The organism is Bradyrhizobium shewense, from assembly GCF_900094605.1.
Lineage (GTDB): Bacteria > Pseudomonadota > Alphaproteobacteria > Rhizobiales > Xanthobacteraceae > Bradyrhizobium > Bradyrhizobium shewense.
The window spans coordinates 1-53,335 of sequence record NZ_FMAI01000040.1; the positions used below are offsets into that span (position 1 = coordinate 1).

General features: G+C 60.3%; 45 protein-coding genes, 2 rRNA genes and 1 pseudogene. 14 read left to right on the plus strand and 34 right to left on the minus strand.

The features are described from left to right. Together GA0061098_RS39265 and GA0061098_RS39270 are read right to left on the minus strand one after the other, a co-directional pair. Positions 1 to 995 (minus strand): LuxR C-terminal-related transcriptional regulator (locus tag GA0061098_RS39265; RefSeq protein WP_165637904.1); only part of this gene is annotated, 995 nt, incomplete at its 3' end. A 249-nt stretch (positions 996 to 1,244) separates the two neighbouring features. Next, positions 1,245 to 1,868: a response regulator transcription factor gene (locus GA0061098_RS39270; RefSeq protein WP_091966878.1), complete on the minus strand. Its 624-nt coding sequence runs from the start codon at positions 1,866 to 1,868 to the stop codon at positions 1,245 to 1,247. Between the two features lie 387 nt (positions 1,869 to 2,255). Between GA0061098_RS39270 and GA0061098_RS39275 the strand changes: the two genes are divergently transcribed. Then, positions 2,256 to 2,567 (plus strand): hypothetical protein, encoded by a 312-nt coding sequence (locus GA0061098_RS39275; RefSeq protein ID WP_245323903.1) that lies wholly within the window; start codon positions 2,256 to 2,258, stop codon positions 2,565 to 2,567. Here the strand turns inward: GA0061098_RS39275 and GA0061098_RS39280 are convergent. The 5 genes from GA0061098_RS39280 to GA0061098_RS39305 all read right to left on the minus strand — a co-directional run bounded on the left by GA0061098_RS39280 (position 2,564) and on the right by GA0061098_RS39305 (position 7,689). Further along, positions 2,564 to 3,163 (minus strand): phasin family protein, encoded by a 600-nt coding sequence (locus GA0061098_RS39280; RefSeq protein WP_091966880.1) that lies wholly within the window; start codon positions 3,161 to 3,163, stop codon positions 2,564 to 2,566. The two genes, GA0061098_RS39275 and GA0061098_RS39280, sit on opposite strands and share 4 nt — an antisense overlap. Positions 3,164 to 3,756: 593 nt before the next feature. Continuing rightward, positions 3,757 to 3,957 (minus strand): hypothetical protein, encoded by a 201-nt coding sequence (locus GA0061098_RS45450; protein WP_165637905.1) that lies wholly within the window; start codon positions 3,955 to 3,957, stop codon positions 3,757 to 3,759. 1,005 nt (positions 3,958 to 4,962) lie between these two features. Further along, positions 4,963 to 5,301, minus strand: coding sequence for a PilZ domain-containing protein (locus tag GA0061098_RS39290; protein ID WP_091966882.1), 339 nt, complete (start codon positions 5,299 to 5,301; stop codon positions 4,963 to 4,965). Positions 5,302 to 6,105: 804 nt separating this feature from the next. Continuing rightward, positions 6,106 to 6,765, minus strand: coding sequence for a GDSL-type esterase/lipase family protein (locus GA0061098_RS39300; RefSeq protein WP_091966886.1), 660 nt, complete (start codon positions 6,763 to 6,765; stop codon positions 6,106 to 6,108). A 363-nt stretch (positions 6,766 to 7,128) separates the two neighbouring features. Beyond that, a complete protein-coding gene (locus tag GA0061098_RS39305; RefSeq protein ID WP_091966887.1) occupies positions 7,129 to 7,689 on the minus strand; it encodes a hypothetical protein in 561 nt (186 codons plus the stop codon). 1,057 nt (positions 7,690 to 8,746) lie between these two features. Between GA0061098_RS39305 and GA0061098_RS39310 the strand changes: the two genes are divergently transcribed. Beyond that, entirely contained in the window at positions 8,747 to 9,667 is a 921-nt protein-coding gene (locus GA0061098_RS39310; protein WP_091966889.1) for an arginase family protein, read from the plus strand. Positions 9,668 to 10,122: 455 nt separating this feature from the next. On the opposite strand, the gene GA0061098_RS45455 is transcribed toward GA0061098_RS39310, so the two are convergent. From GA0061098_RS45455 to GA0061098_RS39335, 4 genes are all read right to left on the minus strand, one after another. Beyond that, positions 10,123 to 10,611, minus strand: a complete 489-nt coding sequence (locus GA0061098_RS45455) for a hypothetical protein (protein WP_165637902.1) — start codon at positions 10,609 to 10,611, stop codon at positions 10,123 to 10,125. A gap of 320 nt (positions 10,612 to 10,931) precedes the next feature. Then, a complete protein-coding gene (locus GA0061098_RS45740; protein WP_208610729.1) occupies positions 10,932 to 11,327 on the minus strand; it encodes a hypothetical protein in 396 nt (131 codons plus the stop codon). 225 nt (positions 11,328 to 11,552) lie between these two features. Then, complete coding sequence (locus tag GA0061098_RS39325; RefSeq protein ID WP_091966893.1) at positions 11,553 to 11,771, minus strand: hypothetical protein; 219 nt, start codon at positions 11,769 to 11,771, stop codon at positions 11,553 to 11,555. A 1,078-nt stretch (positions 11,772 to 12,849) separates the two neighbouring features. Further along, on the minus strand, positions 12,850 to 13,173 hold the full coding sequence (locus GA0061098_RS39335) for an H-NS histone family protein (protein ID WP_091966897.1): 324 nt from the start codon (positions 13,171 to 13,173) through the stop codon (positions 12,850 to 12,852). A gap of 191 nt (positions 13,174 to 13,364) precedes the next feature. Between GA0061098_RS39335 and GA0061098_RS47575 the strand changes: the two genes are divergently transcribed. After that, positions 13,365 to 13,556, plus strand: a complete 192-nt coding sequence (locus GA0061098_RS47575; RefSeq protein ID WP_091966899.1) for a transposase — start codon at positions 13,365 to 13,367, stop codon at positions 13,554 to 13,556. A 1,264-nt stretch (positions 13,557 to 14,820) separates the two neighbouring features. Here the strand turns inward: GA0061098_RS47575 and GA0061098_RS39350 are convergent. Further along, positions 14,821 to 15,855 (minus strand): aldo/keto reductase, encoded by a 1,035-nt coding sequence (locus tag GA0061098_RS39350; protein WP_091966903.1) that lies wholly within the window; start codon positions 15,853 to 15,855, stop codon positions 14,821 to 14,823. Between the two features lie 1,288 nt (positions 15,856 to 17,143). Here GA0061098_RS39350 and GA0061098_RS39355 point away from each other — a divergent pair. The 6 genes from GA0061098_RS39355 (at position 17,144) to GA0061098_RS39380 (ending at position 23,871) form a co-directional block, all read left to right on the plus strand. Next, the gene (locus GA0061098_RS39355; protein WP_091966947.1) at positions 17,144 to 18,145 is read left to right on the plus strand and encodes an autoinducer 2 ABC transporter substrate-binding protein; all 1,002 of its coding nucleotides are present in this window, start codon (positions 17,144 to 17,146) and stop codon (positions 18,143 to 18,145) included. Between the two features lie 108 nt (positions 18,146 to 18,253). Then, the gene (locus GA0061098_RS39360) at positions 18,254 to 19,738 is read left to right on the plus strand and encodes a sugar ABC transporter ATP-binding protein (protein WP_091966905.1); all 1,485 of its coding nucleotides are present in this window, start codon (positions 18,254 to 18,256) and stop codon (positions 19,736 to 19,738) included. Next, positions 19,731 to 20,735 (plus strand): ABC transporter permease, encoded by a 1,005-nt coding sequence (locus tag GA0061098_RS39365; protein ID WP_091966948.1) that lies wholly within the window; start codon positions 19,731 to 19,733, stop codon positions 20,733 to 20,735. The genes GA0061098_RS39360 and GA0061098_RS39365 overlap by 8 nt, the downstream gene beginning before the upstream one ends. Further along, on the plus strand, positions 20,732 to 21,739 hold the full coding sequence (locus GA0061098_RS39370) for an ABC transporter permease (protein WP_091966907.1): 1,008 nt from the start codon (positions 20,732 to 20,734) through the stop codon (positions 21,737 to 21,739). Before GA0061098_RS39365 ends, GA0061098_RS39370 begins: the two co-directional genes overlap by 4 nt. Positions 21,740 to 21,745: 6 nt before the next feature. Next, the gene (locus GA0061098_RS39375) at positions 21,746 to 23,161 is read left to right on the plus strand and encodes an acetate and sugar kinases/Hsc70/actin family protein (RefSeq protein WP_091966909.1); all 1,416 of its coding nucleotides are present in this window, start codon (positions 21,746 to 21,748) and stop codon (positions 23,159 to 23,161) included. Next, positions 23,158 to 23,871 carry a class II aldolase/adducin family protein gene (locus GA0061098_RS39380; RefSeq protein ID WP_091966911.1) on the plus strand — a complete coding sequence of 238 codons (714 nt, stop codon included), beginning with the start codon at positions 23,158 to 23,160 and terminating at the stop codon, positions 23,869 to 23,871. The genes GA0061098_RS39375 and GA0061098_RS39380 overlap by 4 nt, the downstream gene beginning before the upstream one ends. A 937-nt stretch (positions 23,872 to 24,808) precedes the next feature. Here the strand turns inward: GA0061098_RS39380 and GA0061098_RS46595 are convergent. From GA0061098_RS46595 to GA0061098_RS39405, 6 genes and pseudogenes are all read right to left on the minus strand, one after another. Then, the gene (locus GA0061098_RS46595) at positions 24,809 to 25,126 is read right to left on the minus strand and encodes a universal stress protein (protein ID WP_347337558.1); all 318 of its coding nucleotides are present in this window, start codon (positions 25,124 to 25,126) and stop codon (positions 24,809 to 24,811) included. Continuing rightward, entirely contained in the window at positions 25,065 to 25,325 is a 261-nt protein-coding gene (locus tag GA0061098_RS46600; protein WP_245323904.1) for a hypothetical protein, read from the minus strand. Before GA0061098_RS46600 ends, GA0061098_RS46595 begins: the two co-directional genes overlap by 62 nt. Next, positions 25,325 to 25,708: a universal stress protein gene (locus GA0061098_RS46605; protein WP_245323905.1), complete on the minus strand. Its 384-nt coding sequence runs from the start codon at positions 25,706 to 25,708 to the stop codon at positions 25,325 to 25,327. The genes GA0061098_RS46600 and GA0061098_RS46605 overlap by 1 nt, the downstream gene beginning before the upstream one ends. 582 nt (positions 25,709 to 26,290) lie before the next feature. Beyond that, a complete protein-coding gene (gene mnhG, locus GA0061098_RS39395) occupies positions 26,291 to 26,689 on the minus strand; it encodes a monovalent cation/H(+) antiporter subunit G (protein WP_091966915.1) in 399 nt (132 codons plus the stop codon). Beyond that, positions 26,686 to 26,967 (minus strand): K+/H+ antiporter subunit F, encoded by a 282-nt coding sequence (locus GA0061098_RS39400; protein WP_091966917.1) that lies wholly within the window; start codon positions 26,965 to 26,967, stop codon positions 26,686 to 26,688. The genes mnhG and GA0061098_RS39400 overlap by 4 nt, the downstream gene beginning before the upstream one ends. Continuing rightward, positions 26,964 to 27,320: pseudogene (locus GA0061098_RS39405) on the minus strand (Na+/H+ antiporter subunit E); the annotation flags it as partial. The gene GA0061098_RS39400 and the pseudogene GA0061098_RS39405, both read right to left, overlap by 4 nt. Before the next feature lie 372 nt (positions 27,321 to 27,692). Here GA0061098_RS39405 and GA0061098_RS39410 point away from each other — a divergent pair. After that, positions 27,693 to 29,003 (plus strand): FAD-binding oxidoreductase, encoded by a 1,311-nt coding sequence (locus GA0061098_RS39410; RefSeq protein WP_245323906.1) that lies wholly within the window; start codon positions 27,693 to 27,695, stop codon positions 29,001 to 29,003. A gap of 230 nt (positions 29,004 to 29,233) precedes the next feature. Here GA0061098_RS39410 and GA0061098_RS39415 read toward each other — a convergent pair whose 3' ends face one another. The 10 genes from GA0061098_RS39415 to GA0061098_RS39460 form a co-directional block, all read right to left on the minus strand. Then, positions 29,234 to 30,556, minus strand: coding sequence for an NAD(P)/FAD-dependent oxidoreductase (locus GA0061098_RS39415; RefSeq protein WP_091966922.1), 1,323 nt, complete (start codon positions 30,554 to 30,556; stop codon positions 29,234 to 29,236). A gap of 147 nt (positions 30,557 to 30,703) precedes the next feature. Then, positions 30,704 to 32,176: an aldehyde dehydrogenase family protein gene (locus GA0061098_RS39420; RefSeq protein WP_091966924.1), complete on the minus strand. Its 1,473-nt coding sequence runs from the start codon at positions 32,174 to 32,176 to the stop codon at positions 30,704 to 30,706. A gap of 75 nt (positions 32,177 to 32,251) precedes the next feature. Then, positions 32,252 to 33,421 carry an alanine racemase gene (locus GA0061098_RS39425; RefSeq protein WP_091966949.1) on the minus strand — a complete coding sequence of 390 codons (1,170 nt, stop codon included), beginning with the start codon at positions 33,419 to 33,421 and terminating at the stop codon, positions 32,252 to 32,254. A 26-nt stretch (positions 33,422 to 33,447) separates the two neighbouring features. Continuing rightward, complete coding sequence (locus GA0061098_RS39430; RefSeq protein WP_165637907.1) at positions 33,448 to 34,317, minus strand: GNAT family N-acetyltransferase; 870 nt, start codon at positions 34,315 to 34,317, stop codon at positions 33,448 to 33,450. A 277-nt stretch (positions 34,318 to 34,594) separates the two neighbouring features. Then, on the minus strand, positions 34,595 to 36,022 hold the full coding sequence (gene thrC, locus GA0061098_RS39435) for a threonine synthase (RefSeq protein ID WP_091966926.1): 1,428 nt from the start codon (positions 36,020 to 36,022) through the stop codon (positions 34,595 to 34,597). A 73-nt stretch (positions 36,023 to 36,095) separates the two neighbouring features. Beyond that, entirely contained in the window at positions 36,096 to 37,406 is a 1,311-nt protein-coding gene (locus GA0061098_RS39440; RefSeq protein WP_091966928.1) for an NAD(P)/FAD-dependent oxidoreductase, read from the minus strand. Positions 37,407 to 37,459: 53 nt separating this feature from the next. Further along, positions 37,460 to 38,338, minus strand: a complete 879-nt coding sequence (locus GA0061098_RS39445) for an ABC transporter permease (RefSeq protein ID WP_091966930.1) — start codon at positions 38,336 to 38,338, stop codon at positions 37,460 to 37,462. 38 nt (positions 38,339 to 38,376) lie between these two features. Beyond that, entirely contained in the window at positions 38,377 to 39,327 is a 951-nt protein-coding gene (locus tag GA0061098_RS39450) for an ABC transporter permease (protein ID WP_091966932.1), read from the minus strand. 55 nt (positions 39,328 to 39,382) lie between these two features. Beyond that, the gene (locus GA0061098_RS39455; RefSeq protein ID WP_091966934.1) at positions 39,383 to 41,053 is read right to left on the minus strand and encodes a peptide ABC transporter substrate-binding protein; all 1,671 of its coding nucleotides are present in this window, start codon (positions 41,051 to 41,053) and stop codon (positions 39,383 to 39,385) included. After that, on the minus strand, positions 41,050 to 42,741 hold the full coding sequence (locus GA0061098_RS39460) for an ABC transporter ATP-binding protein (RefSeq protein ID WP_091966951.1): 1,692 nt from the start codon (positions 42,739 to 42,741) through the stop codon (positions 41,050 to 41,052). The genes GA0061098_RS39455 and GA0061098_RS39460 overlap by 4 nt, the downstream gene beginning before the upstream one ends. A 647-nt stretch (positions 42,742 to 43,388) precedes the next feature. On the opposite strand from GA0061098_RS39460, the gene GA0061098_RS39465 reads away from it, so the two are divergent. Further along, on the plus strand, positions 43,389 to 44,714 hold the full coding sequence (locus tag GA0061098_RS39465; protein WP_091966936.1) for an NAD(P)/FAD-dependent oxidoreductase: 1,326 nt from the start codon (positions 43,389 to 43,391) through the stop codon (positions 44,712 to 44,714). 113 nt (positions 44,715 to 44,827) lie between these two features. Then, positions 44,828 to 45,304, plus strand: a complete 477-nt coding sequence (locus GA0061098_RS39470) for an Lrp/AsnC family transcriptional regulator (protein ID WP_018321783.1) — start codon at positions 44,828 to 44,830, stop codon at positions 45,302 to 45,304. A gap of 28 nt (positions 45,305 to 45,332) precedes the next feature. Here GA0061098_RS39470 and GA0061098_RS39475 read toward each other — a convergent pair whose 3' ends face one another. Beyond that, a complete protein-coding gene (locus tag GA0061098_RS39475) occupies positions 45,333 to 46,709 on the minus strand; it encodes an aspartate aminotransferase family protein (protein WP_091966938.1) in 1,377 nt (458 codons plus the stop codon). 342 nt (positions 46,710 to 47,051) lie between these two features. On the opposite strand from GA0061098_RS39475, the gene GA0061098_RS39480 reads away from it, so the two are divergent. Next, positions 47,052 to 47,741: a haloacid dehalogenase type II gene (locus tag GA0061098_RS39480; protein ID WP_091966940.1), complete on the plus strand. Its 690-nt coding sequence runs from the start codon at positions 47,052 to 47,054 to the stop codon at positions 47,739 to 47,741. Between the two features lie 112 nt (positions 47,742 to 47,853). Here the strand turns inward: GA0061098_RS39480 and GA0061098_RS39485 are convergent, their stop codons facing one another. The 3 genes from GA0061098_RS39485 to GA0061098_RS39495 form a co-directional block, all read right to left on the minus strand. Beyond that, positions 47,854 to 49,311 (minus strand): NAD-dependent succinate-semialdehyde dehydrogenase, encoded by a 1,458-nt coding sequence (locus GA0061098_RS39485; RefSeq protein ID WP_165637906.1) that lies wholly within the window; start codon positions 49,309 to 49,311, stop codon positions 47,854 to 47,856. 212 nt (positions 49,312 to 49,523) lie between these two features. Continuing rightward, complete coding sequence (locus tag GA0061098_RS39490) at positions 49,524 to 49,880, minus strand: cupin domain-containing protein (protein ID WP_091966942.1); 357 nt, start codon at positions 49,878 to 49,880, stop codon at positions 49,524 to 49,526. 13 nt (positions 49,881 to 49,893) lie between these two features. Next, complete coding sequence (locus GA0061098_RS39495) at positions 49,894 to 50,817, minus strand: 2-hydroxyacid dehydrogenase (RefSeq protein ID WP_091966945.1); 924 nt, start codon at positions 50,815 to 50,817, stop codon at positions 49,894 to 49,896. A 345-nt stretch (positions 50,818 to 51,162) separates the two neighbouring features. On the opposite strand from GA0061098_RS39495, the gene GA0061098_RS39500 reads away from it, so the two are divergent. Next, the gene (locus GA0061098_RS39500) at positions 51,163 to 52,041 is read left to right on the plus strand and encodes a GNAT family N-acetyltransferase (protein WP_091966946.1); all 879 of its coding nucleotides are present in this window, start codon (positions 51,163 to 51,165) and stop codon (positions 52,039 to 52,041) included. Between the two features lie 970 nt (positions 52,042 to 53,011). On the opposite strand, the gene rrf is transcribed toward GA0061098_RS39500, so the two are convergent. Both rrf and GA0061098_RS39510 read right to left on the minus strand, forming a co-directional pair. Further along, a 5S ribosomal RNA gene (gene rrf, locus GA0061098_RS39505) occupies positions 53,012 to 53,126 on the minus strand. Between the two features lie 106 nt (positions 53,127 to 53,232). Further along, positions 53,233 to 53,335, minus strand: a 23S ribosomal RNA gene (locus GA0061098_RS39510); the annotation flags it as partial.

Here is a 53,335-nt window from a genome sequence, read left to right on the forward strand (position 1 = left end):
TCGAACGCCTGCACGGCGTGGTTGGCACCATCGAGCTCGTAGATCAAGGCGGCGAAAGCTGCAACCATGAAGATGCTGTAGCTGCCCGAACCCGGCCTCGGCGCGTTGAGTGCTGCCTGCGCAAATAGGCTCGCGGCAATCTCGGCGTCGACGAGTTTGCCGGTCGGCGATGGCGTCCCAGTTGCGACGCCGGCGCGGTCCTTGCTCGCGCCTCTGGCCGGGGTGCCACCTGATACTGCTTCCTTGCGGCTGATTTTAATGGTGACGACCTCCGAGCCGCCATTTGTGGCCTCGACCGTGAAACTTTCGGTTGCGGCGTGACCGGGCGAATCATCCAACGCTGCCAGGATCGCAGCAACCAGGATACTCATCGCGCCATAACGGCGCGACAGTGCCAGCGCGGCGAGCTCCGTTCGGCTGTTGATTCCCAGCTTCTGTCGCGCGTGGTCGATGTGAATCCTGACGATCTCCAGGGAGACACCAAGCACCCGCGCAATTTCAGTGTCCGACAAGCCTTCCGCGACGAGATCCATGATCGTCCGCTCGTTGACGGTCAGAAGCGCCAGAACGTTATTGCCGAATGAGGCGATTCCACTGGCTTCGTTACCGACCCTCGCCAGGTCAGACCCCAGTTTTTCCAGCCTCAGCGACTGCACCAGCGCTTCTGGCTTGGCGTTCATCGAAATCGCGCCGCAAGCGCCGGTCGCCAGTGCTCTGGCAAGATCGCCGCAGGTGACAGTAGCAGTGAAGAACACCAGCCGGGAGGTAAGACCTTCGTCGTCCACGGCGGCGAGGATGTCGGAGGCGGTTACATCAGTGAACCCGTCCTCCAGCAACACCACATCGGGCGTCAAGCGGCGAAGGGCCGCAAGGCAACTAGCGCCATCGAGACAGCACCCAACCACTTCGAAATCTGGCTGCGCTTCGAGCAGCGATACAAACCCCTGCAGAACAATGGGACGTCTATCTGCTATCACAAGTCGAACGCGACGCATGGGCTTCCTTCGCTCGGCCTTGCAACACAACATGAGAGGCCGCGACTTAACTCCGCTCGGCCGATTGCGTTCCAAATTGATGGGATTCCTGCGGACGCTTCTGACGATGAGTTCAATCAGTTCATCGGGATAGCTTCATATGGCTCGCCCTCTTTGCCGTCGCGCGCGTGAGGTCATGCCGCTCAAGTGCGCACAGTGAGCAGGACACTCTCCGATGTCGCCGCTGCGCAAAAAAAAGCAGGATCCCGGTCACCGGCGCAAATCGATCTCGACTGCGATCCGGACCAGGTCGGAGTGATTTCGAGCGCCGAGCTTGGACTTCAGCACGGAGGTCGTGTTGGCAACCGTTTTATAGGAGATGCCGAGTTCGGACGCGACTTCTGAAATGCGGTCGCCACGACCCAAAAGCCTCAGGATCTCGAGTTCGCGTGGGCTCATCTGCGTCAAAGGACTGGCCTTGATCGCCGCACCCGCGAACGTCGTTGCTTCCGCCAGACGCGGTGAGACGAAGCGCTCGCTGGCTGCAACCTTCCGAATGGCCTTGGCCAGGAGCCGGGGATCATCGCTCTTTGAGACATATCCCTGAATGCCCATCTCCACAGCGCGCACCACGAACGCCGGATCCTCACTTGCGCTGAGCATGACTATTTTGGCGGCCGGATCATCCCTGCGGATTCGCCGGGTCAACTCGAAGCCGGTAAGGTCGGGAAGCCACACGTCAATCACGGTGACGTCGGGATGCTTCTGCAAGTACGCACGGTGGCCCTCCTTTGCATCGGAAGCCTCCAGGATCTCGACGGCAGGGTCCGATGTGAACAAGGCCCGGCAGCCGGTCACGACAACGGGATGGTCGTCGACGATTAGTACCCGCATTTCGATCTGGTCCTCATTTGCACGTGCGCGCTTCCTCCAGTTGTGGAGAACGTCGCGAGCACTTTAATGGTTCAAATATGAGCGGGACGTGGAGCGAACCGGCAAAAGGAGTGCGAATTTCAGAAGATTTGGAATGTTTATTCCTTTCGGCAGAGGCTGCTGCTTCCTATCGCTTTGATGATCCTGAGCGCGCAGTTGTCCGGCGCGAGGGCGCTTCTCGTCTTCTTCTAATCAGTTCGAGGACGAAAATAATCGGGGCCCCGCACGCGCCCTCGAGGGAACCTAGAACCATCGCCGTGGCAAGCCACGCGGCTTTGATTGGACACCGCGCACGCCGTGGTCGTTGATGCGATCCGAAGTTATTCGCCTTGCTAGGAATATCGCAGCATGTGGAACTGGATGCTGGGGCTAGAAAGCAATCGCGTGATCGGACTGCGCCTAGCGAAGTTGATGCGCGGTGGCAAAGCGGCCCAACGTGAAGCCCAGCGCATGGTGAGTGAAAAAGTGCTGGCGGCGGCGAAGGCCGGTACAGGCCTGATGGCTGGCGCATCGGGAGACAAGATTGTTGAGCAATACCGAAGGAAGGTCGCGGCAAACGCCAAACGCCTCAGCGCAAACGAAAATCGCGCTGAATTCGCCAGGGCGGCAAGAGCGGCTTGCCCTGCCGCTCTCTCCGTTGAACAAGTCCGCCCTGCTTAGCGTGGGATCTGATCCATAGTTTTTTTAATCTGCTTCCCGGTATCGTCGGCCATTTTGAGCGACAAGTCGGCGATACGACGGCTGCTTTCCAGAGCGGTCTCTACTGTCTCCCGCACCATGTCACTCTGCACCGCCGCAAAGTCCTGTGGAGTTCGGCAGGTCCACAACCTGTTCAAGTGCTCGATGTGCTTCTCAAATTGTTGACGAACCATCTGGAGGTACTCTTGGGACATTCCCCCCATCACTTTGGCGGCGGCTGTACCACTGTAAAGGAGCGTCTGCGCGTTGCGAGCTGACCGTTCGGTTGCCGCCGTTACCTTTTGCGCATCGTCTTCAGATAAGCCAAGCGTGCGGCTAAATTGCTGGCTTGACCGTCCCATTAGTGAGGTCGCCGCCTCGAGGCTGGAGCGCCAGGTCTGCTGTAACGTCTCAACATTTTGCTTGAGCATATCAGCGCTGGCCCGTGCCACTTCTTCGCCAGCTTCAGCCGCAGCTTGCCCGATGCGCGTAGTCTGCTCCGCAGCCCTCTCGCCTGTACGGCGGGCTGCGTCTTCCATGTTTTGTGTCGATCTCTCTTCCGGACGCGGGTTTGCCATCTTTGGTTCTCCAATGATTGTGTCGATGACTCCCTCAGCCTATTGTGCAGAAACGCCATCCTGATGAGACCGTTCCTGAGACTTCCCAATCTTTCAGCTTGGCCGATGTCGCTAGGAATTATAAGCGAGGGTTTACTGCAGCTCGTTCCCGCCACTACGTATGTTGCTCAAGAAGAGTAGCAGAGGGCTCTCGCCGGTTATTCTGTCGTGAGCTGACGAAACCGACGGTGCGGTCGTGAGACAGGTCAGCATACTTGATCAACGACGGCTGATTGCGCCGAGGAGTAATATCAACGCCGAAGCGATGATGGCGAGGAAAATGCGATTTCATGGGCATTCACCGCTGCGCAGCCCCGAGCATAAGCTGCTCTGACAAGCCGTCCGCGCCACGCTTGATGCTCGTAGCGCCTACGCCCAATGCCCCTGCTAGTAGTAGTCGTTCCCGACCCATACTTTCGGAGCCGAACCCCGAAACCAAGAAGAAGGACCGTTGTCTGGTCCGTGCTTAGCGAGGATCGTCCGCTGTTCGCCTTCGCTGGTATCTGGACGATGCGCGGGGCCAACAAAGAGGATCGCGCGGCGGCAGCGTAAAATTATGGACGCGCATTCGATGTCGTCCAGAGGATGCGCAGCTGCTCCAGCACGGGGGCGATATCGTTATGGATGAACTTGATCATGATCGGTATCAGTCGCGGCGCGTGTTGCCGGATATGGTCCACCTGCGTCGGGCCAAAATCGTGGCCAAGCCGATTGCGGATTTCGCGAGCCCGAGCCGACGCCGGAAGTGCGGACATGGAAATCGACTGATCATAATACTGACCTCGCCGCCGCGTTTGGCCTTCTTGCGATCCGTACAGGCGATTCGCGCTGGCGCGATAAGGCAACGGTTGCTGAGTACTTCGTAAATACGATGTGGGATGCGGGGTGCGCCTGATTCGCCGCAGGGACCGCTGAAGACGGTGTCACGCATAATCCGATTTTTGCTCTGGATGCCCAGATCCGGCCTTTGACAGCGCTTCACGGAGCGGCCGGGAAATTTGCATCGGCAATGACGACCGCCGAACAGCGAATGAGTGTTGAAGACCGCGATGGTGTGTGAACCGAAGGGACGGGCCAAATGGCTCTCTTGATGAAATAGCTCGGCAGGATTGAGAGGGCAGAATCGTTAATCGCTATCATCGAATCCCAGAGGTCGCCCGAGTTCTATGCCACGACTGTTCGCGCGTTACCGACGGGGTTCGTGTTGGGCACCGACCCGACCAAGCCGCGACGCTATTTCCGATTGTTACATCTTGGCGCCGCTTCGTGGGCTGCCCCCGCGGAACGTGGGTTCAATCCCTTTACGATGACAAAAGGACTTCCCTAGCTGAGCCGCAGTGCTTCTCGTCCCGGCCGTTTCGGTCTGTTTTGATTTCGATATGTCCGCAAAGGGTCATTCGCGTCGAATTGGCCGTGTCGCCACCACGTCCGGTCTGGCTTCGGCTGCCGACGCGCCGGGCACCATCGTGATCTTCGCCTTCGGGCCAATAGGCGACATTGCGGGAAGGGAAAGAGGCCGCCAACTGAGGCGGCCTTACCGATCCGGCTGGACAACAGCATATTACTCTTCGAACTGCTGCCGTAACCATTGAGGTGCGAACAGGCTGTCAGGTGCTCCACTGCAAACGATCCGGTCTACCCCTCTGAACCGAAATGTAGCGGCACCGCTTCAACAGTAGCTAAGGGCCAAGAGAGGACCTTCCGGATACCTCTTCGATCGCCTCATCGCCGTGAGCAACGAATCACGTCGGGACTTCAAGTTAGAGGCGCCCGCGGCGACCCAAGATCGGGCGGCCAAGTCTCACCACGTTCATAGTGCCGCTGGAATCATTCGCTGGTTTCGGCGAGCGGCGGCGCAGAAGGAAGGATACGCCGCAAAGTGTCTGCTTCCTCCACACGACGCGACAGAAGAACGCCCCAGAATGGCCGTCGAACGACAGCACAAATTCGTGGGCAAATATGTAGTACGGCGTGGAGATGCAGGCCCCTAGGGCGCTGATGTCGCGCACCACGCATGGATGCGTTCCGTTCATTTCGCCAAATGACAGCCGGGCCGCCCGATTGATCGGTATCCGCTTCATTACACGACGTTCGATCATGGCGAGTGTCTCCGAACCAAGAGGCCCGATCGAGAAGGATCGCAGCGATCTCGATGGCCACTCCTTGAGAGATCGGTTTTCCGCTCCCGCCGACGCGCGGAAAATAACATTGGGCACGTTGATCTGCGCGGCGCGCACTAACCAGCAGGATTATTGTCTCATTAAAATTGCATCGGATTAAATGGTTAATTCGAGCACGCGATTCGAAATTTGGAAGCTGAAAAAGCCATCTCAAAGATGCGCTTTTTACGCGCTTTGTGCGGTGCTTCACAGCTTTTCCATGAGGCTGCGCTAAGATTAAATTCGGAGCTTGGGTGTTTTTACATTTTTCCGACGGCGATTATTTGGCAGTTGCAGTAGGGGGCTGATGTGTAGTCGTGGTCTGGTGCGCGACCGCATCGTGGTGCTGCGGAGCATCGGATTGCTGAGCTCTCAGCTGGCAGAGCTTCGGAGCCTTCGCGGCCGGGTGGAACAGGCCGAGGACCGAAAGGGCCGAAAGACGTCCAAAATTTGCAGGTATCTCTGCGATGCGCGCCGATTGCAGCGATAGCGACAATTGCGGGGTGTTCGAGGACCGCAAACCGCGACGTGCCAGAGGTGCGCGCAGCCTCCACCTTCCGTCGAACATCGGTTCAGGTGCAAAACAGATCTCGGTTTGTTTTGGTCTGCTTCGGGTCAAAGGCTGCCCTCGGTACCCAGCGGGACCTTGGTCGGGTCAGCTACATGAAGCGGACATCCCGGGACTTTGGGCGAAGGTCAGCCACGGGCCAGGAGCGGAAGTCGGCCGAGCGTCAAATCATGAGATCACGATCTCGAACGCGCTCGATCTATGAGAGCCTCGACCGTTGGAAGAATTTGCGCGACGAGCGCCTTGTTTCCGGCAGCGTTGGGGTGCAGGCCGTCCACCGCGTTTAGTTCAGCATTGTCCAGGACCGCATCGTTGATGGCTGGGAAGAACAGAACGTTGTATTCACGGGCAAGGGCGGCGAACATTTCGACAAATGCTTTCTCATGTTCGTCTCCAAACTTTGTGTGCGCTCGCACCCCGCAGAGGAGCACAGCGATCTCCCGAGCTTGAAGGTTATCCAGGATCGCTGCTAGGGCAGCGCGAGTGACGTTTGGATCGAGTCCCCTGTCCATGTCCCACCAACCGAGTGCCACAATCACTGCGTCGGTATCGACTTTCACAACTCGGTTCAATCTTGCGAGTCCCTTCGCCGCGGAGTCACCGCCCGCGCCCGCGTTGAAAACTGATACCGACCGACCTTTCGCTTTCAGGGCAAATTCGAGTTGGATTGGGATGCGATCCGTTTCAGCCACCTTCCCTTCAGTGAGAGAATCGCCGATCATAACGATCTTAGTCGCCTCTTCGTCGGCACGGACGCTATTGCTTACGATCCATGCGAGCACGAAACAAAGCGCGACGGCAATAGCTGCAAGGCGATTTCCGAATTCTGATTTCATCTCGTTCTCCCATGTGGCTAGAGAACGCCTCCCGTCTCCTCGTTGGGGCCGTGCTCGTGGGAAGGCCGGCATCAAAAATTGTAGGTGCGGGAGTATGCGATGCTCGCCTAAAGCATGCCCGCCGCTCAATCAGCTTTACGGAGATGTCGGCGCATCCCGTTGTCGATAGGCAGTTCCAGATGGAGACTAAACCTTCTCAAGTCCGGCCGAAAGAGGCGTTCTGTGCGCGCCGCTCTCAAGCTTGTAAATGTCCGATTCGGGTCACAAGCGGACTCATGCTGGGCAGCAGGACCGATAGGGACGCGCGTTTAATCGCGCGCGCCCCGCACAGAACCGTACTGGCGCGGATGCAAGATCGCGAGGTCAGCGGACCGGCAGCATCAAATGCTCGTATTGCGTGCCAGGCCACATCACATAGGGCCTCGCTGGGTCGGCTTTCGCCTCGCGTGGATAACCATCCAACATCTTAGCGCCAGAACCCACGATCATTACGTGTGCGCCGGTTTTAATCCAACTGTTGCCGGGCTCTTCTTTTGTTGCATAGGGGTCGGTGTTGCTTGCACCTCCGTCCCCTTGGAGCATGTACATGAACCCTACCTTATTCGCCGGCGGCTCTTTGTGATCCATCCATGCAGTCGCCCATTCCATCGCGTTTCGATCGCCGCACATCGGGTCGGGGTTGGCCGGATCGGCATGACCCGGCATGCACGTCCACTGCCCGGTTCCTTTGCGCAAGGTCCGCATCTTGCCGTCGTGATCCATAGCGACGATTGTTGCGTCTTTGGCGATGGCCTCGGATGCCGCGGACAGCGACAGCTTAATCAGCTCCTCGTCGCTCTTCTTGTGGCCGGTTGACTGTTGAGCGAAGGCGTAGCTCGGGGTAAGCGCGAGGACAAATAGAGTTACATAGGCCAGCGATTTCATGGCGAAATCCTCCCATGATTTTTCGCTGATGCCAGCCGCGGAGGAGCCGAAGGCCGGCGTCTACGCTGAGGTGCTTGCACGTATGCGCTAAGGTGCTTGCACGTAGTTATCCTAGTCTCCCTTTTGCGCTCCTGAAACGCGCCATTGGCCGCTGCGGAGCGGCTCCGGGACTTCCGCTCAGGGTCAAAAAGCGAAAAACTCTGCGTAAGGCAAATCTCGTCCGCGGCGCCCCACTAAGCTGACTACTGTGAGGGGCGTCGCTACTTCGCTGATGGCCAAGTAGCCAAATTGACTCGGCGTCACGCAAAAAAAGCAAAGCCACGCCGAGGAGTGATCGGAACCTCAGTACTTCCGGTTGAACCTTCGCGCGGTTCCGATGACCCACGCAAACGGGCTGGGAAACGGAGGTTTCCATGACCAGTTCCAATGGACGCCCAGTGCATCTTTATCGGTTGATCGTAGCGCGCACGGTGGGTGTGTGCGGTCACATTTTTCGGCATCAACACAGCCTATCCACATGACCTGATGCGACCAGAACTGAACGCTTGGTTCAAAAGTCTCAAGAATAAGGCAGGTGAGCCGTGCTGTGATGGTGGGGACGGCCAACATGCGCAGGCCGAGTGGGATATGGCAAAAAATGGCTATAGAGTCCTTCTGAAGCATCCGCATCGGCCAAACGAACCCGGGCAATGGTTTGACGTGCCACACTCTGTCGTGCTCAACCGGCAGAACCTTAGCGGCAGGGCGATGGTTTGGTGGTGGCCGTCCTACGACGATGGAAGAATGACTCCTATGTGGCGCTGCTTCATTCCCGGACCGGAGGGATGATCTTCCCTGGAAAAACAATAGCACCCGTAAGTCCGCCATGGGTCAAAATGCGAAGAACTCAGGTTGAGCAACACCGGTCCGCTCTGGCGCGATAAGCCGACCTCCATCACATGCGGGGCAACTTCGCAGACGGGCCATTTGCAGACATTTAGGACACCATCGCACCAATCGGAACCCGAGCAAGCGACCAAGGTTGAACAGGACGCGTAGAAAATCCTGGATACTTGCAATGCAACCCGAGGCGACTTTTCTGGGTGTTGAGGCTTGTGACCTGACCACCACTCTGCCGGTGGCCGACGTGATCTTGTTCGGCGCGTCCGATGCCACACCGCACGTTGTAGGTCAGACCAGCCATGCCGCCAATGCGCCAGACTTCATTCGTCGCGCTCTACGTCATTACGAGAATGATCTCGCCCGTTGGGATTTTGATCAAGAAGCGGAGTTGCTCGCGCCAGCCAAATTGAGGGTGTTCGACGGTGGAAACCTTCTGACGGATCCGATGACACCTGAGAGCAACCGCGATGCGATCAGAAGGACCACGGAAGCAGTCCTTTCGGCCGGCGCGGTTCCGATCCTGCTAGGCGGAGATGACTCGGTTCCGATACCTTTCTTCGAAGCCTTCCGCAAAAGCAAAGGGCTGACCATCTTGCAAATTGATGCTCATCTTGATTGGCGTGATCAGCGGAACGGGTCAGGCTATACATTCTCGAGCACAATGCGACGAGCCAGTGAATTGCCTTGGGTCAGACGCATCGTGCAGGTTGGCTTGCGCGGCATTGGCGGCTCCGGTCGTGCTGAATATGACCATGCAAAGGCGTGGGGCGCGAAGATCGTCACCGCGAGAGATATTCGGGATCACGGGATCGCAAACGTTCTTGAACTGATAGAGGAGGACAGTGAGTGCTTAATTACCATTGATTGCGACGGCCTCGATCCATCAGTCATACCGGGCGTACTCATACCGCAGCCAGGCGGGTTGTCGTATTTTGACGTTGTCGATCTCATGCGGGGTGTCGCGTCAAAGTCCAGAATAGTCGGGCTGGACGTCGTTGAGTTCGTTCCCGAGCGCGACGTGAAAAATCTCGGAGCGATTGCTGTCTCGCGCATTGTCTGCAATGGGTTAGGTTGCATTCCGAGACGAGCCTTATAGTCGCTCCTGTCAGGCATAAGCATTCCAACTTTCGTCCGGAGGGTCGTTCACGTCGATTTGGCCGCGTCTCCGCCGTGTCCGGTCTGGTTTCGACTGCTGACATCGCCGGAAGCAGTCGTGATTGTCGCCTTAGGGCCACAAGCTGACCTTCACCGCAGGACAGCGATTTCGTAGTGGACAATCAGCTGTATCTTAGCCGGGTAAATCAACGCGAGTGGTCACGTGGAATCCGTCTCGTTCGGCGTGCGTTGCGCGGCTTGCCGGCTGAGGGGAAAACTGTGAAAGCTCAGATCGAGCAATTCGCGTCTGCTAAACGCTGCGCAGAAGATCTCAAATCAGCGAGCGGCAGCTTCCTTCGGGCCAGAAGCCGACCTCGGCACCGGTTTAGGCGACGGGTAGGTCCCCGAACCTCAAAGGCGCGATCAGCGTCAACAAACTCAGGGAGGGCTCGGGCTTCACGCGGGATTTCGCAGGTGTCGTGAGGAAGCCATCTCGGATTCCGCCTCCTTTATTGTGTTGAGAACGTTTTTCACGGACGCTTCCAAATTAGATACAAGATCGGGATCGGCTTCGATCCGCGGTGGACACAGTAAGTAGACGGGACGAGCATCGTCGAGGTGTGCTTCGGAGCGACGCGTCGCAGCGTAGGCTAACACGCGTTGGGCATCCTTATGGCGAAAGAGGAATGGGATAAAGCCAAGTGCGAGGAGTGCCATCATCATCGCTAGCAGCCCGTCGAGTGACCTCGTTGTCGACGCGCCGTCATGTTCAATAACGGAGGGCGCGGTGACTTGAGCGACATCCGCCGAGGCATCTACGAATGCCGCGCCGGTCGTTTGCTCGCTTTCGCGCTGGATTGCGGGTGGCGGGGAAAGCTTAACTACTTCCGCAGCGGTATCTACCGGCGCTGCACCAGTCGTTTGCTCTTCCTTACGCTCGATCAAGGATGGCGGCGCTACCTGGACTTCGACCCGCGAACGATTTACCGATCTGCGGGCAGCCGTCGCATCATCGCCCTTCCCGCGACGCGCTTCCAATGAGGTCCGCGTCCCGAACGATTGCACAGATCTCTGGTCCGACAGCATCTTCCGCTTTTCGTGCGGCTTGAGCCTTGCTCGCTGAGCCTTGTGAAGCCTGTGGAGGTCAGACACGGGCGCTGCGTCCCTCCACATATCCCACCGAACCCGGGGCGCTCGTTCGCGGAACGGATAAAAAGTATCGTCACGAACCCAGCCACCACCAGACCAGGCCTTGCTCCTTTGGATCAGCTGCATGTTCGTGCCCAGCCCGCTGGAATAGGGCAAGCCGGATGCACCAGCATCATGATGGCCCCCGCCATAACCGCTACCGGCACCACCGTTGGCAGCTCCCGCACCACCAGCGGCACCGGCACCACCGCCGCCAACTCCAGCGCCACCGCCGCCAGCTCCAGCGCCACCGCCGCCAGCTCCCGCACCCCCAGCGCCACCGGCGCCACCGCCGCCAGCTCCTGCACCACCAGCGCCACCAGCGCCACCGGCGCCACCACCGCCGCCAGCTCCAGCCCCACCAGCGCCGCCGGCACCACCCCCGCCACCGCCGCCGCCGCCGCCGCCACCGCCGCCGCCGCCGCCACCGCCGCCGCCGCCGCCGCCACCGCCGCCACCGCCACCACCACCACTCCCGTGGCCAAAGGCCTGGGTGATGACCGGCGGGGTAATCAGGGTAATCAACAACGTTGCTATGACCGTAGACTTGATCACCGACGTGAGCATATCTGCCTCCAATGCGCTCTACTCTTTGGCGCGGTAGCACTCTTCAGAGGCCAATAGGTCACCGGAAGCTGAAGGCGGCCGAGTTCATTGAGCGCTGAGCGGCGCTTGCTGCTGCCCGACCGAGCTTTGCATCAGCTGAAACTCGGGTCGAGCTTCTGCTCAGCCTCAAGCACTCGTTCGCGAAGCGCTTCCAGGTCCGCGAGCTGAGAAGCGAGCGTTTCGAAACGGTGACGAAGAAGAGCAGCGGCCGCCGCATCCGCCCAGGGATTGGCCGCCGGCACCTCGGCCGATTTGAAGAGATCGGCCCGGGGGGGCGAAGGGGAAGTCTGGAGATGATGGAGACCACTCATGGCCAGGTTCCTCCGCGTGGCGACGTACCTAGGGTTCGAACCTCCACACGTTCCCCACCGACTTCGTCGCGAGAAAAGATAGAGCCGTAAGCCGCGCCCCGTCGGCGACCCTCAGCTAATCTTCACCGTGTTTGTGGTGATGGCGTTCGTGGGACCCCGCGCCCTCCCTGCCACACGCCGCGACCGGGTTGATGTCGACAGCAGCATGGTCAAGGCAGGAGTCATTACAGCGGCGAGTTTTCCGCAGGTCTTCAAAACTCGCGCCGGTAGTCGTGTTCGGCATGAGGACATGGCGCCTCGTTATGGCTATTGCAATTAAACCGTCTTTCAATCTCATAAATTAAACTACGTTAATCGAGTTCAATCACTAAATATAACAAGACCCGGCCTTCGCGTCCCTAGCGCTCGGTGGGGGAATTCTTCGCGGTTCGTTCGAGTTTGCTCCTAGGCCGAGCTGATCGAGCCGCTTTTCGAGCTCGCGCTTTTCTGCAAGGAGTCTCGCCGCGAGGATCTGATCGACCTCCGTGTGCAGCGCCCACAATTCATCAATGGACAACGTGTCAAGGTATTCCCGATCCGTGCCAACTCCATACGGAGAACGAGTTTGGGCAATTAGGGCACGTGCGGGGCGCGCACCTCTTGGCCCAAAAATTTGTCGGGTGTCGCCGTGCTTTATATTGTTTAATATTTGAATAATTAAATTGGACTAATCCGGTAATTAACTTCTTCCCGTCATTGCTCTTGGCGAGAATTAACCAACGAGCAGCCCGAAAACGACGTGCTGGACAGAGAGACGACGACAAAGGGTGCCCTCGCGGTGTGCATGACACGGCACAATACTTGCTACGGTGCGGGGGGCCCGATTAGTGCGTGCGGAGTTGTTCCCAGTGGGACGAAAGGTCCGGACTTCAAAGAAGCAGAAGCGTGTTACGCCGGACCTACTGATCCTGGCTGCTGAGCTTGAGAGGCTGAAACGAAAGCGCGCATCAATCCCCGACCTCGAAAAAATCTGGAGCGAAGTGCAAGCACTCCGAGTGCAAGTTAGGAGAGCCGAAATCAGACGCCGGCACTGAACCGGCTACATCGCGGCCCGGTCGATACGTAAGTCATCGATCCGTTTTCCGGACTTCAACAGGTTTGTTACCCAGCGAGGCTGCTTACCGCGCCCGGCCCAAGTCTCCGATCTATTTGACGGGTTTCGATACTTTGGAAGAACCTTGGGATAGCGCCGTCGGGCGCGAACGGTATGCGGCGCAACGGCGCCGCCGAGCTTAGCCAACCGCTCCTCTAGCGTCTTTTGTTTCGCCGCGAGTTTTGCTGGGAGTATGGCCTCGGTCTGGCGGTAGAGATCCCAAAGCTCCTCGATGGACATCTGCGCCAGCGTATCACTAGACGGTTTCATATCTTGCTCCCTTCAGGAGAAGACCCCCAAAATTAGGTTCCAACATTGGAACTTTTTTGAGGTTTTTTAGCGCCTGATCCTCGTTAAATCGGTGATCCTTCGGGGCACGACTGGTCTCTGCGACATATTGCTTCGTTGGCTACACACCATAATGGATCGTGATTGGGCCGCCTTTGATTTAACGCAAGACGATGCCCGCGTTCAGGGCGCCTCCATACGCTGGAGCCCGATCTATTCTGGGGCGCATCTCCAAGCGCGGGAGCAAGTATCTCAGGACCCTATTCATCCAGGCTGCAAACGTCATCCTGATGCGCGCACAATTGGGATCGCTTCAGCTTCGGAACATGGCTGCAGAACGCAGCTCCAGGGCTGCACCGCAATAAGCTGGCAACGACCCTGGCCAACAAGCTGGCGCGGATAGCATGGAGCATCTTGCGCAACGAGAAGACCTTCGACGCACCCCATTACGAAGTGATCGCAGTCTGAATCCTACCCCGAGTTCGCGACAGAGAAAATGCCGGATTGATGAACGCATCCAGAGTCTGGTGACCCAAATGGTTGCTTGCCGACCTATCCGCTAATAGACCAACGATGCGTGCGTATTCCGATCAAGGCCACGGCCCGCGAACCGATCGAACACGCCGGATACGTATCAGCGACTCCCGAAACCCACGCACGATCTCTATTGCGAAACGCAGCCGGTCCATACATTCGGGTCACAAGCGGCGGTCGTGGCAAGCACAGCCCTAGGCCCGGTTTACGGCCGCTAGCCGACAAGCTGAACTCGAAGAATTACGTAAGCGAGTTCTAGTGGCCGAACAGGCAATGACAGTGGAAGTCCAAGCGGCCGCTTCGCGGCATACACCGGGTGAACGCCTTCGCGTTCTCGACGGTAGCTTGCCACTGCTTCCGCCTCAGACGCTCCTTCTCTAGCGCATTCCGCGGCAGCACATCCCGAATGATCGTATCGATCTCGGCGCCGTCCAACGTTCTCTTGATCCGCAGAACGGTGGAGACAGCCAGGGGGAGCCGGACGAAGTTCGAGCAGTCGTACTGGCATGCTGCTACAGCCAAAATCAGCTATGGGTCAAAAGGGGACCATCGGCATTTCCCCTCCCCTCGTCTGCTTCGCAGTGAGAAGCGGACCTCAACGTTGCACGGACCTCAGAGCCCTGCCGCTGACTGATAAGGTTTTCGTGCGACTGATAAGCTTTGCAGCCAAAGCTTATCAGTTAGCGGACTGACTCCATTTGTCGGATCAGTCCGCCATCTGACTCCATTTGCGACCAAACCTTTTCATGATCGAGACGCCGCCTTTGTCCTCTCGCTGGTCCTGCGCTGAAATGAATATTTCTTGGCCGCAGTGCTCACCAGCACCGACGTGAAGACACTGCCGGCGATGGTCCGCGATTCAGACTGGCGAAGGCATCAGCCGGTCGTCAGCGGCCGCGCCGTCGACGGCCGCGATCGCGCCTCTCGTCATCGTCGGCATCTTCCTTGAACGATCCATGCTTCGCGGTTCACGAGGGTGCGGGGAAGTAGCGGCGAGCAATATGATGAGATCAACTACGGCCGGTCGATGCGGTGCACCTCTCCCGCGCAAAGAGAGGTAATCCGAGTCTTCAGCTAGTACCGATTCAAGCGTATTCATCCGGTCCACCTCGGAACAGGTGCTTCCGATTCCAGCAGGCGTGCGGCCTTGAGATCGCTCCAGAGCGCGGCTGGCACCGTGGCGCTCAGCGCTGCCACATTGCGCTCGACCTCTTGCGCATTATGCGCCCCGAGCACTACGCTCGCGACCGCGGGATGACCGAGCGCGAAATGTAGTGCAGCCGTTGCCAGCGCGACGCCGTGGGCTGCGCAGATACGCTGGATTTCGGCAACCTTCGATAGGATCTGCGGCGGCGCATCCTGATAATTGTACTTGGCGCCTTTGGTGGCGCCCGTCGCTAAAATCCCCGAATTGAATACGCCGCCGAGCAGCACCGCGATGCCTTGCTTCAGCGCAAGCGGCATGAACTCCTCGAGTGCAGGCTGCTCAAGCAGCGAATAGCGCCCGGCAAGCAGCATCACGTCGAAGGATCCGGCCTGCGCAAAGCGCACGCACATCTCGGCCTCGTTGACGCCGATTCCGATGCCCGCGACCACGCCTTCGGAACGAAGTTTGTCGAGTGCTACATAGGCCCCGGACATCGCTTCGCGAAATCGGTCCTCGATCGCGTCCTTGCCGTGGGTCCACACATCGACATCATGGATCAGCAGCAGGTCGATCCGGTCGGTGCCAAGTCGCAACAGCGACTGCTCGACCGAGCGCATGGTGCCGTCATAGGAATAGTCGACGACGGCCCGGTGCGGGTGTCCACCAACAAATCCGGACCGAGTCTCCGGCTGATGAAACGGCTCCATCCAGCGACCGGTTTTGGTGCAGAGCACCACATCCTTGCGCGGCACGCGCCGAAGCGCCGTTCCACAGCGATGCTCCGAGAGGCCATTGCCATAGTGCGGTGATGTATCCAGCAAATTGATGCCGAGCTCGAAGGCGCGGCTCGCGGCGGCAATCGCAGTCTGGTCGTCGAGCTTGAGAAAGAGATCGCCGAGCGGTGCGGTTCCGAACCCGAGGATGGAGACTTCGAACCTGGTTCGGCCAAGTGTGCGTCGCGGCAACGCTGATTGCGAAGCCATGGTGGATGCTCTCCCTTATCCTTATCCGCGCCTCAATCGCGCGCTGGTCTCATTGGCAGCGACGCGCAGGGTATGTATTTGCCGTCACCTGTCAACGCGAAGAATGCGAGCCCCTTGCAAGGCTATTCGGATCATACCATCGTGCCAACCGCACCCCGCGACCTGCGGCAACATGGAGGAACGGTCCTCGCCTAAGTCACGCACGATACGCGCTTTGCACGCCTAATCGCCTAGCTTCAGCTCGAACGGCAATACGAACGAACGCGAGGGCGGCTGTCAGTTATCACGCGTGGTCTCCGCCGATGCGACGCCGAGCAAGGAAGTTCGTTTCGCCAAATTCTGGAAGATGCAGACGACACCGACCGCATTCGCCGCCGACGGCGTGGCCAAGCTTCGAGACGCTGGCAGGCTTTAAAGGCGTATTGTGTCGGGTCGGCAGTCGGCATGGCTACGCCTCCACTTTGGCAGCCATCAGCGCTTCCATTGATGGCCAGCGCGTCCGGACGACCATGAAGCAGGTTGGGTCGGCGCCGGGGCCGGAGACTATCCTGGGACCCTGCCAGAGCGCTCACCGACGACGGCAGCAAGCCGGCGCAAGCCAGCCCCGCCAGACGAAGCGTCCACGTTTCTCCCTGAGAGTTTGTGTGTCACTTCAACGCGGCGCATAGCCATGCCGAGAATTGACCTTCCCGTGCGCGTGTCGCGCTAGGGATGGCATGCGACCTGCGATACCGACAAGTTGAGGGCGGGCGCCCGGGCGCGAGACATGATCTGAAAGCACGGTCGGACGATGACAATTGCGGGAAGCGAAAACGTAACAATGACAGTCAGATGTTCGCGGCCGGCAAGGGATTGTGCAATAGCGAAGCTGGCCATAGCCGGCCTTTCATGGTCGCACCCGCGCGCGTGACGAAAAAAATTACACTCAGGGAAAAGTGTGAATCGCTGTGCGAAGCCGAACGAAGCCCGCTTGCTGAAGGAGAGTTCTGAAGCCAAAGGCTGGGATTACTTGCTTCGTCCGGCGGGGTGGCGTTGCTTCGCTGACATGATCACTCGCAGCTCCTCACTCAGCAGCTCGAAGGCGAGACCAGGTATCGCACTGCGATGGTGGCTGGCGAGCACGTCACTTGCTTGACACGTTCTGGAGCGCCGGTCTCTAATCTGCCTCGAGGTCCTGCGGTTGGACGGGCAATATTTTCTGCCCCCAAGCAAGAACAGGGTCGACTGCCCACCCAGCGGCCGTCAGGTCAAGGGTGCGGTATCCAAGATAGTTTCCTGGGAGGGAATGATGGACAGACGCCAAACGCTCAAGCTGATCGGTGGTACGGCCGCGTTGGCCAGTGCCGGTTTTCCGGGCTTTGCCTTTGCGCAAGCCCAAAAGGAAATGGTCACGGTCGTGAAGATCGCGGGAATTCCTTGGTTCAACGCACTTGAAAAGGGAATCCAGAAGGGTGCGAAGGATTTCAGCATCAATGCCACTATGGTTGGTCCAGCGAACGTCGATCCGGCACAGCAAGTAAAGCTCCTTGAGGATCTGATTGCCAAGAAGGTCAACGTGATCGGCTTGGTGCCGCTTGATGTAAAAGTCTGCGAGCCCGTGCTGAAGCGCGCCCAGGCCGCCGGAATCAAGGTCATCACGCATGAGGGTCCGGAACAGGAAGGCCGCGACTGGAATGTGGAACTGATAGACTCCGTTCGCTTCGGTGAAGTGCAGATGGAGCGTCTCGCCAAGGACATGGGCGGCGAAGGCGATTACGTGGTTTATGTGGGCACCTTGACGACGCCGCTTCACAACAAGTGGGCCGACGCAGCAATTGCCTATCAGCAGAAGAATTTCCCGAAAATGAAGCTCGTCGCCGACCGCTTCCCTGGCGCCGACGAGATCGACACCAGCCAACGCACGACGCTCGACGTGATCAAGGCCTATCCGAACCTACGCGGCATTCTTGGCTTCGGCTCGAATGGACCGATCGGGGCCGGCAATGCGGTGCGTCAGCAACGGCTTGGCAAGAAGATCGCCGTAGTCGGCACCGTGCTGCCGAGCCAGGCGAAATCGCTCATCGCGGATGATACTATCCGCGAGGGTTTCCTGTGGAATCCCACTGATGCAGGTTACGCCATGGTTGCAGTTGCCAAACTCGTGCTTGATGGCAAGCCAATCACGGATGGCGTCGATGTTCCCGGCCTCGGCAAGGCCGCGGTCGATGTGGCCGGCAGGCAGATCAAGGTCGACAAGATCATGCGGATCAACAAAGTGACCATCGACGGACTGATCGCCGGAGGACTCTAGACACCGGCCCCATCCGCCTCGTCGCTCAGCATTCCCGGCTTTCCGGCCGGGAATGCGATCCTCGTCGAGGCAATCGCTTGACAAGCGGTCCCATGACAGGACGAAGCCTTGACGAATTTCCTGGAGATGTCCGGCATATCAAAACGTTTCGGCGGCGTGCATGCGCTTCGCGACGTCGATCTCACGCTGGAGGTCGGAGAAGTTCATTGCCTTGTCGGCGAAAACGGATCCGGCAAGTCGACGCTGATCAAGATCATTTCCGGCGTCGAGGCGCCGGAAGCAGGAGGCCGGATCATCATTTCCGGCAAGGAGTATCCAAAACTAAGCCCGGTCTACTCCACCCATTGCGGCATTCAGGTCATCTATCAGGATCTATCGCTATTCTCCAACCTCACCGTCGTCGAGAACATTGCCATGGCGCACCATCTTGGCGGCGTCCACACGGTGAACTGGTCCTCCATGCGGGCCGTCGCCGTGGCCACAATGGCGAAGGTCGGCATTGAGGTTGATCCGGAAACAAAAGTCTCCGAACTCAGCATTGCCGGACGCCAACTGGTCGCGATCTGCCGAGCTCTGGCGGCGGATGCCAAGCTTCTCATCATGGATGAGCCGACGGCGTCGCTGACTCGCCACGAGGTCAACACCTTGATCAAGCTCGTCAGCGACCTGAAGCGAAGCGGTATCTGCGTCGTATTCGTGAGCCACCGCCTCGACGAGGTGCTTGAGATCGCCGAACGCGTGACCGTGTTGCGGGACGGCGCCAAGGTAGGCACCTTTGCCGCAGCGGCCATCGACAGCGGAAAACTCAGTCACCTGATGACCGGGAAAGCTTTCGAGTATCAAAAGCAGGTGCCCGACCTTGCCGTGGGTGCGGTTGTCCTCCAAGTCCAGGGCCTTGGCCGCGATGGTGACTACGACGATGTGAGCTTGCAACTGCGCGCCGGAGAAGTCGTGGGGCTTACCGGATTGCTTGGATCGGGCCGAACCGAGCTCGCACTGTCGCTGTTCGGCATGAACCCGCCCGATCGAGGCACCATGGCGCTTGACGGCCACCGCATCGCGCTGAACACGAATGCAGACGCGATCCGTCGAGGCATCGCTTACGTATCTGAGGACAGGCTTACGCTTGGCCTCATCCTTGACCAGTCGATCACGTCGAACGTCACGCTTACTGTGCTGGAACGTCTCGCTGGTACATTCGGCCTGATTGGCACACGCGCGCGGCAAAGCCATGTTGCGCGATGGGTCGCCGAACTCGGAATCAAGGTGTCTGATCCCAACAACGCGGTCAAGACGCTCTCCGGCGGCAATCAGCAGCGGATCGTGCTCGCCAAATGGATGGCGACCAACCCACGAGTGCTTATCCTTGATAGCCCAACGGTCGGTGTCGACATTCGCGCTAAGGATGGGATTTATGAGATCATCCGGCGGCTGGCCCGCGAGGGCGTCGCAGTGCTGATGATATCAGACGAAATCCCCGAGGTACTTTATCACAGCCATCGCGTGCTGGTGATGCGCGAAGGGCGTTTGACCGCTGACGTGATGGCCGCAGACACCTCCGAAGATGCGCTTCGGCAGGCGGTCAATGCCTAAACCGCGGTTTGCTTCATTTGGCAGGTTTCGGCGCAGCCATGAGTTCTGGCTGTTGATCGTCATCCTCGTGCTCTGCGCCAGCCTGGGCGCGGCGAATGGCCAGTTCCTGACCATGCAGAATCTGTTCGACCTGCTGACCTCCTACGCATTCGTAGGCATCCTCGCCCTCGGGCTGCTCGTGGTGCTGATCGCTGGCGGAATCGACATCTCCTTCACGGCGACGGCATCGGTCGCACAATATGTCACGCTTAGCGTAGCGAACGCATACGGCGCGAACTGGATCTGCGTTTTTGCGATCGCGATCGGCATTGGCGGTGCGCTCGGTGCCCTCAACGCCATCTTCATTCGGAAGCTTCGCATACCATCAATCATCGTGTCCGTCGCAACGTTGAACATTTTCTATGGGCTGCTGATTTTCTTCACGGGCGGTAAGTATATCTATTCCTTGCCCGACTGGTTCGCGACCGGGATATTCTGGTTCGAGTTCGAGTGGGGCAAGGATACGTCCTACGGCGTCAACCTGCAGATCCTCGCGCTCGGATTCTCATTTCTCTTCACCTGGCTCCTGCTCAATCGTAGCAATATCGGTCGTCAAATCTACGCCATGGGGGGCAACACCGATGCCGCGCAGCGACTTGGCTTCCATGTCTTCGGCCTCAACATGCTGGTCTATTGCTACATGGGGGTCATGGCCGGTATCGCCTCGCTGGTCCAGGCGCAGCTTGCACAGTCCGTCGCTCCGACGGTGCTGGTAGGAAAAGAACTCGATGTGGTTGCGGCCGTCGTGCTCGGCGGCGCCAGCCTGATGGGCGGCGTCGGAACTGTTTTCGGCACGTTTCTCGGGTTGGCACTGCTCGCCATCCTGCAGAATGGAATCATTTTGCTGGGCGTTTCGTCCTACTGGTCGCCATTTTTTGTCGGGTTGGTCATTCTGATCTCAGTCTCGGCGACAGCCTGGTCGCAGCGAGAGCGGCGGCCCCGGAGCGCGCAGCCATGAGAAATGCGCCGACCCTCGCCCTTCGCGGACGCCTGATCCGTTTGGCCGGCAGCGGAACGATCGTAACCCTGATGCTGTTGTTGGTCGCGCTCTGGCTGGTGTTCGCCATCACCATCGGCGACCGGTTTTTCTCCGTCAACACGCTGCAATCGATGGCCTTCCAGATGCCGGAGCTCGGCATCCTTTCGCTTGCGATGATGCTGGCCCTGCTATCCGGCGGCCTCAACCTTTCCATCATCGCCACCGCCAATCTCTCCGGATTGACCATTGCCTTCCTGCTGACGCACTACATTCCGGGCAGTCAGGGCATTGCCTGGGCCGGCGTGCAGGTGCTGGCGATTGCGGCAGGATTTGCCGTCGCCGCATTGGTCGGCCTTGTCAACGGATTTGTCATCGCCTATCTCGGCGTCTCGCCGATCCTCGCAACCCTCGGCACCATGACACTCTGCAAGGGACTTGCGATCGGCCTGACACGCGGCAATGTCATCTCCGGATTTCCGGAGCCCATTGTTTTCATCGGCAATGGAACGGTTTTCGGGGTGCCCTTTGCCCTGATCGTGCTGGCGCTCTGTGCCTTACCCGTCGCGCTCATGCTAAACGCAACGCCCTTCGGGGCAAGGGTTTACATGATCGGCTCGAACGAGAAAGCAACCCGCTACTCCGGCGTCGATACCCGCGCCGTGCTGCTCAAGCTATACGTCCTCTCGAGCCTGCTCGCCGGTGTGGCAGCGGTCGTCATGCTGGCACGTTTCAATTCAGCCAACGCGGCATATGGTGAGAGCTATCTGCTCGTCACCATTCTTGCAGCCGTGCTTGGTGGCGTCGATCCATTTGGCGGCTTTGGCAAGGTCGGCGGATTGCTGCTTGCGCTGATCATCCTTCAGATGATCTCCTCGGCGTTCAACCTTCTCAATCTCAGCCAGTTTCTCACTCTGGCGATCTGGGGTGGCATCCTGATTGCCGTTGCCGCGGTTCCTCATCTGGGTGGCAAAGCACCCCGGTAGACAACGATGACAACATCGGAAGCCTCTCCCCGGATCGCGGTTCTCGATATTGGCAAGACGAATCTGAAACTGCTGGTCGCGAGTGAGGACGGCTGGCCGCTCGAAACATATTCAATCCCGAATGTACCGAACACGGCAGGACCATACCTCGCTTATGATCTGGCCGGGCTGGAAGAGTGGTTTCTCGACACTTTGGCCGTGGTGACGCAACGCCACACCATCGGCGCGGTGATCGCGACTGCGCATGGGTGCGGCGCCGTTCTTGTCGATGGTGACGAGCCAGTGCTGCCGATGATGGACTATGATGCGGTCTCGCCGCCTGAGATCGACCAGGCCTATGCCCGGATTGCACCTGCCTATGATGAAGTGTTTTGCGGTATCAGCGGCGCGATGCGGCTTGGCAAGCAATTGCTCTGGCAGGAAAGCGCGTATCCCGCCGAATTCGCCCGCGCGAAAACCTATCTTACGACCGCGCAGTATTTCGCCTTGCGGCTCGGCGGGTGTGCTGCAAGTGAGATTTCGCAGCTCGCGGCTCAGAGCCATATCTGGGACCTTTTCCATCACCAGCCTTCCTCCTTAATGCGCGAGCGTAGCTGGGACCATTTGCTGCCGGAGCGGGCATCAGCTGGTGCGGTGCTGGGGAGGGTTTCGGAGACCGTCGCCAAGCGTACCGGCCTGGCGCGCTCGACTGAAATCCTCTGCGGCGTGCATGATTCCAACGCAAACCTGTTCCGCTACAAGGCCGCCGGCATGGCCGATACCTCGATCCTATCAACAGGCACCTGGATGATCGGCTTTCAGCGCGGCCTGGCGCTAGACAAGCTCGATGCCGCACGCGGCATGGTGCTCAACATCGATGTCGACGGTGAGAACGTACCCTCCACGCTGATCGCTACAGGGCGCGAATACGACTTGATCGGCAGAGACCACGACGCTTCTGATGCAGCTGTCCTCACCGCATTGCCGAGTCTACTGGCCCTGGGAACCCTGGCACTCCCCTCCTTCGTTGGAGATGACGGACTGTTCCCCGGTGCAGCTCATCGCGGACGCATTATCGGACGGCTGCCCGAGACGCCAGCGGATTGGCGGGGGTTAGCAGTCCTCTACGCCGCATTCAGCGCAAACCGCTGCCTGGATGCGCTTGGCAGCTCGAAACACATCGTCATCGACGGTGGCTTCGCCGCCAACCTGCCCTTCGCACGCGCCCTGGCGACGTTGCGGCCATCGCAGAGCGTCTCGGTGAGCCAATCTCGGGATGGAACGGCGCTCGGCGCGGCGCTGCTGTGGCGACGATTTTCGCGTACGATTCCGGTTTCGAGCGTGGTGCTTGAAGCTGTCACGTCGCTCGGCGAGGATGAGGGCAAACGCACCCTCTCCGCCGCCTATCAATCCTGGATTTCTTTTTCGGAGCACCCATCATGACAGACCGCAATCATGCCGATCTCCGCCAGGGCATCGTCGATACCTGCAAGGAGATGAACCGAAACGGTCTCAACCAAGGGACTTCCGGCAATCTTTCGCACCGGATTCCAAGCGGCATGCTGATCACACCGACAAGCTTGCCGTACGAGCACATGCGGCCCGATGACGTTGTCGCGATGGATTTTGCCGCGAATTACCAGGGCAGCCATCGCCCTTCTTCAGAATGGCGTTTTCATCGCGACATTCTGCGAGCGCGGGACGACATAAACGTCGTGCTTCACACGCATTCCACCTTCAGCACCATTCTCGCCGTGCACGAGCGTGGCATACCCTGCTTTCACTACATGGTCGCGGTAGCCGGTGGCAACGATATCCGTTGTGCGCCTTATGCCTGTTTCGGCACACAGGCGCTATCGGATTATGCCGTCAATGCACTCGAAGGACGAAATGCCTGCTTGCTCGGCCACCATGGCTTGATCGTAACGGCGCAGACATTTGAAAAGGCACTTTGGCTTGCTGTAGAGGTGGAGACCCTGGCAAAGATGTATGTCCACGCGCTGGCGATCGGCGAACCTCCGCGCCTCAGCGAGACCGAAATGGCGCAGGTCCACGAACAGATGAAACGCATGGGCTATGGCCAGGCACCCGATCTCGACGACGTCGGTGACGTTCCACGCCCCGTGCCTCAGCCGAAACTGGCGCCACATTGACTCAGAGTGTCGTTGAACGCGGCTAATCGTTCTCATCGCTAAGGAACCTTGCGAGCAACTCTACCAGCCGCTGGTAATCAAGCTAAAATTGACGAGTCTTTCCCCATAACCATATGCATGCGCCTCGCATCTGCGGGCGCTCTGATACGCATACAGGCGGATTTGGGCTCGACCGAATGCAATGCGCCTTAGTTTTCCTGCCGGCGATCGCCCCGAGCTCGGAGCGGACAAGCGCGCTGAGCTCGGGGCTATTCGCCCGCGATCGGATACCTTGCGAGATACAGGACCCGACGGAATGTTGCCAAGCTCACCATGATAACGTTTAAGTGGGCATTCCTGGCATGAAGTCAAACGCGACATTTCGTCAGCAACGCATAACGCCTCAAGAAGAATAGAAGACCCTTCTCGGCCCGAAGGAGGTGCACTTCCTCTCCTGCGCAAAAAGCCGCGGGCTTCTCTCACTGGTATTAACTTTCAGTGATTGATCGCCCCTTCGGCGGGCAATATTCAGAGCCCTTCTCGAACAAGAACCTCAATTCCGCTCGCTTTTTGGTGGTACTTGTGCCTTTGCCACCGAGGTTCTCTGGCAAAAAGGACGGCCAGTCACCTGCTAAATGCGGAGATTGATAGTGCCGAAGGAATACGAAACATCGGAGCAGCGAGAAAAGCGAGAATTGGACGAGGAGTTGGACCGGCAGCTGCGAGAAACTTTTCCGGCCAGCGATCCCCCAAAAATCACGCGACCAGCCAAACGAACCGCACGGAAATCAGCTGTCCGCGACACTGGGCGAAGACGCGGCTGAGTCGTCTCGGGAGGGCCATGGCGATCCGCGGACATGCGAATGCCCTGCGGACGCCATGCTGCTGCGCAGGGAGATCCCGCGCGTTGGTGCTGGTTGAGACCCTGGACCCCTCCCGGCGAGTCCAGTCGTTCGCGTCACGCCTCAAAAGTGGCAGCGGTGTCCAACTTTGGAGGTCTGACTTCACGGGGGGGCGGAGGAACGACGAGAACGTCCACGTTCACGGACCGCAACACTTCTTCTGTGACGCTGCCAATCAACGCTCGGAGCAACCCAGATCGGCCGTGAGTACCCAGTACGAGCATGTCCGGCCGCTTTTCCGCCACAGCGCGCGCGATCACCTGCATGGGAATGCCCTCGTCGACCCTAAGCGACCATCGCTGGGTGCCGAACTCATTGGCCACGAGAAAACGGCTCATTTTCCTCCATCGCCCCGTGGCGCTCGCTGTCGACATATCCACTGATGACGTCGGAGCTCGCACCAGAGCTGAGCAATCGTCTTTTAGCCACCGGCGAGAAGGCGTGAAGAAACGTCGCTCCGTCTTCCAAAAGCCCGGCGGACAGGCCGAAGCGGATCGCATCGGCCGATGTCTCCGACATGTCGACCGGCACCAGAACCCGTTCGTACTGCCGCTGCGCTTCGTTGTTCACCATTAGCACCGGATACTTCCCTCCTCGAATGACACGCTCGATAGTGGTCCCTGTAAAGATATCGCGCAGAAACTGCTTGCGATGGCCCCCATTACGATGAGATCGGCGCCGACCGCGGCGCTCGCGCGCAAGATCCCGTCGAAGGGGTGACCCCTGATCACGGTCGCATGGCAACGCGCGTCAGGCAGCTCGGGCATCGACCCGATCTGCTCTGTCAGCACCCGCTGAGCCTCGCGCTCTTCCATGCGGGCCAGATTGGCGGGCAGGTCTTCATCAACGACGTGAACAAGGTGCAGCTCGGCACGGCGGGCGCGAGCCAGAAGGCCGGCTTGACGCAAAGCGCGATGAGAACGCGTAGAAAAATCCGTCGCAGCGACGATGATCATGTCAGAACCCTTGTATTGGCCCACCTCGCCGAGGCGATCTCGGCAAGGCGGCGATTTGATTGCTTAGGCCCGCTCATGACGCGGCCACACACAGGCGGCCCCGAGATCCGGAGCAGGAGCGTGTCGCGGTCGAAAGCCGTATGGACGGGAGCGCGAAGGTGACAAAGCACCTTCCAGCGTCACCCTCCTGGGTGATGCGGTATCGGGGGCGGACGGCGCGCAAAGGCTGCGCGGAACCCGTCTGGATCATAAATCCAGATGAACAGGATCCACGAGGTCAGGACGAGTAGTGCCAAAAAGACAGACATGAAGAACTCCCGGCTTGGTCAGAATCGTTGAGTTGCCGCGCCCGGGCGATACAAATCGCCCGGGTCACATGCCGATTTGCAGCCGGTTCTCCCGAATGTCTGGTCGCACCTTGGTCATCACGTCCTCTATTTGGAATGCCGCAGATCTTCGAGCGGCATCCGCAAGATCAGGCCGCCGGCGGCGGCCGGCTGAAGTCGCGGCGAACGTGCACGCAGTCCAGCATCATGCCTACAACGGACTTAAGCATGCGCCGCGGCAGATCAATTGCGACATTTAGCCGGCCTTGCCCGTGGGAGCGTCGCCTGGAACCCTCGCATGAGGCAGCGCCCGGCCTACGGGTTCGCCCAGCTGTGCCCGTTCCGCGGTGTCGCGAAAGTGGGCTGCGCCGACGAGAACGGTCAGCGCGATCGGGGTGGTCACGACGCCGAGTACGACGATCAGGACTTCGTGCAGCACCGGTCTGGTCTGCAGGACCGAGAAGTAGACCATCGAAGCGGCCGCGATGAAGACGGTGCCGAGCGTCGTTCCGAGCGTCGGCGCATGGACCCGCTCGTAGAAGGTGCTCAGCTGCAAAAGGCCCAGCGAGCCGATCAGCGTCACGGCAGCGCCGGTCAACAGGAAGACCGCAGTGAGGACGGCAGCCCAGGGAGGCAAGTGCTCGATGCCGTTCATTCGATCACCTCGCCGCGAAGGAGGAACTTGGCGAGCGCAACCGTCCCGACGAAACCGAACAGGGCCGTGGCCAGAGCCGCCTCGAAATAGAGCGCTTCGCCGGTTCGAATCCCGACCGTCAGAAGCAACAACATCGCGTTGACGGACAACGTGTCGAAACCGAGAACGCGATCCTGCGCGCGAGGTCCAAGGAAGATGCGCAAAGCGCCGCAGCCGATCGCCAATCCCAGCAACACCTGCGCGACCAGGAGCGAGTAGGTCAGCATGAGCTGGCTCATTCGAATATCTCCAGCAGATGACGTTCGTAACGGTCCTTGATGGTGCGGATCCACTCCTCTTCATCGACGAGGTCCAGAACGTGGATGGTCAGCGCCCCTCTTTGGGCGTCGAAATTCACCCACAACGTCCCCGGGGTCGACGTAATGATGCAGGCGAGTGAGGCCAGCCCGTAGGGGTCGCGCATGTCGAGCGGAATCTCCACAAAACCCGATCTGCGCTGTCGCCGCCCCAAACCGAGAACGATCCGTCCCACCGCCAGGTTCGAGCGGACGATGTCCATCGCAACCAGTTGCAACAGCCGCAGAATGACGCCGGGTCGCCTGACCCGCACGGGCGGCAGATCGGAAAGGGCAGCAAGCGTGTCATTTGCCCTCCGCTTGTCGGCTGCTAGAGCCAGTGTCCAGGACGTCGCTGATGTAGTCCGCCGGCGAGTGGAGGGAATGCTCCGCGGCCTGCATGAAGCGGATCACCGACAGCGGCGCAAGCTGCCGACAATCGTGGCAATTCGGCATTGGTTTCTTCTGAATGCCCCCCCAACGGCAGACAATGCGGCACAAACGCGCAAAGATGACCCGATGCCAATCGGGAGCTGAGCATGTCCCAGTCAGTACACGTTCGGGCCTTTCGCGACCTTGTAGGCGACGGAGGCGTCATTGACGACCCGGAGCGGATGGCTGTCTACGTGACGGATCAACGCCAGCTTTCTACGGGCTCGACGTTTGCCGTGCTGAAGCCGACGACGACGAAGCAAGTCGCCGACATCGTGCGGTTGGCGGCGCACCACGGCATCGGAATCGTTCCGCAAGGCGGCAACACCAGCTACTGCGGAGGCGCGACGCCCGACGCCTCCGGACGCCAAATCGTCGTGAGCCTCGAGCGGATGGACAGGATTCGCGAAGTCGATCCCGTCTCCATGAGCATCTCTGTGGACGCCGGCACCATCCTGAAGAACGCACAGGACGCCGCGGCGGCCGCCGGACTTCTGTTGCCGCTCAGCCTCGGCGCGGAAGGCAGTTGCCGGATCGGCGGTAACATCGGGACGAATGCCGGCGGACTATCGGTCCTCAGGTACGGGATGACGCGCGATCTTCTGCTCGGAATCGAGGCGGTGCTGGCGGACGGCACGGTGATTTCCGACATGCGCAAACTGCGGAAAAACAATACCGGCTACGACGTCAAACAGTGCTTCGTCGGCAGCGAGGGAACTCTCGGCATCGTCACGGGCGCGGTGCTGCGTCTGGCGCCCTTGCCGACCCGCCGCGCGACGGCCTGGCTAAAATTGGCGCGGGGCGCGCCGCTCGCCGATCTTCTCGCCCTGATCCGTCGTGAATCCGCGGACCTGCTGACCGCATTCGAGTTCATGGCGGCCCGATCGATCGCGCTCGCGACCGAAGCAATGACCGATCCGTCCACCCTTCGAGCAGGCCCAGAAGGCGCCGTCCTCGTCGAGTTCGCCTCTTCCTCGCGCCATCTCGATCTCGACGAACTGATGGAAGCCGTTCTGGCGGAGCCGATCGAGGCCGGATGGATCGAGGACGCGTTGCTGGCACAGAGCGGATCGCAGCGGACCGCGATGTGGCGGCTCCGCGAGACCATCCCGGAGGGCGAGAAGCGCCGGAACGGATCGGTCAAGCACGACATCTCGGTACCGCTTTCCTCCATTCAGCGCTTCCTGGATCTGGCCGGCGCGCAGGTGCGATCGTATGACGGCGACCTTGAGCTGTCCGTCTACGGCCATGTCGGCGACGGCAATCTGCACTACAACGTGCTCGTTCCTGCCGGCGTCGACCGGATCGAGTTCACCAAGCGGATCGAAAGCAGCCTGTCTCTGCAACTCTACGATACAGCCGCGGCGCTCGGCGGCACGTTCAGCGCGGAGCATGGCGTCGGCCGATTCAAGAAGCACCTTCTGGAGCGGTACGGCGATCTCGGGCGTATCGCGGCGATGCGCCGGATCAAGACCGCCTTTGATCCGGCGGACATCATGAACGCCGGCGCGATCGTTTGCCCATTGGGCGAGAAGTCTACCCGTTGAACCATCGGCCGGCGAGTTGGCGATGCTTTCCAAGCGGTGGGCCTTCGGCCGGTGCACCTCGATCAGCCAAATCGTCTTGTCCATAAAGAAAGAGCCACTCCGAAGAAGTGGCTCCCCTTAGGGACTGCTAAAATCGCGATCAGGTCCCGCACGCAGATGAGGATCTTCGAGCACAGCTCCGAATCCTTTGCTCGCCACGGTACGCGTCGGGCCTGACGTCCGGCTCGTCTTCAGATGGCGGCAATGTCCAGCTTCGAGCCGTCGACCAGACGCGACAGCCGGAACGGTGTTGCATCGACGCAGGGCGTGTCGTTTGCGACAAGCTGTGCGGCCAGATAGCCGAGCCCCGGCCCCAGACCGAAGCCATGACCCGAGCAGCCCGCCGCGAGCACGAGGCCTTCCACCCCGTCCACCTGCGATACCACGGGCACTGCGTCCGGCGTGCAATCGACGAAGCCGCCCCAGGCGCTGTCGATCTTAATCTCGCCGAGTTGGGGGAAGGTTCTCCGGACACTCTCCACCACTTGGCTCACCAGCCATTTCAATGGCGGAGGATCCAGCACGCGATTCTGCTCAAAGATCCGATCATCGTTGGCCAGAAGCGCCGATATCGAATCCGGCCCCGAAACGAACGATTGGCCGATGCCGAGCCTGACGTTCTTCAGGCGACGCAAGAACTGCGGCATGAATTCCCGGCTATACCGGATAGCCTGGGGCGTGATTTCGAGGTTCGCCTTGCCGCTGATCGCAAGCGTGTAGCTGCCATCCAGTCGGCGCGTGATCGTGCAGTAAGGTGTCGAGACCGCCTCGCCGATGTTGATTGTCGGGGTGGAACGCAGCGCGGTCTGCCGGATGCTCGCTTGGGGGAAACTGACCCCGAGCGGCCGAAGGAAGCACGAGGACCAGGCGCCGGCGGCGCACAGCACCGCGCTGGTTCTGATGTAGCCCTTCTCCGTGTGCACGCCCGCAATCTTGCCATTGGCCAAGTCGAGCCCCCGCGCGGCGCATCCCTGATGGATTGTGGCGCCCAGAATTCTGGCCCCCTCAGCGATAGCCGGCGCGGCGAGCGCAGGCTCGGCCTTGCCGTCTCGCTCCGAATAGGTCCCACCGACCCATTTGTCGCGCGCTTCGGGGACGCGCTCGGCCACTTCCGCCCGGCTCAGCACGTGGGTATCGACGTCGTACTCCCTGGCAACCTCGCGCCACTTTTCCCAGCCGGCGAGCACGGCCTCGTCGTGGGTCGCATAGACGAGACCGCAGCGACGAAATCCAAGGTCCCGATTGATATCGCGCGTGAGCTCGTCCCACAGCCGCATGGAGAGCACCGATAGCGGCAGTTCGCGCCGGTCGCGATTCTGCTGGCGGCACCAACCCCAGTTTCGGCTCGATTGTTCACAGGCGACGTGGCCCTTCTCGAGGAGCGCCACGGAGAGGCCGCGCTTCGCCAGGTAATAGGCGGCCGTAGAGCCGAGGATGCCGCCGCCGACGATGACGACGTCGGCCTCGGCCGGGAGACGCTCATCGCTGTGAATGCGCTCGACATGGGGCGACATGGTCCAACGAGCCTCGGCTGCCAAAAATGCGGAAGCAAAGCTTCCGATCAGCCCTTCATCGCATCGTGCGCTCGGTAGAATGTGCTGAAATCATCCAGGACTTCGCAAGATGTTCGGTTTTCTGGCCGTTTGAGCGATACGAGATGCTCAAGCGCGAGAGTGGTAAAATCCGAGGACGGCCTTGGTCTCGAGATACTCCTCCATGCCCTCGATGCCGTATTCGCGACCGTTGCCAGAACGCTTGTATCCGCCAAAGGGAGCATTGGGGTCCCAGTCAGGATAATTGAGATGGACTTGACCCGACTGGATCCGCGCGGCGACGGTTCGCACCGTCTCCATATCAGTGCCCTGCACGTGGGCGCCGAGGCCGTAGACGGTGTCATTGGCGATCGCGATCGCTTCGTCCACGGTGTTGTAGGGAATGATCGACAGCACCGGGCCGAAGATTTCCTCCTGCGCGATCCTCATGTCGGGACGGACGTTCGAGAAAATGGTCGGCCGCGCATAGAAGCCAGTCCGAAGATCGTCGGGCCGCCCTCGCCCGCCGATGACGAGCTTGACGTCTTCTTCCAGTCCGACGCCGATCATGGTCTGGATGCGCTCGAACTGCGGCCGGTTGGCGATCGGACCATGGGTCGTGCTTTCCGCAAGGGGATCGCCGATCACCAGTTCAGAAGCGGCCGCCGCGGCCAAGGTCTCGACCTCCTCGATCCGTGAACGGGGCACGAGCATGCGCGTCGGCGCGCTGCAGGATTGGCCGAGATTGCGGAAGGCGGCGGCGACGCCAAGCGGAACAGCACGGCTGAGATCGGCGTCCGGCAAGATGATATTTGGCGACTTGCCGCCGAGCTCCTGGGCAACGCGCTTGACGGTGGGCGCTGCCGCTTGCGCGACGAGAACGCCGGCGCGCGTCGAGCCGGTGATCGAGATCATGTCGACCAACGGATGCGACGCGAGAGCGGCGCCCACGATCGGACCTGTCCCATTGACGAGGTTGAAGACGCCGGGCGGACAATCGGCATTGTCCATCAGTTCAGCGAATAGCAAAGCGCTCAGCGGCGATAATTCGCTCGGCTTCAACACCACCGTGCAACCGGCCGCAATCGCCGGGGCCACCTTCGCAGTAATCTGATAAAGTGGCCAGTTCCATGGCGTGATGAGGCCGCAGACGCCGATTGGCTCGCGCATGATCGCGGTGCTGCCGCGCGCGGCGATGAACGGATAATTCGCGAGATTGTCGCGGGCGACGCGGATATGCTCGGCGGCCAACGGCACCTGAGCGCGGCGCGCATAGGTGATCGCAGCTCCCATCTCACAGGTAAGCGCCTGCGCGAACAGCTCCAGCCGCTCGAGGAGCAAACCATGAACCCGGTCGAGCAGCGCCGCTCTTTCAGCAGGCGGTATCATGGACCAGCTGGCGAAGGCTCCTCTGGCAGCGGCGATCGCGCAGTCCACATCATCGTCATCGCCGAGCGCGACGTCAGCGATCGGCTGCTCTGTCGCCGGATTGACGACGGTTGCTGCTGCCGCGACTGGTCCGATCGGCTTGCGCCATTCTCCGTCGATGTAGAATTTTCCGAGAAAGCCGGCTTCCGTCAGGTGTCGAACGGGCGAGGTCATTGGGAGCGATCCTTGATCCGGTAATAGACGCCGAGCAGCGGCGGGAACCAGGGGCTGGGAATGGCCCGGCCAGTGCTACCAGCCGCGCATCCGGGGCCATCGGGCGTGAATGGCGTCGCCGCCGGCGGAGACGACGTTGTACAACTCGTGTTGCGACGCCGTCGCACAGGCGTGATTGGGGAGAATCCTGATCTTCGCGCCGATCGGAAGATTGGGCAAAGCGTGCGCCGACCCGGGCCTGATGGCGAGGATCCCGTGCTCCTGGCTTGCTTGCGAAACGATCAGGTCCGGATAGAGGTTGCCGGCCACGTCGCAGACCAGACCATATCCGTGGTCGACCCGCTGCGCTGCGGTGCCGCGGTCGCGCGACAGCGCCATCCACCCGGCATCGACCAAAATCCAACCCTTCTCGGGCTTGGTGCCGATCACAGTGGCGAGCACCGAGATCGCGATGTCGTCTGTCGTGCAGACACCAACACCGTGCATGACCAAGTCGAAGAACATGTAGACGCCCGCCCGCATTTCCGTGACGCCGGTCAGGTCTTCGGCGAAATGCGCTGTCGGGGTCGAGCCGACGCTCACGATGGGGCATTGGTGCCCGGCCGCCCGCAAGGCCTCCGCCGCGGCAACCGCCACCGCTCTCTCATTCTCCGCGGCCGCGAAGAGAGCCTCGGGCGTGAATAGGCTGTAGGATTCGCCGGCATGGGTGAGAACGCCGGCAAGCTCGACGCCGGCCTCGCCCAGCGCGACCGCGACTGCAATGAGCTTTGGATCGTCCGCGGTCAGCCCGCCGCGGTGACCATCGCAGTCAATCTCGATGAACGCAGTGGGTGTCACACCAGCGGCACGACCGGCGGCGCCGAGCATTCTCGCCTGCTCCGGCGAATCGAGCAGTACCTTGAGGTCGACGCCTGCTTTGCGCAGACGCATCACTCTTTCAGCTGTGTGGGGCGCCAGACCCACCGCATAAGTCATGTCGCGAAAACCGTGCCGCGCGAAATACTCGGCTTCCGCAAGGGTCGAGACAGTGATCGGCCCCGATACGGACGGATACGCCCGTCGCGTCACGTCGATGGATTTCGCGGTTTTCATGTGGGGACGCAGGACGACGCCCCGCTCCGCCATGCGCGAGGACAGGCGGACGAGATTGCGATCGAGCCGATGCACGTCGAGCAGGAGAGCCGGCGTTGCCAGCGTGCCGAGCGTTGCGGCCGTCTCGGAGTTCTGGTGATCCGTTCCGCTCATCTCCTCGCGTCGCACGTCGATGTCTCCTAGCCGAACGACTGATTGGGAATCGCAAACACGCGCGCCGGCCCGCTTGATGGTGCCGGCGTGCCCAAGATCATTGTGGTGGCATCGCCGACCTGCTCCAGGCCGATGCCTTCAAGCCAATTCCCGAGCTGCGATGTGGCAGAGGTGTCGATGCGGACAAAACCACTGCCGAGCCGCGCGAGCGCAGCCTCGATCAGCGCCTGTGCATCGGTCTCGGTTTCTGCGACGACGGGACCGATGACATGCCCGCGGCCAAAAAGCCGGGAGATGGCGTAGCCGCGGGCCATGCCGTCACGCTGCAGGAGATAGCTATCACCGCTTTGGAGTAGCTTTTCGAGCATCTGTCTTCTCTCCAAGCCCGTAGCTTCGCGATCGAGTCGCATGATCACCTCGAAATCCGAGGCAGCCATTGGCCTGACGAGCCCCGGCGGCGACTCATGGCGTCCTCTGGGAATTCCCTGATGCTGGTGGATGACCCCGATGGGGACGAAACCGCGCCGCTGGTAAAGCGCCTGGCCTTCCGCGGTCGAATTCAGCGCAATGCTTCGTGGACGCGCGGACGCCAGCAACGCATCCATGAGCCGGGCGCCATAGCCACGGCCCTGCGCGGTCTTCGCGACGATAATCATACCTGCGGAAGCATGGGTTTCGCCATACGGCCACCATGCCGCGGTCCCGATCACCGTCCCAGCGCGTTCCAGAACAAAGCCTTTGCCCAGCTGCAGCGCGACATTCCAATCTTCGAGTCGATAGGGCCAGGACATCTCCTGCGAGAGCTTCAGGGCGCCTTCCAGATGCGATCTGGCGAAAGGAACGAGGATCACGTCTTCAGTGACACGATCTTCGGCCTGGTAAGCTGCGGTTTTCATGATCAATAAGCGTCTCTTTCTCGGGTTGCCCGGACCAGGCGCGAGCGCCTGACAGGGCGAGGGCCAGTTGATGATCCCCGCATGGTCTGCAGCGTACCTTGCGTCCGACAGCATTACGCAATCAGACTCGAGTAAAGTTCGGCATAGAATTTCATCGATGTCGCTTTGGAGTAGCCAATCTGCTGCGAGGGGCTATGAGAACGCTGATCACGTCCTCGAATGACAAACTCCGTAAGCACAGCCATCATTGGTGGTGCGCCGATCCGGACTCGATCTTTCAGTTAATCGCATCCACCACAATCCCCCAGATGTAGTTCTTGACCGCCTGCACATCCGGCGGGAGGATCTTGACTCGTCTCGGCAACTCTTCGATGCCCTTGAGCCTTTCTGGACGATCCGCCTCGCGGCCCAACGCTTCCTTAATTGTCGCGCCGAATTTGACGGGCAGTGCGGTTTCGAGCACGACCATCGGCGTGTCAGAAGAGGCGTGCCTGCGTGCGACTCTCACCCCGTCTGCTGTGTGTGGGTCGATTTCGGTCTTGCAGCGCTTCCACGTGTCACGGATGGTCGCGAGCCGGTCGGCATGTGTGCTCCTTCCGCTACGGAAGCCGAAACGCGCTGCAGCCTCCGCAAATCTGGATTCTCCACTCAGGTCGAACGAGCCTCGCTCCCCGAGCTGATCAGCAAACAGCGATCTGGTTCGCTCTGCGTCCCGATCTAACACGTCGAATACAAAGCGTTCGAGATTTGAAGCCTTGGAGATGTCCATGGACGGGCTTGAGGTTTCGAGCGTGTCTGCGCGACTTCGGACGCGATACACCCCGGTGCGGAAAAACTCGTCGAGCACGTCGTTCTCGTTGGTCGCAAGGACCAGCCGGGATATTGGAAGCCCCATCATGCGCGCAACATGCCCCGCGCAGATGTTGCCGAAATTCCCCGAAGGCACTGCAAAGCTTACACTTGTCGCCCCGCGTTCGGACGCCTGCAGATAACCGGAGAAGTAATAGACGACCTGCGCGAGGAGCCTCGCCCAGTTGATCGAATTCACCGCACCGATCTTGTATTGCTGCTTGAACTCCAGATCGCTCGCCACTCGCTTGACGATGTCCTGGCAATCGTCGAAGACACCATCTATCGCGATGTTGTGGATGTTGTGGTCCTGGAGGCTGAACATCTGAGCTTGTTGAAAGGCGCTCATTCGTCCACGGGGCGAGAGCATGAACACCCGCACCCCTTTCTTGCCGCGCATAGCGTATTCTGCCGCGCTTCCGGTGTCGCCACTGGTCGCGCCAAGAATGTTCAAATTCTCCTGCCGGCGGTCCAATTCGTACTCGAGCAGATTGCCGAGCAACTGCATGGCCATGTCCTTGAACGCCAGCGTGGGACCATTCGACAGCTCCTGGAGATAAAGTCCCCTCTCCAGCTTTCGCAGCGGCGCGATGTCAGGCTTTCCGAATATCTCCGGCGTGTAGGTCTTTGCACAGATGGCTTTCAGGTCGACGGAGGGAATATCGCCGACATAGAGCGACAGGATCTCGAAAGCCAGGTTGGCGTAGGACAGCGTACGCCACGCATCCAGCGTGGCGTGGTCCACACGAGGATAGGTTTCCGGGACGTACAGCCCGCCATCCGGGGCGAGGCCTTCAAGCAATGCCTCGCAGAATTGCTTGCGGCCTGAATGGCCGCGCGTGGACACGTACTGCATCGTCAATCTTCTTTAGAGAGGCGGAAGTGCCTCCGGAACTCAGACCCTGGGTTGTAAGCTGTGCTGCCGGCCGTCAACGGCTGGCGCGCCACATCGCGATCCGGTCACGCATCCGGTAGCCTTGAATGAAGGCAGGCATGAACCACGGATTGCCTCGATAGAACGGGATGAAGGCCGGAGGCCTGAAGTCGAACGCGGTGCGCGCCCGCTCCTCGTGTCCCATGAGCTTGTGGGCCGCATGCATACCGACCCATGGCGCCCAGACCACGCCCGATCCGCAGAAGCCGCTGGCATAGACGATACCTTCCTTCTCGAAAATGCGCGGAATCATGTCGCGGTTCATGGCCACATGGCCGAACCAGGTGTGAGAGAGGCGAACGGCCTCCAGTTCAGGGAACAGATTCACCAGGCCCTTGCGCAGAAGCAGCTTCGGAGCGACGGGGTCGCCGACCCGAGAGCTGTCGCGACCGCCGAGCAAGATGCGTTTGCCATCAGGCGAGGGCCGATAATAGAAGCCGACCTCCCGGCTCTCCGTGATCATCATGCGTTTCGGCATCAGCCGCGCCATGACTTCGGGCGCAAGCTCCTCCGTCGCAATGATCCGGCTGCGAACCGGGACCAGCCGACGGCGCAGGAAGGGCACGGCGCCGTCGGTGTAACCGTTGGTACACACCAGCACCTGACGCGCCTGCACCGGACCGGCCGCGGTGACAACGCGGAAACCGGAGCCATCTCGGTCGATCGAGATCACGGGCGTCCGGGCGTGGACTGTCAAACCGGAAGCGAGCGCGACCCGCAGCAGTTCGGCGTGGAATTTCGCCGGGTGCAGCCCGCCGATGTCCATCCGAACCGTACCGCCGCGATAGACATCGGTGCCGATATACTGGCGCTGCTCGGCATAGGGAACTGCGTAGGCTTCGATCCCAAGCTTCTTTGCGAGCCGCTCGGCGGTGCGCGCGATGGCTTCGTATTGCTCATAGCCGAAGGCGCCCTTGAACTGCCCCACCGGCTGGAAGTCGCAGGCGAGTCCTTCCGTCCTGATGAAATCGTACAGGAACTCGCGTGCGGCCTTACCTTCCGCCTCGATCGCCAGCGCCCTCTCCTCTCCGAACCGGCGCGTGAGCGTCGCGTAATCGGGCCGAATGGATCCGCTGGTGATACCGCCGTTGCGCGTCGAAGCTCCTTCACCAGGGTCCATGGCATCATAGGCCGCAACCGAGCGGCCCTCGCGCGCCAGCACCAGACCGGCCGAGAGCCCTGCATAGCCCGCGCCCACGATCAACACGTCGAGCTTCTTGGCTATTGGCTGCTGAGGCGGCGGCATAAGCGGCGCGGCTTCCCACCAATAGGGCGTGGCCTTCTCGGCGACTCTAGGCGCATGCATGGCTTTGCTTCTCGTATGGTTGCTGGGTTCAGCCGCGGCTCGGTTCAAATCGTTCAGATGTGGTCGTTTCGAACGTCGAGGGCATCTCGCAGACCGTCACCGATGAAATTGAAGCTCGTTACGGCCATCGTAATGGCGGCACCGGGAATGATGGCGAGCCAGGGAGCGCTCGCCAGATATTGCTGGGCGCCATTGAGCATGTTGCCCCAGCTGGGCAGCGGCGGCTGGATGCCGTAGCCGAGAAAGCTGATATAGGCCTCCAGAAGGATCGCGCGCGCCACGGCCAGACTTGCGGCGACGATGATGGGACCCATGGCATTGGGCAGGATCTCGCGGAACATGATGTGCGACCTGCGAAGCCCGACCATGCGCGCAGCCTGGACGAACTCGCGCTCGCGCAGCGAACGGACCTCGGCCTCGACGATTCGCGCAGTCTCCATCCAGCTCGTGACCGCAATGATCACGGTGATCATCGCCGGGCTCGGCCGCAGCGTTGCGGCCAGCGCCAGCACGAGAAAGATCGAGGGATAGGACAGGAAGCCATCGACCGTCCGCATCAATGCCGCCCCGACCCACCCCCCGCGATAGCCGGCCGTCACGCCAATGAGCGTACCGATCAACGTCGACAGCAACATCGCGGAGAATCCCACCGCCAGCGAGACGCGCCCGGCCATCAACAGCCGCACCGCGAGGTCTCGCCCTAAGGGATCCGTGCCCAAGTAATGGTTGCCTGTCAGGGGCGGAGCAAAGCGGGCGCGCAGATCGATGTGGAGCGAATCGTAGGGCAAGGCATAGGGACCGATGGCGCACGCCAGCACGAGCAGGGTGATCATCGCGATTCCCAAGAGCGCCAGGTGGTGACGCATGAAGCGGATAACAGCACGGCTGTGCCACCAACGGGCCGGAGCTGCGTGCGCGACGATGGCGGTCATATCTACTCGCTCCTCTTATCTGTCGTGAGTCCGCAGGCTCAGGCCAGGCGAATGCGCGGATCGACGGTGGCGATCACGATGTCTGCGATCAGATTTCCCAACAGGACCAGGATGGCCGAGAAGATCAACAGCCCCATCACGACCGGATAGTCGCTGTAGCCGAGGCTGTCGAGAAACAGCCGCCCCATGCCCGGCCAGGTGAACACGGTCTCCGTGACCAGCGCGCCAGTGAGAATGCTGGGCAATTGCATCCCTGCCAGCGTGATCATCGGCAACAGCGCATTGCCGATGACATGCTTCAGCAAGATGCGGCGTTCGCTCACGCCCTTGGCCCGGGCCGTCTTGACGAAATCCTGACTGAGCGCATCGAGCGTTGCCGTCCGCATGTAACGGCTCCAGATAGCGACATGAACGAGGGACAGCACCAGGCTCGGCAAGATCAGGTGATGCAGATAGTCCAGTATCGAGCCGTCGCCGATCGTGTACATGTTGCCCGCGGGCACCCAACCCAGCTTCAGGGTGAAGATGTAGATGCCGATCAGGCCGAACCAGAACGTCGGAACGGACAGCGCCACCATGGCGCCGACAGTCGCGCAGTAGTCGAACAGCGAATAGCGGTGGGTCGCGCCGCGGATTCCGATCCAGGCACCGACCCCGATCGCAAATGCGGTGGACGTACCCATAAGCAGTAGCGTCGCCAGCAAGTGTCGACCAATTACCGTCAGCACCGAAGAGCCATCGCGGAACGAGTGTCCCCAATCTCCCTGGAGCAGCCGCCAGGCCCAATCGAGATACTGCATCCATAGCGGCCGGTTCAACCCGAGTTGCGCAGCGAGCCGCTCCACATCCTTCTGGGTCATCCCCGGATCGAGCCCGAACTGCGCGAGAGGACCACCCGGCATGAGGTTGAGAACCGTGAAGCCGATGATCGAGACGATCACCAGCAGCACGATGCTCTGCAAGAGACGATTCAGCAGGAAGGCGGACATTCGAGTCCTCCATTAGCGTGACAACACCGTCCGACGCGGTCCGTCCGGCGAGACATCAGCTCGCCCAATACCAGGCGAGCGCGTTCCAGGACTCCGTGCGCGTGTTGCCATTCGGCACGAATCCATTGATCCCCTTCTTGAGACCTTGGACCGAGTTGCTCTGATACAGCGGTAGGAAAGGCAGATCGCGGCGCACGAGTTCCTGTACGCGAGAGTAGATCGCGCGCCGCGCTTCGGGATCGAAGGTGCGTGCGCCTTTGTCAAGGAGGGCATCGACCTCTGGATTTGCGTATTGGGCATTGTTCGAGCCGCGGCCGCCCTTCGCTGCGATCGAGCGCGAGTGGAGGCGATTGGTGACGTCCGGATCGGCGCCAATCAGATACGAGCTGCCGACGATCACGGAATCGAACTGCGATTGCACCCAGAAATCGCCCCACATCACGGCCGCGGGCAGGTTCGATATCTTCATCTCAACGCCGAGCTGAGCAAAGGTCTGCTGCAGGAACTGCTGCACCTGTTCACGAAGGGGATCGCCCGACGTGGTCGAATTGGTAAAGGACAGGCGAACGCCATTCTTGGCGCGAATGCCGTCCGCGCCCTTTGCCCAGCCGGCCTGGTCGAGGATCTTGCCCGCGCGCTTTACATCAAATTGGTGCAGGGGCAGATTGGCGTGGAAGAAGAAGGACTGCCGCGGCATGAACGTCTCTGTCGGGGTAGGCACCCCGTAATAGAGCCCCTGAATGATCGCCTCCTTGTCGATCGCCGCGTAGAGCGCCTCACGAACGGCAAGCTCCTTGAACTGCGGGCGCTCAAGGTTCAGGTAGAAGGATTCGAACGAGGTCCTTGGGACGAGCCTCACCACACGGTTTGGCAGCGTCTTGGCTTCCCCGTAATGATCGGGCGTGATGTAAGGCTGGCCTACGAGATCAATGTCACCGCTCTTGAACTGGGTGTAGAGGACCGTGAGATCGGGAATGTATTTGAAGACCAGCCTCTCGATGTGAGGGCCATCACCGTAGTACTCGGTGTTCGCAACGAGTTCGAGATGATCACCAGCAACCCTCTTGCCCCACTTGAAGGCGCCGGTACCAACCGGCGCCTGGTTGAAGGCGGCGTTGTTGGGATTGGCCTCTTTCTCGAGGATGTGCTTGGGGACGATGAAGGTTTCGGTCAGGAACGACAGATAGGGCGCAAAGGCCTCCTCCATTCGCCACGAGATCTCCGTCGGCGAGACCACCGTGATGTCGCGCACGAGGGCATGGCCGGCCGTGCGCCAACTCCGGAAGTTCGGATTCGTAATCAGCTCGAGTGTGAACTTCACGTCCTCGGCGCTGAACGGTTTGCCGTCGTGCCAGCGGACATCGTCACGCAAACGAATACGCCATTTGAGACCGTCTTCCGAAATACCGCCATTCTTCTGGTTCGGCACTTCCACGGCCAGGTTGGGCTGAATAACGCCTTGAGGATCGATGCGGAACAGCGCGTCGAAGACCGAGAAGTGCACGCCATCATCGACTTCAATGTGTACCATCAGCGGATTGAAGACGGTGGGCTCTTGTCCAAGCCCGACGATCACGCGGCCGGTTGGCTTTGTCGGAGAGGTGCGCGCGTGGGCCGGCTTGCCCAATAGGTTGGGCGCGATCAGGCCGGCAGCTCCGCCGATCGCCACCATTCGCAGAGCATCACGCCGCGAGTAGCTCGATGTCGTTGCAGAACCCTTTCTCATAACGTCTCTCCTCCCTTGTGGTGTCCGCCGTACTCTGCATGTTCGGGCATGCTCAGGGGTTGCTCGCCCGGGATTGCTGCCACCAGTTCTCGCGTGTAGGTGGATTTCGGATCGAGGAATATCTGGGACGGCGGTCCGCGTTCCACGATTTGTCCTCGATGCATGACGGCGATTTCATCGCAAATCTGGCTTGCGACGCGCAGATCATGCGTGATGAAGATCATCGAGACGCCGGTCTCCCGCTGGATCTGGTCGAGCAGCTTCAAGATCTGGGCCTGGATCGATACGTCGAGCGCTGAGACCGCTTCGTCGGCAATCAGCAATTTTGGCTTGAACATCAGCGCCCGCGCGATGCCGACGCGCTGGCGCTGCCCGCCGGAGAACTCGTGCGGATAGCGCTCAAAGGCGCCTGCATCCAGGCCGACATGGGACAGAAGCTCCCGCGCGCGCTCGCAAGCTTCGTCATAAGGCATGCCATGCGCGACCGGGCCGACTGTGAGAATTTGCCCGACCGTCGATCGCGGATTGAGCGATGCGAAAGGATCCTGAAAGATCATCTGGATCTTCGGCCGTAGCGGCCGAAACTCGGCTTCGGAAAGCCCTGCGATGTCGCGGCCTTCGAACAGAATCGAGCCGCCGTCGCACTCCATGAGCTTGATCAGCAGCCGACCCAGCGACGACTTGCCCGAACCGCTTTCCCCGACGACACCGAGCGTGCGACCCGACGTGAGGTCGAAGCTGACCCCATTGACCGCAGGCACGATACGCTGCGTACGGAAAAGCGCGCTGCCGCTGCGATAAGTCTTTGCCAGGCATTCGACCTTCAGGATCGACGCTCGCTCCCCGGCTTCCGAGGGAATGCGGTCCTTGCCGGTCAGGTGGGGCACGGCTGCGATCAGGCGGCGCGTATAGAGATGACCGGGCGACTTCAGCACCTGCGCGGCACTGCCCTGCTCCACGCAATGGCCCTTCTCCATCACCACAACGTGGTCGGCAATCTCCGCGACGACGCCGAAATCATGGGTGATGAACATGACGCTCATTCCCTTGCGGCGCTGAATGTCGCGGATCAGTTGCAGGATCTGCGCCTGGGTCGTCACGTCGAGTGCGGTGGTCGGCTCGTCCGCGATCAGGATCGCAGGTTCGAGGGCCAGAGCCATGGCGATCATCACCCGCTGCCGCTGCCCGCCCGAAAGCCGGAAGGGATACTGGTGATACATGAGCTGCGGATCAGGCAGACCCACTTCAATCAACAAGTCTATGGCCCGGCTGCGACGCGAGGCCGGCGTACCAACGTCGTGCGCGACCATCACCTCCTCGATCTGCGCGCCCACGGTCATCAGCGGGTTGAGCGCCGAGAGAGGATCTTGAAAGATCATCGAGACGACTCGGCCGCGCAGACTGCGGAGCTTTTCTCGCGCGAGGCCTACGATGTTCGTCCCATTCAGGTTGATCGCCCCCGAGGTGACTCTGATCACCTTCGGCAGAAGCCCCATGATCGCATTGGCGGTGACCGACTTGCCCGATCCGGATTCCCCGATGATGCAGAGAATTTGTCCGCGCTTCAGATCAAAGGAGACGTTTTCGATGGCGTAGGCCCGCTCCATTCCTTGAGGCAGACTTACGCTCAGCTCCCGCACCGAGAGCGCGACATCGGCGGGGGCTGCAGCCGGCTCGCCAGAGGCCATCGGAACATCCTCCCTTTCTAGCTTCGTTCGGCCATCCTGCTGCGAGCCGCGCCTTCGGTTCTTTGCCTTGCCACGCTTCTTCGACAGGTCGACGATTTGACGCTCAACGTGCCATTCCTCCATTGGAGGCTGCGACATGATTCAGGCCTCCTCGCGCAAGAGGCAAGAACCCTTCATCGGAGCGCGGCGCCGACCGAACGGGTCAGTTCGATCGAAGCGAAGCATGGCTGGCGCCGACCTCATAGCTTGATCGCTTCCGCCAAGATCTGCTCCTCGACAAGGCTCATGCGGGTTGCCTCTATGGACTTCGATCCTTCGATCCGTTGTGCCGATCTTGATGATTTCAATCACCGCGGAGTCGCCGAAAGCCGGCATCCGGGCAGCACGAACTTCTGAAAAGGAAGTCCGATTTGGCATTTCAATCTGCGCCGCCCGCCGTGCCCCCTGCCAGGAAGGCGCGCGACGGATCGCAGGAGCACGTGCATCAGTCTCGCCGCCTGCAAGCTGCGACCCAAGCAAAGTATTTTCGCAATAATAGCCCGTGTCAAAGGCAGTAAACCGCAGGATATTCGGTCTCATGGCCAAAGTCCGCGGGGCCTGCCGCAATTCCCCGGTTACGCTAGGCAACCACCGGAGATCCCTGTCGGATGAGCGCGCCGCTCCTGCATATCGAATCCAGTCCATCCCTGCCTCGTGAGGCGGACGTCGTCGTCATCGGCGGCGGCGTCGTGGGTGTGTTCACAAGCTACTATCTCGCGCGTCGCGGCCTCAAGGTTGCCTTGCTCGAGAAGGGCCGCGTCGCCGCCGAGCAGTCCAGCCGCAACTGGGGATGGTGCCGGCAACAGAACCGCGACGCACGCGAGCTGCCTCTTGCGACCAAGAGCCTCGATCTCTGGGAACGAGTTGCCCAGGAAACGGGTGAAGACACGGGCTTTCGCCGCTGCGGCCTATTGTATTTGTCGAACGACGAGAATGAGCTGGCAGGCTGGGCCAAGTGGCGAGACTTCGCCAGGACCGTTGGCGTCACGACGCATCTGTTGAGCTCGGAAGAGGCGAGCGGTCGGGGCAAGGCGACGGGTCGCAAGTGGAAGGGCGGCGTCTTCTCGCCGACAGACGGGACGGCGGACACTTCAAAGGCCGTCCCCATCGCCGCGCGTGCGATCATGGCGGCGGGCGGCACGGTGCACCAGCTCTGCGCCGCGCGCGGCATCGAGCTCAGTGCCGGCCGGGTCAACGGCGTGGTGACCGAGGCGGGCACGATCCGGACGAAGACGGTGGTCATGGCAGGAGGCGCATGGGCATCTTCGTTCTGCAACCAGCTCGGAATTCGCTTCCCGCAGGCATCCGTGCGCTCTTCAATTCTCGCCCTGGCCCCGGGCGCGGCCGGCCTGCCTGATGCCCTTTACGCAGGGCTGGTGTCGGCCACGCGACGCGGCAATGGCGGATACACGCTGGCCATCAGCGGGCGCGCGCGACTAGATCCGACGCCGCAGCAGGTCAGGTTCGGCCGCGAATTCCTCCCCATGTTTGGCCGCCGCTGGCGAAGCCTCAGCCCTGGGGCGTTCGAGGGCATGCGGCAAGGCCACGAATCCCTGGCGAAATGGAGGCTTGACGAGGTGACCCCGATGGAGCTGAACCGAACGCTCAATCCGCGCCCCGACATGAGGCAGATTCGGCTGACGCATCGACGCGCGTGCAAGCTGGTCCCCGAGCTGCGGCACCTCGCCATCTCAAACGTCTGGGCCGGCTACATCGACAGCACACCGGACGGCATTCCGGCAATCGGCGAAGTTGAATCCATTCCAGGCTTCATCCTTGCGGCGGGGTTCAGTGGGCACGGCTTCGGGATTGGGCCCTGCACCGGGCACATGATCGCCGACATCATCACCGGTCGAGCACCGATCGTCGACCCGCGCCCCTACAGGCCGGAACGGCTGAAAATGAGCGCCTGGGGCAAAGTCAGCGAGTTCTGAATTGCAGTTTCCGCCTCGTTGGGAAAAGCTGCTGGTTGATGCTATGACAATGCATATGACGCTGAAGACTCAAAGCCCTGACGCCGTTGTCGGCCCCATCTGATGGCATTGCTATGAAGCTCGATAAGATCGACATCAGGATTTTATGCGAACTGCAGAAGAACGGGCGCATTTCCAACGTCGAGCTCGCAGAGCTGATAAATCTTTCGCCGAGCCCGTGCCTGATGCGCGTCAAGAGGCTCCAGACGGAGGGCTTCATCACCGGCTATTCCGCCCAGATCGATGTTGCCAAGCTCGGACAAACTCTGACGGTCTTCGCTGAAATCACCCTGAAGAATCATCGGCAGATCGATTTCGCTCGCTTTCTCACGACGATCGAAAAGATCGATTCGGTCGTCGAATGCCATCTGGTTTCGGGCGGGTACGACTATCTCGTCAAGTTCATCACCGCGGGGATCAGCGAATACCAGGCGGTCATGGAACGCCTGGTCGAGATGGATATCGGCATCGACAAGTACTTCAGTTTCGTCGTGCTGAAGTCCCCGATCGTGAAATCCCATCTGCCGCTCGAAAGCATCTTCGATAGCTAAGAACATTCTCCGACCGGCAGCGCGGTGATCATCCCTTCATCGCCGCGCGGACGTCCTTGTCTTCGAGCGTCTGGTCGAGCGTAGTCTTTGTCCGCTCAATAATGCCGTCGATGTCGTCATCGGTGCAGCACAGCGGCGGCGCGTAGCCCAGCACGCCTTGCGCGAAGGCGCGGATCACGACACCATTGTCCCACGCGCGGTCGAAGATGCGGCGCGCCGCGTCGGCTTCCGCCGGCAGAGGCGTCTTGAGCTCCTTGTCAGTCACGAGCTCGACTGCAGCCAGCATGCCGCGACCGCGGACATCGCCGACAAGCGGATGATCGGCAAGCGCGCGAAGACCTTCGATCAGCCGGTGCCCGGCCTTCCGGCCGTTTTCCAACAAGCCGTTTTCATAGAGATCAAGGCACGCGAGCCCAACGGCTGCGCTGACGGGATGAGCGGAATAGGTGTAGCCGTGGCCGACGGCCGCCTTGCCGGCGCCATCAGCAATCGTGTTGTAGACGGCGTCGGACATGAGAACGGCCCCCATCGGCACGTAGCCCGAGGTCAGCCCCTTTGCCGTGGTCATGAGATCCGGCACGACGTCATCCTCTTCACAGGCGAAGAGCGGACCGACACGGCCAAAGCCGGTGATGACCTCATCGGCAACGAACAGAATATCGTGCTCCTTGCAGACCGCATGCATGGCCTTCAGCCAGGACGGCGGCGGAACGAGGACGCCCCCTGATCCCTGTATCGGCTCGACATAGAAGGCGGCAACGCGATCGACGCCGAGCTCGGCGATCTTGGCCCGCAGAGCGGCGACCGATGCCGCAATGATAGCCTGGGGATGGGAACCGACGGGATTGCGATAGGCGTAGTGCGACGGAATTTTGTGCTGCCAGTTGTATGGCACTCCGAAACCCGCATGAAAGGACGGCAGCGCGGTCAAGCCGGCCCCTGCCGTCGACGATCCATGGTAACCAGACTCGACGGAAATGAACTGATCCTTCTGTGGCGTCCCCTTGGCATGATAGTAGTAGCGAATGAATCGGATCGTACTGTCGACGGCATCGGAGCCGCCCAAGGTGAAATAGACGTGGTTCAGATCGCCAGGCGCCAATTCAGCCAACCTGGCCGCCAGCCGGATCGCCGGGTCCGAGCCCAAACCGAAATAGCCCGTCGCATAGGGAAGTTCACGCAACTGCCTCATGGCCGCCTCGACGATGCTGTCCTGCCCGTAGCCGGCATTGACACACCACAGACCCGCGAACCCGTCGAGCAATTGACGCCCCGAGGCGTCGGTCAGGGTCGCGCCCTTCGCTGATTTCAGCACGCGCACACCCGACGCCTCGTGGCTGCGATAGGATGAGACCGGGTGAATCAGATGCGCGCGATCGAGTTCAATCAGCGAGTTGCTCAACATGTCGTCCTCCAGTCAGCCACAATGTTTGTGCGGCCATCCCGATGTTTTCGCACTCAACGTAGGATAACCAAGACAGCAGTTGCTCCCAGGCTGAACACGGACGAAGGGCATTTTGACTGTCATTAACGATCGGCGCCGCATCTTATGCCGGCATCGGCCCGCGCCAGGCATTGGCGCTCACGTCGGATGCGCCTATTTCGCACAACTCTCTGCCACAGCTCCGATCCGATACGACACAATCTGCTCCCGGTCACCGCGACAGCGGTGCTTTATCCGGTCGTCTGCCCGCTATGATCCTGTCGTACCGGAGCGCGGTGCGTGAGGACCGAAAAGGATCGAGCCATGGCAACGTTTAGACCGAAATACATCACCTTCGACTGTTACGGCACGCTGACCAATTTCGACATGGCCGGCGCGGCAAGGAGAGTCTACGGCTCTCAACTTTCTGCCACGACGATGGCTAGTTTCATCAAGGATTTCGCCGCCTATCGCCTGGACGAAGTTCTTGGCGCGTGGAAGCCGTACTTCGAGGTCGTGCATAATTCAGTAGAGCGCGCTTGCAAGCGCAACGGTATCGTATTTCGGCCGGAGGATGCCCAGCGCATCAATGAAGAGATCCACACGTGGGGTCCACATGCCGACGTCCCGGCTGGTCTGGCCAAGGTTGCCAAAGAGATCCCGCTGGTCATCCTGTCGAACTCCATGAAGAACCTCATCATGTCCAACGTGGAGAAGCTCGGCGCTCCCTTCCACATGGTCATCACGGCCGAGGAGACTGGCGCCTACAAGCCGCACATGAAAGGCTTCGAATACATGCTCGACAAGCTGGGCTGCGGCCCGGAAGATATCACCCACGTCTCCTCCTCGTTCCGCTACGATCTGATGACCGCCTACGATCTGGGTATCAAGAGCAAGGTATGGGTGAACCGCGGTCACGAGCCGGCGAACCCCTTCTATGAATACACCGAGGTCTCTGGCATCGGCGGCTTGGCTGCCGCAGTCGGCCTGGAGCCTCTTCGTAAAAGCGCCTGAGCGCAGTTCTTTCGGGATCGCTCGCGGCACTTCAGCAATAGAGATCTGCGCTGGTCAAAGAAAAGGGGGCGGTTCAACCGCCCCCTTTTCTTGTTTCAGATCCGCTGGACGCTCAATCCAGGCCGCCGACATGAAGGGCCTTGCTCTCGAGATATTCTTCTATCCCGAGCTGAGATCCCTCGCGTCCCAGGCCCGACTGTTTGACACCGCCGAAAGGCGCGACCTCCGTCGAGATCAGGCCGGTGTTCAGGCCGACCATGCCGAACTCCAGTGCTTCGGCAACACGCCAGGAACGCTTCAGGTTTTCAGTGTAGAAATACGCCGCAAGACCGAAGGGCGTACCGTTTGCGATCGCTATCACCTCGTCCTCCGTCTCGAACCGGAAAAGCGGCGCGACCGGCCCGAAGGTCTCCTCCGAAGCCAGGAGCATCTCGGTCGTCGCGCCACCGAGCACGAGAGGCCGAGCAAATTGCCGGCCCTCCGGCACCGCCTCACTCTCCGCGATGATCTTTGCGCCTTTATCCAGCGCGTCCACGACGTGCCGCCTGATCTTCTCGATCGCTGCGCCATTGATCATCGGCCCGATTGCGACCCCATCTTCGGTACCGGCACCGACCTTCATTTTCGCGACCATGCCGGCGAGCTTCTCTGCGAACGCATCGTAGACGCCTGATTGGACGAGAATGCGATTGCAGCAGACGCAGGTCTGGCCCCCATTGCGGAACTTCGACGCAATTGCGCCCTCGACGGCGCGGTCGATATCGGCATCGTCGAAGACGATGAACGGCGCATTGCCGCCGAGCTCGAGGCTGAGCCGTTTGATGTTGTCGGCGGCGCCTTTCATCAGCAGCGCGCCGACGCGGGTCGACCCCGTGAACGAGATCTTGCGGACGGTCTCATTGGCCATCAGCTCCTTGCCAATGTCGGCCGGCATGCCCGTCACGATGTTGATCACGCCAGGTGGAATTCCTGCCCGCTCCGCCAGCACACCGATCGCGAGGGCCGAAAACGGCGTGAATTCAGAGGGCTTGATGACGACGGTGCAGCCCGCGGCCAGCGCGGGTGCCACTTTGCGTGTAATCATCGCGTTGGGGAAATTCCAGGGCGTAATGATCCCGCAGACGCCGACCGGCTCTTTCAAAACCAGAATGCGGCGATCGACCGTGGGTGACGGGATCGTCGATCCGTTGATCCGGCGCGCCTCTTCCGCAAACCATTTAACGAAAGAGGCCCCATAGCGGATTTCGCCGAGCGATTCCGCCAGTGGCTTGCCCTGCTCCAACGTCAGCAACAGCGCGAGGTCCTGCTCGTGGCGCCGCATGAGGTCATACCAGCGCTCCAGCAGAACGGCACGCTCCGCATGAGCCGTGGTCTTCCAATGCTTGAACGCGTCGGCCGCAGCGTTGATGGCAGCCCTGGTCTCCTCGCACCCCATGTCCGGGATGGTGCCAAGAACTTGCTGGCTGGCAGGATCGATGACATCAACCGTTGCCTTCGCACTCGCGTCGCGCCAGTGGCCGCCGATCAGTGCCTGCTGGCGAAACAGATCCTTGTCTTTCAATGCAATCATGTATTTGTTCCCTTACCCTTGGGGTCAAACCGCCATCACTGCCGGATATGCGATTGGCGAGACAAAAGACGTCTCATCTGAGCGATACAGGATCGCGCGCCGCATTTTCCATCGAGAAGGAAGCGTCTGACGGCGTTGAATCCGGTCGGATGGGCATTCGAAAGTCGATTGTTCTGGCCGTCCTTCAGTGAGGCCGCCGTCAGGCATCGTGCTCAGTCATAGTGACAGACATAGATCTTCCGCACGGTCTCGATCGTGCGCCAGACACCGACAAAGCCCGGCTTCATCACAAAGCTGTCGCCGGCGCGGAAAGTCTTCGTGTCGCCACCCTTTTCCTCAATTTCGATAAGACCCGAGATGATATGGCAGAACTCAAAGGTGGTGCCCTTGATCGAATGGGTCTCGCCGGGGGTCGCCTCCCAGACGCCCGTCAGCACTTTCTCACCCTTCGAGACGTCTTGCGCCCAGGTCTTGAAGGACGGATTGCCCGAAATGAGCCGTTCCGGATCCGGCACGGCCTTCTTCGGTACAAAATCCGGATTGGTGTCGATGGCAATCAGAAGTGACATGGCATCTTTCCTGTTAATAGCCGAGCGTTCGATCGACGAGGCCGATCGGATTTCGTCCGGCGCGGTGGCGCCGGATGTTCTCTATGACGGATTGCGCGGCCGTATGCGGTTGCGTCACGGACGCGATATGCGGCGTGATGATCACCTTCGGATGCGACCAGAGCGCATGGGCTCCCGGCAGCGGCTCGGGATCGGTCACGTCGAGCATCGCTGCGGCGAGGCGCCCGCTATCGAGCGCTTCGATGAGTGCGTCCTGGTCAAGCTGCGGACCGCGGCCGACATGCAGCAGCCTTGCTCCCGCCGGCAGGAGAGAGAACAGCTGTACGTTCAGGATGCCGCTTGTTTGCTCGGTCAGGGGCAGAAGACAGACGAGAATGTCCGTTCCTTTCAGGAAGCTGCCAAGCTGATCATCGCCGTGGAAGCAGGTGACGCCCTCGATCGTCTTGTTGCTGCGGCTCCACGCGGCAAGCGGAAATCCAAACGGCTTGAGGCGATCAATCGCAGCTTGCGCCAACATGCCGAGGCCCAGAAAGCCGACGCGCCGATCGGCCGCCTGGGGCGTTGCAAGTGCCTGCCATAGGCCTCTTCCCTGCTGCTCCCGATAGGCCAGCATCTCGCGATGGAGGGTCAACACGCCCAGGACGACGTACTCCTGCATCATGCGTATGATGCCATCCTCGACCATGCGCACGAGCTTGACGTGGCCAGGTAGGGTCTCCGGCTTGAATTGATCGACCCCCGCACCGGTGGAAAAGAGCATTTCCAGATTTCGAAGGCGCGAGAGATCGTCGGGCGCGTTCCAGGTTATCAGGTACCGCACCTTTTCCGGCTCGAAGCATTCGCTGGAATGATAGAATTCGAGATCAGGGAGCTCGCGCGCAAAGACCTGCCGGAATATAGCCGCCCGAGCAGCATCGGAATTGAAAAGGAACGCCATCGACGTGGTCCTCTCAGGTCCTCGCCCGGGATGCGGCGCGTTGAGACCGGACTGGCCGGCCACCGAGGGCTGGAAGGGCGGCGAGCCCTCCAGCGAAGCCTTCAACGTTCACTGGGGTCACCCTGCCTGCTGTTGCCGGATATCGATAGGCCGCAACCAGTAGCTTTCCCTGCTGAATCGAGTTGCACTGGCGGCGAAACATTCCGAATACCGCCCGCCAAACAGGAGAAACCTGCTGGCCTTCCGCGCTATGCTGCTGCAAAAGAGGGCTTGTGCGGCACGCAGCTGAAGGTCGGCGGGGGATAGGCCGCGGCCTTTGAGCCCGCGAAGGAATGGATGAGCTGAATGGGACGAACGGTACGCGTGAAGTCCTTTGAACTGGTGGCCAAGGACATCAATGACGTTGATGTGAAACTGCTCCACGCGCTTTCGATCGGTGTCGGTTGGCCGCATCGCCCCAAGGACTGGAATTTCCTGCGCCGCGCCGGCCACGGCATCGTCGCCGTTGATGGCATAGACCGCGTTTTCGGCAGCGCGATGTGGTTCCCTTATAGCCAGGAATTCGCGACGATTGGCCTGGTGATCACATCGCCCCGAACCCAGGCACAAGGTACTGGCCGCTGGCTCATGGAGCAGGTTTTCGAGCGGTGTGGCGACAGGAATTTGACCCTCAACTCAACCCATGCCGCCTATCATCTGTATCTGTCGCTGGGGTTCACGAAGGAAGCCACCGTATATCTGTGGCAAGGAGAACTCGTCTCACCCCCTCCGCCGGTGCCGGCTCTGGCCGGTGAATTGAGCTCGCTGTCCACGGCGGACATCGGAGAAATCGCGGCACTGGATGAACGCGCGTTCGGAACTAATCGGCAGAAGCTGCTCGCATTGCTTTCTGAAGGTGCTTCAATCTCCGTCCTGCGCCGGGGCGGAGAGGCCGTCGGTTTTTCCATGAAGCGCGAATTCGGGCGCGGTCATGTGATCGGCCCGATCGTCGCCAGCAATGATTTTGACGCGATCCAACTCACCGCCGTGCATCTTAAGGATCTCGCGGGACAATTCGTCCGCGTCGATACGCGGGAGCAGACGGGCCTGTTTGCCGACTTCCTTCAACAGAGCCGCCTCGGGATGACCGACACCGTCACAACGATGTCTAAGGGCCGGCGATTCCTGAACCGAAAGGAAAATGAGCCGTGGGTGTACGGGCTAGCCGGTCACGCATTGAGCTGAGGCTATGAAGCGAAGCTCCGTGGGGACTGGTGCCAACGGCGCCGATCGCGACCCTACAGAGACGGGCCGTGGCTAGGGCGGCTAGCGGAGGGGACGAGTCGCTCGCGAAGCGGACCCAAGCGCACGAATCGTAGTTTGGCGTAGAAATCGTGCAAATGGCGGAGAGAGTGGGAGTCAAACCCACGACTTTCGACTATCCCGCCTCGAACAGCCGAGACTGCACGTAAGCACTCGCCCGCCTCCTGGCCTCGCATATTCAAATCATGCGCATGCGCAACAAGCCAGCTTACGTTGGCCGTGGTGAGATTTTTCTTGATCTTCCGGTGCACACGTCGTGCACACGCCGCCTTCTAACCGATTGAAACACTTAAACTCTCGATCCGATCCATCATTGGACCGACTGAGCTTCTGCGGCGAGGCTCTTCCAAAGCCATTTAGGTATGAATTGGAAGCGGAAATCGCGTCTTCGGATTCTCAGTGTACAGGTCAGGTCCATGAGAACGAGAGCGCACACTTCGCTCGCTAGGCGTGCATTGGCTCTTTGAGCCGCATTCGGAACTGATAAGCTTTCTGCTATTTCCTGATCAGTCGGCCAACTGAGTCCATTTCTGCGAAAACCGTATCAGTCGTCCAACTGACTTCCTTGGCAGTCAACCAACTGATCTCCATTTCTGCACTTCGGTCGAAAATCGGCGGCCGCTGCACAACAATTTGCTCATCGCTGCCTCAAGTTCGTCCTTAGGCACGCCCTGGGAGTATCGCGGGATCCCGATAGCGGATTTAGCCAAACGGCAAATCAGAGCTGAGCCGGCAACCCGCCGTGCTCGCCCCAAGGCGACGCAGCGCGCATCTAACGATCAGACTCCATGTTTCTGTGCGCTACACGCACAAAGAAAAACGCCGCCTCGGTTTCCCGAAGCGGCGTTCTGAATTCTTACATCGAAAGAGGAAGATTTCTTGTCCTTTGCAGGCCTGGCAGCGACCTACTCTCCCAGGGCTTAAGCCATAGTACCATTGGCGCTGAAGAGTTTAACGGCCGAGTTCGGGATGGGATCGGGTTGAGGCTCTTCGCTAAAACCACCAGGCCGGCGAAGGACAAGAAAACGAAGCAAGCGATCTTTGTTTGGCGACTAGCGCCTCTCATTCATTCTGGTCTGGGTCTTCACGACCCTATGGACACTGAAAATGAGAGCAATCAAGCCAATCGAACGATTAGTACCGGTAAGCTACATGCATTACTGCACTTCCACATCCGGCCTATCAACGTGGTGGTCTTCCACGGTTCTCAAGGGAA

Bases quoted from the DNA above. Each gene is read 5' to 3' on its own strand.
- GA0061098_RS39270 (WP_091966878.1), bottom strand. From the start codon at position 1,868: ATGCGGGTACTAATCGTCGACGACCATCCCGTTGTCGTGACCGGCTGC.
- GA0061098_RS39275 (WP_245323903.1), top strand. From the start codon at position 2,256: ATGTGGAACTGGATGCTGGGGCTAGAAAGCAATCGCGTGATCGGACTG.
- GA0061098_RS39280 (WP_091966880.1), bottom strand. From the start codon at position 3,163: ATGGCAAACCCGCGTCCGGAAGAGAGATCGACACAAAACATGGAAGAC.
- GA0061098_RS45450 (WP_165637905.1), bottom strand. From the start codon at position 3,957: ATGTCCGCACTTCCGGCGTCGGCTCGGGCTCGCGAAATCCGCAATCGG.
- GA0061098_RS39290 (WP_091966882.1), bottom strand. From the start codon at position 5,301: ATGATCGAACGTCGTGTAATGAAGCGGATACCGATCAATCGGGCGGCC.
- GA0061098_RS39300 (WP_091966886.1), bottom strand. From the start codon at position 6,765: ATGAAATCAGAATTCGGAAATCGCCTTGCAGCTATTGCCGTCGCGCTT.
- GA0061098_RS39305 (WP_091966887.1), bottom strand. From the start codon at position 7,689: ATGAAATCGCTGGCCTATGTAACTCTATTTGTCCTCGCGCTTACCCCG.
- GA0061098_RS39310 (WP_091966889.1), top strand. From the start codon at position 8,747: ATGCAACCCGAGGCGACTTTTCTGGGTGTTGAGGCTTGTGACCTGACC.
- GA0061098_RS39325 (WP_091966893.1), bottom strand. From the start codon at position 11,771: ATGAGTGGTCTCCATCATCTCCAGACTTCCCCTTCGCCCCCCCGGGCC.
- GA0061098_RS39335 (WP_091966897.1), bottom strand. From the start codon at position 13,173: ATGAAACCGTCTAGTGATACGCTGGCGCAGATGTCCATCGAGGAGCTT.
- GA0061098_RS47575 (WP_091966899.1), top strand. From the start codon at position 13,365: ATGCCCGCGTTCAGGGCGCCTCCATACGCTGGAGCCCGATCTATTCTG.
- GA0061098_RS39350 (WP_091966903.1), bottom strand. From the start codon at position 15,855: ATGGCTTCGCAATCAGCGTTGCCGCGACGCACACTTGGCCGAACCAGG.
- GA0061098_RS39355 (WP_091966947.1), top strand. From the start codon at position 17,144: ATGGACAGACGCCAAACGCTCAAGCTGATCGGTGGTACGGCCGCGTTG.
- GA0061098_RS39365 (WP_091966948.1), top strand. From the start codon at position 19,731: ATGCCTAAACCGCGGTTTGCTTCATTTGGCAGGTTTCGGCGCAGCCAT.
- GA0061098_RS39370 (WP_091966907.1), top strand. From the start codon at position 20,732: ATGAGAAATGCGCCGACCCTCGCCCTTCGCGGACGCCTGATCCGTTTG.
- GA0061098_RS39375 (WP_091966909.1), top strand. From the start codon at position 21,746: ATGACAACATCGGAAGCCTCTCCCCGGATCGCGGTTCTCGATATTGGC.
- GA0061098_RS39380 (WP_091966911.1), top strand. From the start codon at position 23,158: ATGACAGACCGCAATCATGCCGATCTCCGCCAGGGCATCGTCGATACC.
- GA0061098_RS46595 (WP_347337558.1), bottom strand. From the start codon at position 25,126: ATGTCGACAGCGAGCGCCACGGGGCGATGGAGGAAAATGAGCCGTTTT.
- GA0061098_RS46600 (WP_245323904.1), bottom strand. From the start codon at position 25,325: ATGGTGAACAACGAAGCGCAGCGGCAGTACGAACGGGTTCTGGTGCCG.
- GA0061098_RS46605 (WP_245323905.1), bottom strand. From the start codon at position 25,708: ATGATCATCGTCGCTGCGACGGATTTTTCTACGCGTTCTCATCGCGCT.
- mnhG (WP_091966915.1), bottom strand. From the start codon at position 26,689: ATGAACGGCATCGAGCACTTGCCTCCCTGGGCTGCCGTCCTCACTGCG.
- GA0061098_RS39400 (WP_091966917.1), bottom strand. From the start codon at position 26,967: ATGAGCCAGCTCATGCTGACCTACTCGCTCCTGGTCGCGCAGGTGTTG.
- GA0061098_RS39415 (WP_091966922.1), bottom strand. From the start codon at position 30,556: ATGTCGCCCCATGTCGAGCGCATTCACAGCGATGAGCGTCTCCCGGCC.
- GA0061098_RS39420 (WP_091966924.1), bottom strand. From the start codon at position 32,176: ATGACCTCGCCCGTTCGACACCTGACGGAAGCCGGCTTTCTCGGAAAA.
- GA0061098_RS39425 (WP_091966949.1), bottom strand. From the start codon at position 33,421: ATGAGCGGAACGGATCACCAGAACTCCGAGACGGCCGCAACGCTCGGC.
- GA0061098_RS39430 (WP_165637907.1), bottom strand. From the start codon at position 34,317: ATGAAAACCGCAGCTTACCAGGCCGAAGATCGTGTCACTGAAGACGTG.
- thrC (WP_091966926.1), bottom strand. From the start codon at position 36,022: ATGCAGTACGTGTCCACGCGCGGCCATTCAGGCCGCAAGCAATTCTGC.
- GA0061098_RS39440 (WP_091966928.1), bottom strand. From the start codon at position 37,406: ATGCATGCGCCTAGAGTCGCCGAGAAGGCCACGCCCTATTGGTGGGAA.
- GA0061098_RS39445 (WP_091966930.1), bottom strand. From the start codon at position 38,338: ATGACCGCCATCGTCGCGCACGCAGCTCCGGCCCGTTGGTGGCACAGC.
- GA0061098_RS39450 (WP_091966932.1), bottom strand. From the start codon at position 39,327: ATGTCCGCCTTCCTGCTGAATCGTCTCTTGCAGAGCATCGTGCTGCTG.
- GA0061098_RS39455 (WP_091966934.1), bottom strand. From the start codon at position 41,053: ATGAGAAAGGGTTCTGCAACGACATCGAGCTACTCGCGGCGTGATGCT.
- GA0061098_RS39460 (WP_091966951.1), bottom strand. From the start codon at position 42,741: ATGGCCTCTGGCGAGCCGGCTGCAGCCCCCGCCGATGTCGCGCTCTCG.
- GA0061098_RS39465 (WP_091966936.1), top strand. From the start codon at position 43,389: ATGAGCGCGCCGCTCCTGCATATCGAATCCAGTCCATCCCTGCCTCGT.
- GA0061098_RS39470 (WP_018321783.1), top strand. From the start codon at position 44,828: ATGAAGCTCGATAAGATCGACATCAGGATTTTATGCGAACTGCAGAAG.
- GA0061098_RS39475 (WP_091966938.1), bottom strand. From the start codon at position 46,709: ATGTTGAGCAACTCGCTGATTGAACTCGATCGCGCGCATCTGATTCAC.
- GA0061098_RS39480 (WP_091966940.1), top strand. From the start codon at position 47,052: ATGGCAACGTTTAGACCGAAATACATCACCTTCGACTGTTACGGCACG.
- GA0061098_RS39485 (WP_165637906.1), bottom strand. From the start codon at position 49,311: ATGATTGCATTGAAAGACAAGGATCTGTTTCGCCAGCAGGCACTGATC.
- GA0061098_RS39490 (WP_091966942.1), bottom strand. From the start codon at position 49,880: ATGTCACTTCTGATTGCCATCGACACCAATCCGGATTTTGTACCGAAG.
- GA0061098_RS39495 (WP_091966945.1), bottom strand. From the start codon at position 50,817: ATGGCGTTCCTTTTCAATTCCGATGCTGCTCGGGCGGCTATATTCCGG.
- GA0061098_RS39500 (WP_091966946.1), top strand. From the start codon at position 51,163: ATGGGACGAACGGTACGCGTGAAGTCCTTTGAACTGGTGGCCAAGGAC.